The organism is Escherichia albertii (assembly GCF_028622335.1).
Lineage (GTDB): Bacteria > Pseudomonadota > Gammaproteobacteria > Enterobacterales > Enterobacteriaceae > Escherichia > Escherichia albertii.
On record NZ_CP117568.1, the window covers coordinates 2,477,205 to 2,534,069 of the forward strand.

Consider the following 56,865-nt stretch of genomic DNA (forward strand, 5'->3'; position numbering starts at 1 on the left):
AGGTACGTCAACCGGGGATGGCAGGTAATCAATTACCGCATCCAGCATCGCCTGAACACCTTTGTTCTTGAACGCAGAACCACAGGTTACCAGGATGATTTCGTTGTTCAGAACGCGCTGACGCAGAGCACCTTTGATTTCTGCTTCAGTCAGTTCTTCACCACCCAGATATTTTTCCATCAGCTCTTCAGAAGCTTCAGCTGCGGATTCGATCAGATTCTGGTGCCATTCGTTAGCCAGTTCAACCATGTCTGCCGGGATATCTTCGTATTCGAAGGTTACGCCCTGGTCAGCGTCGTTCCAGTTGATAGCTTTCATTTTCACCAGGTCAACAACACCGGTGAAATGTTCTTCAGCACCAATTGCCAGCTGCAGCGGAACCGGGTTCGCGCCCAGACGGGTTTTGATCTGGTTAACAACTTTCAGGAAGTTCGCACCCATGCGGTCCATTTTGTTAACGAACGCAATGCGTGGAACTTTATATTTGTTAGCCTGACGCCATACGGTTTCAGACTGCGGCTGAACACCACCAACTGCGCAGTAAACCATTACCGCACCATCGAGAACACGCATGGAACGTTCTACTTCGATTGTGAAGTCAACGTGTCCCGGGGTGTCGATGATGTTGATGCGATGCGGCTCATACTGCTTAGCCATACCAGACCAGAATGCAGTAGTCGCAGCGGAAGTGATGGTAATACCACGTTCCTGCTCCTGCTCCATCCAGTCCATGGTTGCAGCGCCGTCATGAACTTCACCGATTTTATGGTTTACACCGGTGTAGAACAGAATACGTTCGGTAGTAGTGGTTTTACCGGCGTCGATGTGCGCACTGATACCGATGTTACGGTAGCGTGCGATGGGTGTTGTACGAGCCATTTGTTTCCTCGTTTATCTTTTAGGCGTTCAATTTAAGTAGCCCAAAGCGGGCTGCTTACTGGAAGCGCCCGCCTGGTGACTAAAACTCCGAAGGGATTACCAACGGTAGTGTGCGAACGCCTTGTTGGCTTCGGCCATACGGTGAACGTCTTCACGTTTCTTAACTGCAGTACCTTTGTTTTCTGCAGCATCAGAAAGTTCGTTCGCCAGGCGCAGAGCCATGGATTTATCACCGCGTTTACGAGCAGCTTCAACGATCCAACGCATTGCCAGAGCATTACGACGAACCGGACGGACTTCAACTGGTACCTGATAAGTAGAACCACCAACGCGGCGAGACTTAACTTCTACAGTCGGGCGCACGTTTTCGAGAGCTACTTCGAATGCTTCCAGTTCAGATTTACCAGAGCGCTGAGCCAGGGTCTCCAGCGCGCTGTATACGATAGATTCAGCAGTAGATTTTTTACCATCTACCATCAGGATATTTACAAATTTAGCCAGCAGTTCTGATCCGAACTTCGGATCCGGCAGAATTTTACGCTGACCAATGACGCGACGACGTGGCATGGAAATACTCCGTTGTTAATTCAGGATTGTCCAAAACTCTACGAGTTTAGTTTGACATTTAAGTTAAAACGTTTGGCCTTACTTAACGGAGAACCATTAAGCCTTAGGACGCTTCACGCCATACTTGGAACGAGCCTGCTTACGGTCTTTAACGCCGGAGCAGTCAAGCGCACCACGTACGGTGTGGTAACGAACACCCGGGAGGTCTTTAACACGACCGCCACGGATCAGGATCACGGAGTGCTCCTGCAGGTTGTGACCTTCACCACCGATGTAGGAAGTCACTTCGAAACCGTTAGTCAGACGAACACGGCACACTTTACGCAGCGCGGAGTTCGGTTTTTTAGGAGTGGTAGTATATACACGAGTACATACGCCACGTTTTTGCGGGCATGCTTCCAGCGCAGGCACGTTGCTTTTCGCAACTTTGCGAGCACGTGGTTTGCGTACCAGCTGGTTAACTGTTGCCATTAAATAGCTCCTGGTTTTAGCTTTTGCTTCGTAAACACGTAATAAAACGTCCTCACACAATATGAGGACGCCGAATTTTAGGGCGATGCCGAAAAGGTGTCAAGAAATATACAACGATCCCGCCATCACCAGGCCAACTGGCTGGTGTGCTTAACCGTAAGTCTGACGAAATCAGTATAGTCAATCGGGATGATGTCGTTCGAAATTTGACCAGCCAAACCGCGGGCAATAAGGTCTTCGTTAAGGGCATAGACCTTAATGGGGGCATTACGCAGGCTTTCAAGGAAACGGTTACCATCAACAGCGGCAGTGACACCATCCTGCAATAGCAGCAACTCATCTCCTTCACTGACAAGACGCAGTAGCGCAGGAAAATCCGTCAGCCAGGGTGAGCGATGTAATGTATGCAGCATAGGCGTCTCAAAATCTCAAAATGACATCATAATTGCCGAGTTCCTGACGAAGTACTTCCGGTTCGAGGGGAGTGACCTCCACCACGAATGAAGTTTGCATGGCTAACCCACGTTCACGCAAAGAAGCCGCACAAACCCAACACCGTTCAATGTCATACAGGCCCAGCAGTTTAAAGGTGGCGATATAATCACGTGCCAGCACAGTATCAGGCTTTTGTCCTGGCAGAAGCTGAAAAACGCCATCGGCGATAAAGAAGACCGCGAGTTCATCAGTTAAAGCGGAAGTGGCGAGTAAAGCATCTAATCCTTCCCGGCCTGAAGCTGTACCATGAGGCGCAGTAGAAAAAACAAACGCAATTCGTTTCATCAGAACTGTACCACCCTGTCACAGGTCAGCGAGGCTTCCGCCAGCGCACCAAGTCCGCTTAAGGTAAAGCCTGGCTGAAGGTTAGCTGATGTCAGACCTAATCTTCCTGCCTCAGTTTCATCGACAACACCACGGCGTAATGCTGCCGCCACGCAAATATTCAGCGCCACGTTGTGCTGTGTATTCAATTGTTGCCAGCCGCGCACGAGATCAAATTCATCACTCGCCGGTGAGGTCAACTGATTAGCGTTATAGACACCTTCCCGGTAGAAAAAAACGCTGCTTAGCTCATGGCCTTCTGCTATCAGCGCCTGTGCAAACTGAAAAGCACTACTCGCCTGCTGCGTACCGTATGCCGGCCCGGTCACCACGATAGCAAAACGCATTACTTATCTTGCCCCTGGAAGTCGCCGTTTTTGAACTGGCGAATATAGAGATAGACAGTATGTTTGGAAATGTTCAGGCGGTCAGCAACCTGATTGATTGCATCTTTGATATCGAAGATGCCTTTCTCATACAGATTTAGCACGATCTGACGATTTTTAGCGTTATTAGAAACATTGCGATCGGCGTTCACTTCTTCAATGGTGAACTCCAGCGTTTGCGTAACCAGATCTTCAACGGAAGAAGCAAAGTTGACGCTTGAACCAACGTCAGGAGTTTCAGGCGGCACAAAGGTGCTCATAATCTGCGAGAAAGGAACATCAAGATTCATATTGATGCATAACAGACCAATCACCCGTTGTTCGCGGTTACGAATGGCGATGGTCAGAGACTTCATTAATACGCCGCTTTTGGCGCGAGTAAAATAGCATTTAGAAACACTGCTATCCGCTCCCGTCATATCATGCAGCATACGTAGCGCCAGGTCGGTAATCGGTGAACCAATCTTCCGGCCTGTATGTTCGCCGTTAGCAATTCGAATGGCCGAACATTTTAAATCCTGCAAAGAGTGCAAAACGATTTCACAGTGGGAGCCAATGAGCATCGCTAACCCGTCCACTACCGCTTCGTAGGATTTCAGAATATCAAAATCGGTCTGGTCGAAAGGACGTTGGTCCAGTAAATCCAACTCACTGGTTTCGTTGGTTAAAAGCGACCTGGACATGAAAAAAAACACTCCTTTTCAGGAACCTGTCGTTAACTTTTCAGGGCAGGCTCATTAATGATGCGGGTAACTAAATTAATACAGCGGAGGTTCCGCTTTCCAGTACTAATTATATCCGGCCTGCAATAAAAAAACCGCCGCCTGGTCAGGCGGCGGTTCTCAATGCTTATTTTTTAGCTGCTTTCGCGTCTGCTTCTGCCGCTGCTTCTGGTTTCGCATCAGCCTTCGGCGCCGGCTTCACATCCAGCAGTTCTACATCGAACACCAGCGTAGAATTCGGTGGAATTCCCGGAACGCCCGCTTTGCCGTAAGCCAGCTCTGGTGGAATAACCAGCTTGATCTTGCCGCCTTTCTTGATGTTTTTCAGACCTTCAGTCCAGCCTGGGATCACACCGTCCAGACGGAAAGAGAGCGGTTCGCCACGGGTGTAAGAGTTATCAAACTCTTTACCGTCGATCAGCGTACCTTTGTAGTTTACGACTACAGTATCGCTGTCTTTCGGCGCTTCGCCAGAGCCTGCTTTCTCTACCTGGTAAACCAGGCCAGTAGAAGAGGTTTTCACACCTTTCTCTTTAGCAAATTTCTCGCGATATTCTTTACCTTTCGCTTCGTTATCAGCCGCGTCTTTTTCCATCTTCGCCTGAGCAGCAGACTTCACGCGTGCTTCAAATGCCTGCAAAGTCTGTTCGATCTCTTGATCGGAAAGCTTGCTCTTATCCGCAAACGCATCCTGAACACCAGCGATCAGCTGATCTTTATCCAGTTTGATGCCCAGCTTTTCTTGCTCTTTCAGAGAGTTTTCCATGTAACGACCCAGCGAAGCGCCCAGTGCGTAAGCTGATTTTTGATCGTCATTTTTGAACTCTGCTTTGCTGTCAGCAGTTGCAGCAGGTTTCGCAGCTTCAGCAGCAAAGGTGATTGGCGCATGCAGAGCAACGGCCATAGTGGTCGCCAGCAGCGTGACTTTAAACAGTGATTTCATCCATATCTCCAGGATCGGGGCATCTCACCCCTGGGTTAACTATTATCAGAAGGGTACTATAAAGCGTTGTCGAACAAATCTACATACGGACACGCTCTATTATCATCTATTTTCAGACTCTTTTTGTTTAAATTAGTTTCGATGCTGCAAAATGAATGCTGTCTCTGACAACAAAGTTAAGTAGAATCCGCGGCGATTATTCGACACAAGAGGTGAACCATGCAGGATTTATCTATGGAAGCACGCCTGGCAGAGCTGGAGAGTCGACTGGCTTTTCAGGAAATCACCATTGAAGAACTGAACGTCACGGTAACCGCTCATGAAATGGAGATGGCGAAACTGCGCGATCATCTGCGTCTGCTGACCGAGAAGTTAAAAGCCAGCCAGCCGTCAAACATCGCTTCGCAGGCTGAAGAAACGCCGCCGCCGCATTATTGAGGCGAAAAAAAAGCGGGACATACCCGCTTTTTTGATACCTTTACAGTATTAGTGGCAACCGCAACCGCCGTTACCCTTACCGCCACAGCAGCCTTCACCGCCGTGTTCATGGCCATGATCGTGACCGCCGCAGCAACCTTCATGATCGTGATGATGATCGTGAGCACCATGAACGTGACCATGAGCCAGTTCTTCTTCGGTCGCTTCGCGAATCGCCACAACTTCAACGTTGAATTTCAGATTCTGACCCGCCAGCATGTGGTTACCATCAACCACGACGTGATCATCTTCAACGGCGGTGATTTCAACCGGTACTGGCCCCTGGTCAGTTTCAGCCAGGAAGCGCATACCCACTTGCAGTTCGTCAACGCCCATAAAGACGTCTTTAGGAACACGCTGAACCAGGTTTTCGTCGTACTGACCGTAAGCGTCGTTCGCACCAACAGCGACATCAAATTTGTCGCCAACTTCATGACCTTCCAGCGCCGTTTCCAGGCCAGAGATCAGGGAACCGTGACCATGCAGGTAGTCCAGCGGCGCACTCACCGGAGACTCATCAACCAACACACCGTCTTCTGTACGTACCTGATAGGCCAGGCTGACCACCAGGTCTTTTGCTACTTTCATGATATCTCCTGAGCATGGGAAGAATAGTGGCGCAGATTGTATCGGAATTCTGCAGCCGTGTACTCACTAGCTTAAAAAAACTCGGCACATATCGCTAGTCCGGGTGAAAAATCCCGATAACTTGCTCATCTTTGCGAACGTGATCGCGAGCTTCTTTATCGACTTCCCGCATCTGGTATCCACACTTAACGCATTCAACAATATCAATATTATTTTCGCGCCACATCGCCATGGCGTCTTGCGCCTGACAGGCTGGACATTTCGCGCCAGCGATAAAACGTTTTCGGATTGCCATCGTTATCCTCTACTCAAATTCATCCCAGCCATCCAACTGGCGTCGTTCTTGTTGCATTTCACGCTGGAAAATCTCTTCCAGTTCGCGTCGGGCTTCCCTGGCGCGAGAAATTTGTACCGTATCGGTATGCATAGGAATTAGCTCTCGCAGCATCCTCATATCCAGGCGTCGAAAATGCAGTTGCGCCCGCTGTGCCTGATGCGGATGCATCCCCAAAGAAACCAGCGTCTTGCGCCCCAGCTCTAACGCACTGGAGAATGTCTCGCGGGAAAACTGCGTCACCCCTGCCTGTAATAACTCATGCGCCTCCACACGTCCGCGCGCTCGCGCAAGAATATGCAAATGTGGGAAATGTTGCTGGCAAACCTCCACCAGCTTCATGGTGTCTTCCGGTTCGTTACAGGTAATAACGATAGACTCTGCGGCCTCTGCGCCTGCGGAGCGTAAAAGGTCAACCTGCGTGGCATCACCGTAATAAACTTTGTAGCCATATTTGCGCATCAGGTTAACGGCGCTGATATCCCGTTCCAGCACGGTAATCCGCATTTTATTTGCCATCAGCAAACGACCAATGACCTGACCAAAACGTCCGAAGCCCACCACAATCACCTGCGGTTTATCATCGTTAACCCACGGTTTTTCATCCTCTTCTTCCGGGGCGTTGAACTGGCGGGATAGCCATTTATCCACCAACTTCATCAGCAACGGCGTGGTCATCATGGAAAGCGTTACCGTCACCAGCAACAGCGCCATCTGGTCGCCCTGGAATAAGCGTTGCGAAGAAGCGGTAGAAAAGAGCACAAAGGCAAACTCGCCGCCCTGACTCAACACGCCAGCAAATTGCATCCGCTCAGAACTGCGTACGCCATACAGTCGCGCCAACAGATACAGCACGAGAATTTTCACCGCCACCAGCACAACCACGCTTATCACTACCCACAACAGATGGATATAAAGTACGCCAGGGTTGAGCGACATGCCGACCGAGATAAAAAATAGCCCGAGCAGCAAGCCTTTAAACGGATCGATAGCCGTTTCCAGTTCATGGCGATATTCACTTTCCGCCAGCAGCACGCCCGCAATAAACGTACCGAGCGCCATCGACAGCCCCAGCACATCCATAAACAATGCGGACCCCAACACCAGCAGCAGCGTCGCGGCGGTGAACACTTCCCGCACGCCGGAAGCCGCAATAAAACGAAATACCGGACGTAACAAATAGCGCCCGCCAATCAGCATGCCGACAAACGCCAGCACCTTCATACCGACCTTCATCCAGTCGAAATGCTCATCTGCCGATCCCGCCAACAACGGCACTAATGCCAGTGCCGGGATCACCGCCAGATCCTGAAACAGCAAAACCGAAAAACCTAGCTGTCCAGATTCGCTGCGATTCATCCCTTTCTCACGCATCAGCTGCAACGCCATTGCGGTTGAAGACATCGCAAGGCCAATGCCCCCCACCGCCGCCGCCTGCCAGGAGAAATCCGTCAGTATCAATAATCCCGCCAGCAACGCCGCGCTTAACAGCACCTGTGCCGCGCCTACGCCAAAAATCGAACGCCGTAGTTGCCAAAGTTTGGAGGGATTCAACTCCAGACCGATGATAAACATCAGGAACACCACGCCGAGCTCCGAAAAGTGGAGGATCTCATCGACGTCGCTAATAAACCCAAGCCCCCACGGGCCAATCGCAATCCCTGCCAGCAAATATCCCAACACAGCGCCAATGCCCAGCCGCGATGCTAATGGCACCGCAACCACCGCCGCGAAGAGAAACAACACTCCCGCGAGTAAAAAATCGGAACCTTCCATCAGCGACCTCCCGCAGGGAGCGGATTTGCCAGCCAGTCACCGTAGGCTCTGGCATGACTCGCCAGCTCCTGTGCGCTTTGCCGTCTCGCCCGGTAAATAATGATGGGGCTTAACCAGTGCATCCGACACATGCCCGCCGTCAATTCAAAGGGCCGCAGGACATCGCTCATCGGATAACGATTTAACGCGTCATAGCGATAGGCACTTTCCGGCTCGCCGGTGGTGATCACACTGCGCCAGTACTTTCCCGTCAGTTGATTTCCTTCCGGCCCGCTGGCAAAACCACGGCTTAACACCCGATCCAGCCACTCTTTCAGTAACGCCGGGCAGCTGTAGGTATAAAGAGGATGCTGAAAAACAATCACCTCGTGTTCGCGCAGCAATGCCTGCTCACGGGGGATATCAATAAAAAAGTCGGGATAGTGCGCGTAAAGGTCGTGCACGGTAACATTGCTGAGCTGCGTAGCCGGTTTAAGCAGCACCCGGTTTGCCACCGAGTCCTGAGATTCCGGATGGGCATACAGCAGCAAAACTTTCGCTGGCTGAGACATCATCCCCCTCCCGGTATGGTTTTGTGTTTTGTGTCGCGTCGCTGTTTTGGGCTACCATTGCGCCCGGTGCGGCAGCTCGCCCATACACTACATTATCATAATGATAATTTAACATAGTCTGAACATACGGCGCCTTATGATTGTTTTCTCCTCGTTACAAATTCGTCGCGGCGTGCGCGTCCTGCTGGATAATGCCACCGCCACCATTAACCCTGGTCAGAAAGTCGGCCTGGTGGGTAAAAACGGCTGCGGTAAATCTACCCTGCTCGCATTGCTGAAAAATGAAATCAGCGCCGACGGCGGCAGCTACACCTTCCCTGGTAGCTGGCAACTGGCGTGGGTGAATCAGGAAACACCTGCACTACCCCAAGCAGCGCTGGAATATGTCATTGATGGCGACCGCGAATATCGCCAACTGGAAGCACAACTCCACGACGCCAACGAACGTAACGACGGGCACGCCATTGCCACCATTCACGGCAAGCTGGACGCTATCGACGCGTGGAGTATTCGTTCCCGCGCCGCCAGCCTGCTGCACGGCCTCGGTTTCAGCAATGAGCAACTGGAGCGTCCGGTGAGCGATTTCTCCGGTGGCTGGCGTATGCGCCTTAACCTCGCTCAGGCGCTGATTTGCCGTTCAGACTTACTGCTGCTCGACGAACCGACAAACCACCTCGATCTCGATGCCGTTATCTGGCTGGAAAAATGGCTGAAGAGCTATCAGGGTACATTGATCCTGATCTCCCACGACCGTGACTTTCTCGATCCGATCGTCGATAAAATCATTCATATCGAACAGCAAAATATGTTCGAGTACACCGGTAACTACAGCTCCTTTGAAGTACAGCGCGCTACCCGTCTGGCGCAACAACAGGCGATGTACGAAAGCCAGCAAGAGCGCGTGACACATCTGCAAAGTTACATCGATCGTTTCCGCGCCAAAGCCACTAAAGCAAAACAGGCCCAAAGCCGCATTAAGATGCTCGAGCGTATGGAGTTGATTGCTCCCGCGCACGTCGACAACCCGTTCCGCTTTAGCTTCCGCGCACCGGAAAGCCTGCCAAATCCGTTGTTGAAGATGGAAAAAGTCAGCGCAGGCTATGGCGATCGCATTATTCTCGATTCGATAAAACTGAATCTGGTACCGGGTTCGCGCATTGGTCTGTTAGGCCGCAACGGCGCAGGTAAATCAACATTAATCAAACTGTTAGCTGGAGAGCTGGCGCCAGTCAGCGGTGAAATTGGTCTGGCGAAAGGGATCAAACTCGGCTACTTCGCCCAGCATCAACTGGAGTATCTGCGCGCCGACGAATCACCTATTCAACATCTGGCACGTTTAGCGCCGCAAGAGCTGGAGCAAAAACTGCGTGATTACCTCGGCGGCTTTGGTTTCCAGGGCGATAAAGTAACGGAAGAAACGCGCCGCTTCTCCGGTGGGGAAAAAGCCCGCCTGGTACTGGCGCTGATCGTCTGGCAACGTCCGAATCTGTTGCTGCTCGACGAACCGACCAACCACCTCGACCTCGACATGCGCCAGGCACTCACCGAAGCGTTGATCGAATTTGAAGGCGCGCTGGTCGTCGTTTCGCACGACCGCCATTTGCTGCGTTCCACTACTGACGATCTCTATCTGGTTCACGATCGTAAAGTCGAACCGTTTGACGGCGATCTGGAAGATTATCAACAGTGGTTGAGCGACGTACAAAAACAGGAAACTCAAACCGACGAAGCGCCGAAAGAGAACGCCAACAGCGCCCAGGCGCGTAAAGATCAGAAGCGTCGGGAAGCAGAATTACGTGCGCAAACTCAGCCCCTGCGTAAAGAGATTGCTCGTCTGGAAAAAGAGATGGAGGCGCTAAACACGCAACTGATGCAGGCGGAAGAGAAACTTGCCGACAGCGAACTGTACGACCAGAGCCGTAAAGCAGAACTGACCGACTGCCTGCAACAACAAGCCCGCGCCAAATCCAGACTGGAAGAGTGTGAAATGGCGTGGCTGGAAGCCCAGGAACAACTTGAGCAGATGCTGCAGGAAGGCCAAAGCAACTGATGGCGCAGATAACGGCAACCGATCTCAACGACGCCAGCAGCAGTGCTGAGTTCACCCCCATGCGCGGTTTCAGTAATTGCCATCTGCAAACCATGCTGCCGCGTCTGTTTCGTCGTCAGGTGAAATTCACCCCGTACTGGCAGCGGCTGGAACTGCCCGACGGCGATTTTGTCGATCTCGCGTGGAGTGAAGATCCCGCACAGGCGCAATATAAACCGCGTCTGGTTGTGTTTCACGGGCTGGAAGGCAGCCTCAATAGCCCTTATGCGCATGGTCTGGTCGAGGCGGCGAAAAAGCGCGGCTGGCTGGGCGTGGTGATGCATTTTCGCGGCTGCAGCGGTGAACCAAACCGTATGCACCGCATTTACCATTCGGGAGAAACCGAAGACGCCAACTGGTTTTTACGCTGGCTGCAACGCGAGTTTGGTCATGCGCCAACGGCTGCCGTCGGCTATTCGCTCGGTGGTAATATGCTGGCCTGTTTGCTGGCTAAAGAAGGCAATGATCTCCCGATTGATGCGGCAGTGATTGTCTCCGCGCCGTTTATGCTGGAAGCCTGTAGTTATCATATGGAAAAGGGCTTTTCCCGCGTGTATCAGCGTTACTTGCTGAACCTGTTAAAAGCCAATGCTGCGCGCAAACTGGCGGCCTACCCCGGTACGCTACCGATTAATCTCGCGCAGTTAAAATCGGTACGTCGCATTCGTGAATTTGACGATCTGATCACCGCCAAAATTCACGGCTACGCTGACGCTATCGACTATTATCGTCAATGTAGCGCCATGCCGATGCTCAATCGGATAGCCAAACCGACGCTGATTATTCACGCCAAAGACGATCCGTTTATGGATCATCAGGTGATCCCGAAACCGGAAAATTTACCTCCTCAGGTGGAGTATCAACTGACTGAACATGGCGGTCACGTCGGCTTCATTGGCGGTACGTTATTCCACCCGAAAATGTGGCTCGAGTCACGCATTCCTGACTGGTTATCAACGTATCTGGAGGCGAAATCATGTTGATTCCCTGGCAAGACCTCTCCCCCGAAACGCTGGAAAATTTAATTGAAAGCTTTGTGTTACGTGAAGGCACCGATTATGGTGAACATGAGCGCACACTTGAACAGAAAGTCGCCGACGTCAAACGCCAGCTACAGTGCGGAGAAGCGGTGCTGGTGTGGTCGGAACTGCACGAAACGGTCAATATCATGCCGCGCAGTCAGTTTCGCGAATAACCTGCAACCGTCGGCGGACGAGATAATAATGATAGCTAAGTCATGGAGTTACTATGTCTGCCAAACATCCGGTCATTGCGGTAACAGGATCCAGCGGCGCGGGGACCACCACCACCAGCCTCGCGTTTCGCAAAATATTCGCGCAGTTAAATCTGCATGCAGCCGAAGTGGAAGGCGACAGTTTTCACCGCTATACCCGCCCGGAAATGGACATGGCGATCCGCAAAGCGCGCGATGCCGGGCGGCATATCAGTTACTTCGGCCCCGAGGCTAACGATTTCGGCCTGCTGGAACAGACCTTCATTGAATACGGTCAGAGCGGTAAAGGGAAATCTCGTAAATATCTGCACACCTACGATGAAGCGGTACCGTGGAATCAGGTGCCGGGGACATTCACTCCGTGGCAACCGCTGCCGGAACCCACTGATGTCCTGTTTTATGAAGGTTTACACGGCGGCGTAGTCACGCCACAGCATAACGTTGCGCAACATGTGGATTTACTGGTCGGCGTGGTGCCTATCGTTAACCTTGAGTGGATTCAAAAGCTCATTCGCGACACCAGCGAGCGCGGGCACTCACGAGAGGCGGTAATGGACTCAGTTGTGCGTTCAATGGAAGACTATATCAACTACATCACGCCGCAGTTTTCCCGCACCCATATTAACTTCCAGCGCGTTCCCACTGTCGACACCTCAAATCCGTTCGCGGCAAAAGGTATCCCGTCGCTGGATGAAAGCTTTGTGGTGATCCATTTCCGTAATCTGGAAGGTATTGATTTCCCCTGGCTGCTGGCGATGTTGCAGGGTTCATTCATTTCTCACATCAATACATTAGTAGTGCCAGGCGGCAAAATGGGTCTGGCAATGGAGTTAATTATGCTGCCGCTGGTACAACGCTTGATGGAAGGGAAGAAAATCGAGTAACTCACTTTTGAAGCCGGATAGAATATTATCCGGCTTCATACTTTAATCATGAAATCACGCGTCAACCACTTCATACGAATGGGTAATATTCACTGCTTTTTCCAGCATTAGCGCCACCGAGCAATACTTTTCGGCTGAGAGATCCACCGCACGCGCAACCGCTGCGTCTTTTAAGTCACGACCAGTGACAATAAAATGCAGATTAATGTGCGTAAACAGGCGTGGCGCCTCTTCGCGGCGTTCAGAGGTCAGTTTTACTTCACAATCGACCACATCCTGACGCGCTTTTTGCAGAATAGACACCACATCAATGGCACTACAACCACCTGCCGCCATCAACACCATTTCCATCGGACTGGGGGCTTTATCGCCAGAATTGCCGTCCATTAAAATCTGGTGACCAGAGGCGGATTCGCCCAGAAAAGTTAACCCTTCGACCCACTTCACACGCGCTTGCATAATTGGAACTCCATTGCATCAATTTTCCTGACAGAGTACGCGTACTGACCAAATCGCGCAACGGAAGGCGACCTGGGTCATGCTGAAGCGAGACACCAGGAGACACAAGGCGAAAGCTATGCTAAAACAGTCAGGATGCTACAGTAATACATTGATGTACTGCATGTATACAAAGGACGTCACATTACCGTGCAGTACAGTTGATAGCCCCTTCCCAGGTAGCGGGAAGCATATTTCGGCAATCCAGAGACAGCGGCGTTATCTGGCTCTGGAGAAAGCTTATAACAGAGGATAACCGCGCATGGTGCTTGGCAAACCGCAAACAGACCCGACTCTCGAATGGTTCTTGTCTCATTGCCACATTCATAAGTACCCATCCAAGAGCACGCTTATTCACCAGGGTGAAAAAGCGGAAACGCTGTACTACATCGTTAAAGGCTCTGTGGCAGTGCTGATCAAAGACGAAGAGGGTAAAGAAATGATCCTCTCCTATCTGAATCAGGGTGATTTTATTGGCGAACTGGGCCTGTTTGAAGAAGGCCAGGAGCGTAGCGCATGGGTACGTGCGAAAACAGCCTGTGAAGTGGCTGAAATTTCATACAAAAAATTTCGCCAACTGATTCAGGTAAACCCGGATATTCTGATGCGTCTCTCTGCACAGATGGCGCGTCGTCTGCAAGTCACTTCAGAGAAAGTGGGCAACCTGGCGTTCCTTGACGTTACAGGTCGCATCGCGCAGACGCTGCTGAATCTGGCCAAACAGCCTGATGCCATGACTCACCCGGACGGTATGCAAATCAAAATTACTCGCCAGGAAATCGGTCAGATTGTCGGCTGTTCCCGTGAAACCGTAGGGCGCATCCTGAAGATGCTGGAAGATCAAAATCTGATCTCCGCACACGGTAAAACCATCGTCGTTTACGGCACCCGTTAATCCCGTCGGAGTGGCGCGTTACTGAATAGCGCGCCATTTTGTTTAACCCGATGTGGCGCAGACTGATTTATCATCCCGATATCAACTATGCACTACGCCAAACGCTGGTGCTATGTTTGCCCGTGGCCGTTGGGTTAATGCTTGGTGAGTTAAGATTTGGTCTTCTCTTCTCCCTGGTTCCTGCCTGCTGTAACATCGCGGGGCTTGATACTCCCCACAAACGTTTTTTCAAACGCTTAATCATTGGCGCGTCTCTGTTTGCTACCTGTAGTTTGCTGACGCAACTCTTACTGACAAAAGATGTTCCCCTACCCTTTCTACTGACCGGGTTAACCCTGATGCTTGGCGTCACTGCCGAACTGGGGCCTTTACACGCTAAATTACTCCCCGCATCGCTGCTGGCTGCCATTTTTACCTTAAGTCTGGCAGGATACATGCCAGTCTGGGAACCGTTGCTTATCTACGCATTAGGCACGCTCTGGTACGGGCTGTTCAACTGGTTTTGGTTCTGGCTCTGGCGCGAACAACCGCTACGCGAGTCACTTAGCTTGCTGTACCGTGAACTGGCAGATTATTGCGAAGCCAAATATAGCCTGCTTACCCAGCATACCGATCCTGAAAAAGCATTGCCGCCGCTGCTGGTGCGCCAGCAAAAAGCCGTTGATTTAATTACCCAGTGCTATCAGCAAATGCATATGCTTTCCGCGCAAAATAATACCGATTACAAGCGGATGCTGCGTATTTTCCAGGAAGCGCTGGACTTACAGGAGCATATTTCGGTCAGTTTGCATCAACCTGAAGAGGTGCAAAAGCTGGTCGAGCGTAGCCATGCTGAAGAGGTTATCCGCTGGAATGCGCAAACCGTCGCCACTCGTCTGCGCGTACTGGCTGATGACATTCTTTACCATCGCCTGCCAACACGTTTTACGATGGAAAAGCAAATTGGCGCACTGGAGAAAATTGCCCGCCAGCACCCGGATAACCCCGTAGGGCAGTTCTGTTACTGGCATTTCAGTCGCATTGCCCGCGTGTTGCGTACGCAAAGGCCGCTTTATGCTCGCGACCTGTTGGCCGATAAACAACGCCGGATGCCTTTACTCCCGGCGTTGAAAAGCTATCTCTCATTGAAGTCTCCGGCGTTGCGTAATGCCGGACGACTGAGCGTGATGTTAAGCGTTGCCAGCTTGATGGGAACTGCTTTGCATTTACCGAAATCGTACTGGATCCTGATGACCGTGTTGCTGGTAACGCAAAATGGCTATGGTGCGACTCGCTTGCGGATTGTGAATCGTTCCGTCGGAACTGTCGTTGGGTTAATCATTGCAGGCGTGGCGCTGCACTTCAAAATACCGGAAGGCTACACCCTGACGCTGATGCTACTCACCACGCTCGCCAGCTATCTGATATTGCGCAAAAACTACGGCTGGGCGACGGTCGGTTTTACCATTACCGCCGTGTATACCCTGCAATTGCTGTGGCTGAACGGCGAGCAGTACATCATTCCTCGTCTTATCGATACCATTATTGGTTGTTTGATTGCTTTCGGTGGCACGGTCTGGCTGTGGCCGCAATGGCAGAGCGGCTTATTGCGGAAAAACGCCCATGATGCTTTAGAAACCTATCAGGAAGCGATTCGTCTGATTCTGAGTAAAGATCCACAACCTACACCACTGGCCTGGCAGCGAATGCGGGTGAATCAAGCGCATAACACCCTCTATAACTCATTAAATCAGGCGATGCAGGAACCCGCATTTAACAGCCATTACCTGGCCGATATGAAACTGTGGGTAACGCACAGTCAGTTTATTGTTGAGCATATTAATGCCATGACTACACTGGCGCGGGAACATCGGACATTACCGCCGGAGCTGGCACAAGAATATTTGCAGTCTTGTGAAATTGCCATTCAGCGTTGTCAACAGCGGCTGGAGTATGACGAACCGGGAAGTTCTGGCGATACCAATATTATGGATGCGCCGGAGATGCAGCCGCACGAAGGTGCGGCAGGTACGCTGGAACAGCATTTACAGCGGGTTATTGGTCATCTGAACACCATGCACACCATTTCGTCGATGGCGTGGCGACAGCGACCGCATCACGGGATTTGGTTGAACCGCAAGTTGCGGGATTCGAAGGCGTAATCAATTCATTGCCTGGAGCAAACCGTAGGTCGGATAAGGCGTTCACGCCGCATCCGACACCTTTTGTCTGATGCGACGCAAGCTGCGTCTTATCAGGCCTGGGTCCGTTTTACGCCCCAACCACCTTCGCCATGGCGCGGGCAAAACGTTGCATCCCTTCGTCGATATCAGCGTCTTCCACCACCAGCGACGGTGCAAAGCGCATTACATCGGGGCCGGCATTCAACACCATGACGCCAGCCTCAGCGCCCGCATACAGGAAATCACGCGCCCGACCTTTGTACTGTGGTTTCAGCTCAGCGCCAATCAACAACCCCATACCGCGAATATCGCTAAACACATCGTACTGCTGATCTATCTTCTGCAAATGGTCAACAAAACGCTGGCGTTTCGCGTGAATACCTTCCAGCACCTCCGGCGTATTGATGATATCAAAGGCCGCGCCCGCCACCGCACAGGCCAGCGGATTACCGCCGTAGGTTGAACCGTGAGAACCCGGATGAAACGCAGAAGCAATTTCTGCCGTAGTCAGCATGGCGCTAATCGGGAAGCCGCCGCCTAAGGCTTTCGCAGAGGTCAAAATATCCGGCGTCACGCCATAGTGCATATAGGCAAACAGATCGCCGGTCCGCCCCATCCCGCACTGCACTTCATCAAACACCAATAATGCCTGATGCTGATCGCACAACTCGCGCAAGCCTTGCAAGAATTCTGGCGTCGCTGCCGTCACGCCGCCCTCTCCCTGAATCGGCTCAACAACGACCGCGCAGGTATGATCATCCATCACGGCTTTTACTGCGTGGAGATCGTTAAAGGGAACGTGGATGATGTCTGCCGGTTTTGGCCCAAAGCCGTCGGAATATTTGGGCTGCCCGCCCACCGAGACGGTAAACAGCGAACGACCATGAAAAGCGTTGTGGAAGGCAATAATTTTGGTTTTGAACGGGCTATGGCGCACACAGGCGTAATGGCGTGCCAGTTTAAAGGCTGTTTCGTTAGCTTCCGTGCCGGAGTTCATAAACACTACGCGTTCGGCAAACGTTGCCTCAATCAGTTTACGCCCAAGACGCAGCGCCGGTTCATTGGTGAAAACGTTACTGATATGCCATAGCGTTTCCCCCTGGGTTTTTAACGCTTCCACCAGCGCCGGATGGCAATGGCCTAACGCCGTCACCGCAATCCCCCCCGCGAAATCGATGTACTCCTTGCCCTGCTGATCCCAAATTCGGCTGCCCTGACCTTTTACTGGAATAAACTCCGCCGGTGCATAAATCGGCAGGATCACTTCATCGAAAGTCGCACGTGTAATTGCTGTTTGTTCAGTTGCCATCTCATGATCACCCTGTTACGCATAAACCAATGTGAAATTATAATCACAAAATATGCATAAAAAATCACCCGATAGCAACCACAAATCAGCGATGCAGAAAATTAGCCAGCAGTTGATGCCCTTGTTCGCTGAGAATACTTTCTGGATGGAACTGTACGCCTTCCAGATCCCACTGGCGATGGCGAATTCCCATAATCTCACGGGTTTCGCTCCAGGCAGTCACTTCAAAACACGCGGGTAATGAGTCGGGTTCCACCACCAGCGAATGGTAGCGTGTCACGGTGAGTGGATTTGCCAGCCCCTTAAATACGCCCTCACCGTTATGCGTAATCGGTGAAGTTTTGCCGTGCATGACCTTTGCGGCGCGCACAACTTTGCCGCCAAATGCCTGCGCCATTGCCTGATGACCGAGGCAGACACCAAGAATCGGCAAACGTCCGGCATAGTGGCGAATAACGTCAAGGGAGATCCCGGCTTCATCGGGCGTACAGGGGCCAGGCGAGATGACAATTTTCTGCGGTTTAAGGGCGTCGATATCTGCCAGCGTCAATGCATCGTTACGCTTAACCAGCACATCAGCTCCCAGTTCGCAAAAATACTGGTAGAGGTTCCAGGTGAAAGAATCGTAGTTATCAATAAGCAGGATCATGGCAGCTCCGGTACGAAAGAACCGCGCTATTTTACTCAGATTCCCCGGCTTCGCTTACCACTTTGCTAAATATCGTCTGCAATGCGGTGAGATCACCCATGGCCCCGCTCTGATTCGCCTGATTCCAGGCCTCTTTTTCGATACCCAGCCAGCTCAGTTGATATCCGGCATGAATCGCCAGTTGTTCGAAGAAGATGCGCTGCGCCAGACCGCTTCCAACACGAAATGGATGCAGCACGTTGATTTCACAATAATAATGCGCCAGTCGCTCAACGAACATCTCTTTCTCAAGACCAGTCAGATACCCTTCTGCCTCCAGAGCCTGCATCAGGCCGTTCCCCTCTTTTTCGATATAAGCAAAGTGGCAAAACGGTGTATCTCCCTGATAAATATCGACTTCACGCAGTTGGCCCGCCCAGTCGAAAATATCCTGATACAACTGGCGGTGAATAACACATAAGTGCGGTAAACCACGCACCAGCGGACCAAGTTCGATAGTCGCCGCACGCAGTGCCGTCATTTCGTAAGCGGCCTGCTCCAGTTGCTGCTGCTGGCGGATATCCAGTCGGTTACGCATGATGTCGAGGCCAGGATAGAGATACGGGTCGCGCCCTTCGCCGAATTTATCGCTCATAGTGCCTCCTCAGCTCTTCAAGGCGCGCCAAAGCCTCTGCGGCAGTAAGAGTGACTAATGGCATCTCAACGCCTTCAAGACGACGGCTGGCCTGGAAATTACGATTACGCTGAAGCTCCCAGAGACGGGACTTTTGCTTATCGGTGAGTTTCTTCACTTGATGCCTCCCTGAACGTGTCCGTTTGCCACAAGTATAAGCGGCAAATCCGGGTTACGCCGGGAGAGCAAATGCGCGGACAATATTGCCCGCGCGAGAAATGATTACGGCAGGACTTTAGCGGAAAGGATAACTACCGGTTTTGACGGCACATTCCGGTACGGGCCAACGTCATGAGTCGGGACCTGGGAAATCTTATCGGCAACGTCCATACCCTTCACCACTTTACCAAAGACGGCGTAACCGAAATCACGCTGACCGTGGTCGAGGAAGGCATTGTCGGCAACGTTGATAAAGAACTGGCTGGTCGCGCTGTCTTTATCGGCAGTACGCGCCATAGCGATGGTGCCGCGAGTGTTGCGCAAGCCGTTATCGGCTTCATTTTTGATCGGTGGATTCGGTTTTTTCTGCTGCATCTGCTCAGTGAATCCACCGCCCTGAATCATAAAACCAGGGATCACCCGGTGAAAGGTCGTATTGTTATAAAAACCGCTGTTCACATAATCGACAAAGTTTTGCACTGACACCGGTGCTTTCTGGCTATCCAGCTCCAGTTCGATGTTACCAGCAGAGGTTGTCAACAATACGTGCGGATCCCCTTTCGCGGCCATCGCTGCAGGAGAGAGAGCAGAAAGAGCGAAAACAGCGGCCATAGCTGCCAGGGTCGATTTGAACATGAAAATTCCTTTACAGAGCAGAAAAAAGCAAGTGAAGAGATTCTAAATAGCCTTCAATGACAAGGCCATCCCTTTACCTAATTTTACGTACCTGAAATATATGTAACCTGACGATCACTTTTCAATACGTGATCAAAATCACGCAGGCAATGTAATTTAGCAACCGATTGCAATAAAACATTTAATCAGATCACAAAATCACCTAAAATCGCCCGCTCGCGGCATAGCCGCTATGCCATTATCTTTCTGAACACAGGCCAATCATGACTAACAGCAATCGCATCAAGCTCACATGGATTAGCTTTCTTTCCTACGCACTGACCGGTGCGCTGGTTATTGTCACCGGGATGGTGATGGGAAATATCGCCGATTATTTCAATCTGCCCGTTTCCAGCATGAGTAACACCTTCACCTTCCTCAATGCCGGCATTTTAATCTCTATCTTCCTCAACGCCTGGCTGATGGAAATCGTCCCGCTGAAAACGCAGTTACGTTTTGGTTTTCTCCTGATGGTGCTGGCGGTTGCTGGATTGATGTTTAGCCACAGTCTGGCGCTGTTCTCAGCGGCGATGTTCATCCTTGGGGTGGTTAGCGGTATCACTATGTCTATCGGCACGTTCCTCATAACACAAATGTATGAAGGGCGTCAGCGCGGTTCTCGTCTACTGTTTACCGACTCTTTCTTCAGTATGGCTGGGATGATTTTTCCGATGATCGCCGCGTTCCTGCTGGCGCGTAGCATTGAGTGGTACTGGGTTTATGCCTGCATCGGGCTGGTGTATGTCGCTATTTTTATTCTGACCTTCGGCTGTGAGTTCCCGGCATTGGGTAAACATGCGCCAAAAACTGACGCGCCGGTAGCGAAAGAAAAATGGGGGATCGGCGTACTGTTTCTCTCTATTGCCGCACTGTGCTACATCCTCGGTCAGTTAGGCTTTATCTCCTGGGTGCCGGAATATGCTAAAGGTCTGGGAATGAGCCTGAACGATGCGGGTACGCTGGTGAGCAATTTCTGGATGTCGTACATGGTCGGCATGTGGGCCTTCAGCTTTATCCTGCGTTTCTTTGACCTGCAGCGTATTCTGACCGTTCTGGCAGGTCTGGCTGCGATTCTGATGTATGTATTTAATACCGGAACGCCTGCGCACATGGCGTGGTCCATTCTCGCGCTGGGCTTCTTCTCCAGCGCGATCTATACCACCATCATTACTCTCGGTTCCCAGCAGACTAAAGTACCGTCGCCAAAACTGGTTAACTTTATCCTGACTTGCGGCACCATCGGCACCATGCTGACCTTTGTGGTTACCGGTCCGATTGTCGAGCATAGCGGCCCACAGGCGGCGCTGCTTACCGCAAATGGTCTGTATGCTGTGGTATTCGTGATGTGCTTCCTGTTAGGTTTTGTCAGCCGTCACCGTCAGCATAGTTCTTTAACCTCTCATTAATAGCCAATGCCGGGCGCCGCTTTCGTCGTCCGGCTTTTACCTCTCTCCTCATCTCCAGGCTTTCTATATATCCCCGCTCTAATTGTGTGTTTTTTACATAAACACGAAATGTCAGACAATTCCGTGACTTAAGAAAATTCATACAAATCAGCAATATACCACTTAAGGAGTATATAAAGGTGAATTTGATTTACATCAATAAGCGGGGTAGCTGAATCGTTAAGGTAGGCGGTAATAAAAAAGAAATCGAGGCAAAAATGAGCAAAGTCAGACTCGCAATTATCGGTAACGGTATGGTCGGCCATCGCTTTATCGAAGATCTTCTTGATAAATCTGATGCGGCTAACTTTGATATTACCGTTTTCTGTGAAGAACCGCGTATCGCTTATGACCGCGTACACCTCTCGTCTTACTTCTCTCACCACACCGCCGAAGAGCTGTCGCTGGTGCGCGAAGGCTTTTACGAGAAACACGGCATTAAAGTTCTGGTCGGCGAACGCGCAATCACCATCAACCGTCAGGAGAAAGTGATCCACTCCAGCGCCGGACGTACCGTTTACTATGACAAATTGATCATGGCAACCGGATCGTATCCGTGGATCCCGCCAATCAAAGGTTCTGATACCCAGGACTGCTTTGTCTATCGCACTATTGAAGACCTCAACGCGATTGAATCCTGCGCCCGTCGCAGCAAGCGCGGTGCGGTTGTCGGCGGCGGCCTGTTAGGTCTGGAAGCCGCTGGCGCGCTGAAAAACTTAGGTATCGAAACCCACGTTATCGAATTTGCCCCTATGCTGATGGCTGAACAGCTTGATCAGATGGGCGGTGAGCAGCTACGTCGCAAAATCGAAAGCATGGGTGTCCATGTGCACACCAGCAAAAACACCCTTGAGATTGTGCAGGAAGGCGTCGAAGCGCGTAAAACTATGCGCTTTGCCGATGGTAGCGAGCTGGAAGTTGACTTTATCGTCTTCTCTACTGGTATCCGTCCACGCGATAAACTGGCCACCCAATGTGGTCTGGATGTTGCGCCGCGCGGGGGGATTGTCATAAACGACGCCTGCCAGACTTCCGATCCCGATATCTACGCTATCGGCGAATGCGCAAGCTGGAACAACCGCGTGTATGGCCTGGTTGCGCCGGGTTACAAAATGGCGCAGGTGGCTGTTGACCATATTCTTGGTAACGAAAACGCCTTTGAAGGTGCCGATCTCAGCGCCAAACTGAAACTGCTGGGCGTAGATGTTGGCGGTATTGGCGACGCACATGGTCGTACTCCGGGCGCTCGTAGCTACGTTTACCTCGACGAAAGCAAAGAGATCTACAAACGCCTGATTGTCAGCGAAGACAACAAGACGCTGCTCGGTGCGGTACTGGTGGGCGATACCAGCGACTACGGTAACCTGCTGCAACTGGTGCTGAACGCTATCGAACTGCCGGAAAACCCGGATTCCCTGATCCTGCCAGCGCACTCTGGCAGCGGTAAACCGTCCATCGGTGTTGATAAACTGCCGGACAGCGCACAAATCTGCTCCTGCTTCGACGTCACCAAAGGCGACCTGATTGCGGCTATCAACAAAGGCTGCCATACCGTTGCGGCGCTGAAAGCAGAAACCAAAGCCGGTACCGGCTGTGGTGGTTGTATTCCACTGGTTACTCAGGTGCTGAATGCTGAACTGGCGAAACAGGGTATCGAAGTTAACAACAATCTGTGCGAACACTTTGCGTACTCGCGTCAGGAGCTGTTCCATTTGATCCGCGTTGAAGGCATCAAAACCTTTGAAGAACTGCTGGCGAAACACGGCAAAGGTTACGGTTGTGAAGTTTGTAAACCGACCGTCGGTTCGCTGCTGGCCTCCTGCTGGAATGAATACATTCTGAAGCCGGAACATACTCCGCTGCAGGATTCTAACGACAACTTCCTCGCTAATATCCAGAAAGACGGCACCTACTCGGTGATCCCGCGTTCTCCGGGCGGTGAAATCACCCCGGAAGGATTGATGGCAGTGGGTCGTATCGCGCGTGAATTTAATCTCTACACCAAGATTACCGGTTCTCAGCGTCTCGCCATGTTCGGCGCACAGAAAGATGATCTGCCGGAAATCTGGCGTCAGCTGATTGAAGCGGGTTTCGAAACTGGTCATGCCTATGCGAAAGCGCTGCGTATGGCGAAAACCTGCGTGGGCAGCACCTGGTGTCGTTACGGTGTTGGCGACAGCGTGGGCCTCGGCGTGGAACTGGAAAATCGTTATAAAGGCATTCGTGCGCCGCACAAAATCAAGTTCGGTGTTTCTGGCTGTACTCGTGAATGTTCTGAAGCCCAGGGCAAAGACGTGGGTATCATCGCCACTGAAAAAGGCTGGAATCTGTACGTTTGCGGTAACGGCGGGATGAAACCACGTCATGCAGATCTGTTAGCGGCGGATATCGACCGTGAAACACTGCTCAAATATCTCGACCGTTTCATGATGTTCTACATTCGTACTGCCGACAAACTGACCCGTACCGCACCGTGGTTAGAAAGTCTGGAAGGCGGCATCGACTACCTGAAATCAGTAATCATTGACGACAAACTGGGACTGAATGCACATCTGGAAGAAGAGATGGCGCGCCTGCGTGAAGCGGTAGTTTGTGAGTGGACTGAAACGGTCAATACCCCGTCCGCACAGACTCGCTTCAAACACTTCATCAACAGTGATAAGCGTGACCCGAACGTGCAGATGGTGCCAGAGCGCGAACAGCACCGTCCGGCAACGCCGTATGAACGTATCCCGGTAACTCTGGTGGAGGACAACGCATGAGCCAGTGGAAAGACATCTGCAAAATCGATGACATCCTGCCTGAAACCGGCGTCTGCGCACTGTTAGGCGACGAGCAGGTAGCGATTTTCCGCCCATATCACAGCGACCAGGTGTTTGCGATCAGCAACATCGATCCGTTCTTCGAATCCAGCGTGCTGTCACGCGGGCTGATTGCGGAACACCAGGGCGAGCTGTGGGTGGCCAGTCCGCTGAAAAAACAGCGTTTTCGCTTAAGCGACGGCTTGTGCATGGAGGACGAACAGTTTTCCGTCAAGCATTACGAAGCACGAGTGAAAGACGGCGTAGTGCAGCTACGTGGTTAATGTTTTAACGGGAGGCGCAATGCCTCCCCTTTTTGCATGATCCTGCAAAGTGATAACCAACAATGCAGGATCTTATTTAGCTTTATTTTGTTTTATTTTTTGTTTTTTTTATTATTTAAGGATAATCAAATGTTTACAGACACTATTAATAAGTGTGCGGCTAATGCTGCGCGCATTGCACGCCTGTCGGCAAATAACCCGCTCGGCTTTTGGGTCAGCTCCGCTATGGCGGGCGCGTATGTGGGTCTTGGGATCATCCTGATTTTCACGCTCGGCAATTTGCTCGATCCATCTGTTCGCCCTCTGGTGATGGGCGCGACCTTTGGTATCGCTTTAACGCTGGTGATTATCGCCGGTTCTGAACTGTTCACCGGGCATACCATGTTCCTCACCTTTGGGGTGAAAGCAGGCACCATCAGTCACGGGCAAATGTGGGCAATCCTGCCGCAAACCTGGCTGGGTAACCTGGTCGGTTCTGTCTTTGTTGCCATGCTCTATAGCTGGGGCGGCGGCAGCCTTCTGCCGGTAGATACCAGCATCGTTCATTCCGTCGCATTGGCTAAAACCACCGCCCCCGCAATGGTGCTGTTCTTCAAAGGCGCATTGTGTAACTGGTTGGTTTGTCTGGCAATCTGGATGGCGTTACGTACTGAAGGCGCTGCGAAGTTTATCGCTATCTGGTGGTGTCTGCTGGCGTTTATCGCTTCTGGTTACGAGCACTCAGTTGCCAATATGACGCTGTTCGCCCTCTCCTGGTTCGGCAACCACAGTGAAGCCTATAGCCTGGCAGGCATTGGTCATAACTTGCTGTGGGTGACGCTGGGTAATACTTTATCTGGCGCCGTATTCATGGGATTGGGTTATTGGTATGCTACGCCGAAGGCTAATCGTCCGGTTGCGGACAAATTTAATCAAACTGAAACGGCTGCCGGTTAATCACTAAGGGGTTTTTACGTGGATCATTTGCCTATCTTTTGCCAATTACGCGATCGCGACTGTCTGATTGTCGGCGGTGGTGATGTCGCGGAACGCAAAGCAAGGTTGCTGTTGGACGCGGGCGCTCGCCTAACAGTAAATGCATTAGCATTTATTCCGCAGTTTACCGCATGGGCAGATGCAGGCATGTTAACCCTCGTCGAAGGGCCATTTGATGAAAGCCTTCTCGACACCTGCTGGCTGGCGATTGCAGCTACCGATGATGACGCGCTCAACCAGCGCGTCAGCGAGGCCGCTGAATCTCGTCGTATCTTCTGTAACGTGGTCGATGCGCCGAAAGCCGCCAGCTTCATTATGCCGTCGATTATCGACCGCTCGCCATTGATGGTGGCGGTCTCCTCTGGCGGCACCTCCCCGGTACTGGCGCGACTGTTACGTGAAAAGCTGGAATCCCTCCTGCCGCTGCATCTGGGCCAGGTAGCGAAATATGCCGGACAGTTACGCCGTCGGGTGAAACAACAGTTCGCCACCATGGGGGAACGACGCCGTTTCTGGGAAAAACTGTTCGTCAATGACCGTCTGGCACAGTCGCTGGCGAACAACGACCAGAAAGCCATCGCCGAAACCACCGAACAGTTACTCAACGAGCCGCTCGATCATCGCGGTGAAGTGGTGCTGGTTGGCGCAGGTCCTGGCGATGCCGGGCTGCTGACGCTGAAAGGTCTGCAACAAATTCAGCAGGCCGATGTAGTGGTCTACGACCGCCTGGTTTCTGACGATATTATGAATCTGGTACGGCGCGACGCGGATCGTGTTTTCGTCGGCAAGCGCGCGGGATACCACTGCGTACCGCAGGAAGAGATTAACCAGATCCTGTTGCGGGAAGCGCAAAAAGGTAAACGCGTGGTGCGTCTGAAAGGCGGCGATCCGTTTATTTTCGGACGCGGCGGCGAGGAGCTGGAAACACTGTGCAACGCAAACATTCCGTTCTCAGTGGTTCCGGGCATTACCGCCGCTTCCGGTTGCTCTGCTTATTCAGGTATTCCGCTAACGCATCGCGATTATGCCCAGAGCGTACGTTTGATCACCGGGCACTTAAAAACCGGTGGCGAGCTGGACTGGGAAAATCTGGCGGCCGAAAAACAGACGCTGGTGTTCTACATGGGGTTGAGTCAGGCCGCGACCATTCAGCAAAAACTCATTGAACATGGAATGCCCGGCGAAATGCCGGTGGCGATTGTCGAAAACGGCACAGCGGTAACACAACGCGTGATTGACGGTACGCTCATGCAATTAGCTGAACTTGCGCAACAAATGAATAGCCCATCGCTGATTATTATTGGGCGGGTTGTTGGTCTGCGCGAAAAGTTAAACTGGTTTTCCAACCATTAATCTATACAAATTCAATCAAGGCCAGATCTTTCTGGCCTTTTTTATTTACAACATTTTTATATTCAACAGAAGAAAGGTTTTTATTTAACATACGTCATTTGTTTTTTACCTGTTATATTTCTCGTTACAGTGAATTACAAAATCAGGCTGAATATTATTATTCCCTCACTGACGCATAATAGATATTCCTGTATCGTTTTCAGTGAGCGGTCTGCTTATATTCATATTATCGATGGATATTAATATATAATACATAGGGAATGTATATGAACAAATTTATTAAGGTAACACTGGTAGGTGCGGTACTGGCGACGTTAACAGCATGTACTGGTCATATTGAAAACCGTGATAAGACCTGCTCTTATGACTACTTGCTGCACCCGGCAATTTCTATTTCTAAAATCATTGGTGGCTGTGGTCCAACTGCAAAATAAACCTCTGACAGAAATAGATTAATACCGATTTAATTACCCAACGCCCTCAGGATTTTCTGAGGGCGTATTTTTCTTTTTGCCGAAACTACCATTCACATCAATTAAACACTGGCAATACTCTCGCGCAATATCCGCAGCACTGTCTCCTCACCGCTACGGTTCGGGTTAATGCGAATCGCATAATGTTCTGATTGCGGATTCGCCTGACGAAACGTTCCAGAAAGACGGTAAAACAGCGGCGGAATTTCGTATTTTGACTCCGCACCAACAGGATATGGCAACGCACCACGTTTCTGCGCTTCTTCCAGAACTCTGGCGGCAATCGGCTGATGAAACTCCACAATCAACACTTTCGATTGCGCATTGGCAATAACTGCACTTTTAACGTCCGACAACGCGCCACCATTAAGTAAAGCCAGTAATCGTTCAGAAACTCCCGCCTGCACCGCATGCATCACTGGAGCAAACACCAGGCCACGCAACACATCTAACGCCTGTGCGCCCTGGATCTGACAGCCACCAGAGTAGAGCGTGGCGCGAACCCTGCTAATAACATCAAAATCGCCTACCACCGCGCCAACACCCTCTGGCCCAAACAGCTTGAAGCAGGAGAATGTTGAGATATTCGCCCCGCATTCACAGCCGATTCGCGTCACCTTCATCACTGCATAATTGTCATCGGTTAGCACTGAAACACCCGCTGAACGCAATGTTGCCAGTACCTCTGCCAGTACATAGCTGTCCTGCGGTTGCTGACGTGTATGCTGTACCAACGCGGCATCAGGTTGTTGCTCTTCGACAACCTGTTTAAGCACTGACAGCTCATTGAAATCGGCAGTAATAAGCGTCAGCCCCATCTGCTCAATGATGACCCGTGTCGTCGGATAAACAGGCGCGTTATGTACCAGAAGACGCTGTCCCGGCTTGAGCAAAGCCGCCAGCGCGGCACGAATCGCCCCTGTGCCGGCACCTTGTACCAGCGCTGCCGCTTGCGCATGAAACGCATCAGCCAACACCTGCTCTACACGTTGAGTAATACGTGGTTGATTCAGCCCCGGCATTAATCCTAAATCACCATTGGTCAGAAACTCGGCGCCCGGAAAGTGACGGCAAATCGAGTCCACCAGCGCAAACTGCTTTTGCTGTGCCTCGGCGAACGTCAGGCTTTGTAGAGGAAACGTCTCCATATGCGCCTCCTTATGCCGGAACAAACAAACCGAGCCAGTAAAGAATATTCAGGATAATCCCCGTAAGCATGACCGATACCACCGAAGCCGCCATTTTCTGTACCGGGCGTCCCAGCGATTCATTGAGGAAATAAATCGCCACGGCAATAGAGAATCCGGTATAACCCGCCATTTTAATCGCCGCGAAAATAGAGCCGACTAACAGCGCCACTTCCATTAGCATATTCATAGCATTACGGATGTTATCCGACGCATTACGCACCGACGGATAGCGTCCCAGCCATTTGCCGATCGAACGCAGTAACAGCACTTCCGCACTAATGACCAGCGCGCCCAACGGGGCGGCGATCCACGGATTCGGCGCCAGATAACCGACAGCATAAACAAAGGTAAAACCAGCTACGGCATATACACCTGTGGCCAGCGCAGTGGTAGCAATTAACGGAACAAACCCCAGACCACGCATAAATTCAGCTAACGCAGCCTGATGGATAAGCGTCTGTGACTCTTCAGGCGTCACCCCAGCGGAATACGCTTTCTCGAGGGTAAAGATGGTCACTTCGCTTCCGGCAAAAATCTTCATACTCGCTACGGCGGCAATTAGCGCCCCTACGATAGCGATATAGGGCAAGTTTTTAATTATCCGTGACGTTCGCTCTTCAAAAACAGAAAGCCCGCTGGCATCCATACCATTCTCGCCGCGATGACGAATATCATGGGTAATGGCGATTGCCAGCAGCATGATCATCCCAACAAAGATCTCAATCGATTCGGCATTAATATGCGGAAAATAACGCACCACTAACACCCGCGCCATTAACACCACAACCAGAGCTAACAGGCTGTGTTTCCAACCAAACTGGTAAAAAATTGCGACCAACGGAAAGAGCGCAAACGCAGAAACCACTGGCGAACTCAATTCCCCTAAACTGCCCAACATATTTACCGGAAGAGACGTCAGTAGCTGATTAACGGGTAGCAGACAGGTCAGAATCAACACGCCCCACATCGCGCCAAGACCAAACGCCAGCACACTGTTGATCGCCAGCACACCAAGAATATCGGTAGGTAAAAACAGCAGCCAGCAGTTAAGCAATCCCGTTTTAAGGGTAAAGGAGATCCCCACCGAAGCCACAAAACCAATACTCAAACCAAAAGCGATACTCCCCGCCTCGCGACGGTTCATATAACCTTCAATCAATTGCGGCAGGATCGGGCGAATACCATCATGGAATACAGCCGCCGAGCGATGTGCCAGAAGCGATGTCATACCCGTCAGGCACGCCACCACGATAATCTGAATATACAGATCCATAATCGCGCCTTTTATTTCAGATGGTTAATCAGCATCGGAATCGCGTGTTCGACATGCTCGACGGAAAGGCCAAACGCCACTTTTCCTTCGGCGATCATTTTGGCGATATGTTCCTCTTTCGCTTTAATTCCCGGCTTAGCGATGGTGCAACTTTTGTTATAACCAATCACCGCGATGGCAATCGACAATGCCGCGCCCGCGCCGGTATTACACGCACCTATGTAGTAATCCAGTTGCCCGGATTTCACTTTCATCGCAGCTTCCATGTCGTTGTGAATAAAAACTTCAAAACAGCCAGGAGCCGTCGCTTCAATGGTTTTTTTAATCTGCTCACGCTGTAAGCCTGCAACGCCAATCTTTTTCATGAGTCTGTCCTTATTGGAAAAATTGAGAGGGATTTTCACGTAACATCACATCCACATCGGCCTGACTGAATCCTGACTGGCGCAATTGTGGAATAAAGGTGGTCAATAAAAAGTCATAGCCATAACCACCGTTGGCTTTTAAATGGGAGCGGCGGGTGATATCCATCGACAGCATGACGCGGTTAAGCAACCCGCGGTCACGTAGCGCATGAAGCATCGCAATGCGCTTCTCATCCGGGTAGTAACTGTTTTTGCCAATGGTGTCGAACTGCACATACGCGCCGAGATCGATCATCTTCAAAATGTTGTCGAGGTTGTCTTTCAGGTCACAGTGCCCGACGGTAACGCGTGAAAGGTCAACTCCCTGGGCTTGCAATAGCGCCAGTTGCTCCAGCCCCATGGTGCTAAAAGAGGTATGCGTGGAGATCGGGCGTCCGGTCTGGTTATGCGCCAGCGCGGCGGCAATGAACACTTTCTCTTCCAGCGGCGTGATCTTGCCTTCGCTGGAGCCTATCTCTGCGATGATCCCGGCTTTCAGTTCCGTGCCATCAATACCCTGTTCAATTTCATCGACCATCTCTTGCGCCAGTTCCTGCGCGCTGCGGGTCGCCACATGTTCAGGAAAAAACGCGTCCTGGTAATAACCGGTACAGGCCACCACATTGATCCCTGTCTCGCGCATCACATCGAGCATAAATTGCGCATTGCGGCCCATGTAGCGGTTGGTCATCTCAATCACATTACGCACGCCATGCGCCATCAGGCCGTTCATCTCCTGACAGATGAACGCATACTGATCAAGGCAGCAGTCCAGATTATTTTTAAAGCCAGAGAGATCGATATGCAGATGCTCGTGGGCCAGGGTATAGCCCGTTGGATCGATATTCATAAGGTGTCTCTCTGGAAGCGAAAAGAAGATAAAAAAGAGCTGCCGTTTTGTGGCGGCGACGCACGGAAAAATTCACATACCGTGGCGCCTACATCAGAAAGCGTGGTACGAACACCGAGTTGTGTGGCAACCAACTCGTGCTGATAAACCAGCACCGGCACCACCTCGCGGGTATGGTGGCTGTGACCGATAGTCGGGTCGTTACCGTGATCGGCCATGACGATCAGGCAATCATCTGGCTGCATTGCAGCTATCAGGCGGGCAAGATTACGGTCAACAATCTGTAGACGCTCGGCATAACGAGCAACGTCTTCCGCGTGCCCGGCGAGGTCGGTCTCCTGGATATTGGTGCAAATAAACGCCGTCGGATGCGTGTTAAACTCGTCGAGAGTGATGTCCATAATCCGCTGGCTATCCACCAGGTTTTGCCAGCTCACGCCATGAGGGTTGCTGACGATATCCGCCACCTTACCCACCAGCACGGTTGGCACGCCCACTTCATACAGTTTTTGCGGCACCTGCGCTTTTTCATCAACACCGTAGCCCATATGCACGACCTGGAAGCCGTTGTCATAAGCGCCAGAACGCGGCGCATTGATGCCAATAAAACGCCCTTCTTTGCTTTCTGCTGCATCGAGAATGCGCTGGCTGTCGGTTAACAAGCCGCCAAATGTAATGACCCGACCGACCTGTACCTGCTCACGCACGATACGACCAATTTTGATTGCATCGTCAAAAGAGATCACAGAGAGATTGGCGGTGATGTTATAGACCTGCCCCAAATCTGCCTCAAGGTTATCGCCAATCGCCACCGCCTGGTTTACCCACAGGAACTGCAACTCATCGCCACGGCGTTCTACCTGCCAGCCCGCCGTCATTAACGCCCGTTCAACACGGTCAATGACGTCACTAAAAGGCATTCGCAACGGCGGCACGGGGCGCGTACCTAAAATTTCCTGATGCCCCATAAAAGTATCGCCACCTTCATGTTGCAGCTCTGCCACGCCCCAGACAGCGAAATCCGATGACTGCATATCACCCGGTGCATACCCCAGTGCATTGATTAACCCAAGCTTCTCCAGCGTCGACAGTTGTAAATGCGGTAACTCGCTAAGAATGTGCCCGCAAGTATTGGCCCCGGCATCTTGCGGGCGCACCAGCGTGACATCTTTCATTGCGCCTACGCCGAAGCTATCGATCACTAACACCACGAATCGCGCCATTACGCCTCCAGAAGGTTGCCAAGACTATCGTAACGACCAACGATTTCTGCCGTGCCGTGTTGAATACCAGACACCAGCACCACATCGCTGCGGGTAACAAAAATCTGCGTGCGAAAACAGAGCACCACCGCACTACTTACCGGATGCTCGCCTGCCAGCGGGAGGGTATAGTCAATACTGCCGTCATCCACGGCTTTGAGGTATGTTTCAGTAATCCTTTGATTTTCTGGCGTAAACACCAGCGCATGTTGCGCATGACCACGACGGTAATAACCGCCGCCGTAGCAGTAGCTGTCGCCATGGAAGTGGTGGGAAATTTCGCTCAACCAAAGTATCGCGACACGTTCAGGCTGGTCGCCCAGCTGATTTGCCGGAATCGTCCCCGTCAGCGCGTGACCGGGTTCGGCATGAGTCACACCGTATCCCGCCAGCAATGGCAGCGAAGTACAGCTGGTCGCTGAAGGCGCGTTCAGTTGTTCAAGCGCAATACCTGCTTTCGCCAGTTGCTCCCGTGCCTGTACCAGCGTGTGCAGATTCGGCGTGGGTAAAACTTTCCCGCGGGTTTCATCCCAAAGCAGGCAAGGAAAATGGGTAAGTCCCGCTAAATGTAGTCCGGGAAGTTTTTGGATTTCAGCAACCACCTCGTGCAGCGAATGCTGTACAAAACCGCTCTCCTGCCCCGGATAAAGAAAATCATCGTCACTATAAACTTTGAGCAGTACCGACTGCACTCGTCCGGCTTTCACCGCCGCCGCCGAAACTTCCCGTGCTTTGTCGAGAGTAAACACGGTGATGACGTCGGTACCCTGTTCAACAGCGTCAGAAACCTGATGACAAGGGATTTGTACCAGATGTCCCTGATGCGCTACCGGCAAACCGGCACGGCGCATGACCCTCGCCTCTTTGTAATCCACCGCCACAATGCCGCTGTAGCCCAGTGCCAGCAGTTTTTCCGCCAGCCACGGGTTACGACCAAACTGCTTGGTCATCAGATACAGTTCAATACCGTAAAGCCGTGCCGTCTCAATCAGTCGCTTGCCGTTTTCCAGTACCTGATCCACGTCGATCACCCAACTGTCCGGGGCAATCTTGCCCTGTTGCCACAAACTTAGTGCGGCGCAAATCAGTGCCGGGTTCTGGCGTTTCAATGCTTCTACAAACATCTTGTTGCCTCGTTTCTGTTCCTTGAATTAAATATTCATTTTTTTGAATATTTAAGATGTGCGACGTGGATTTGCCGGGAGCTTCAAACCTCTTCGTTAGCAGCCATCCATAATCCATAAAGGTTGGCCAGCAAATAGCCTTCTTCACACGGGTTAACTTCCAGTGCGAATTCCCTCAACAACACCTGATGCAATTGTAAAATGGCTGACCAGTGGCTGGATTGCGCCAGCTCTGTCAGCAATTCATCATCCAGCGGCTCTATTTCTTCACCACGACGACTGCGCATCAGCGCACTCGCCATATGTGTCATCGCCATCGTCCCCTGCTCACTGCGCACCGGCAGATGGCATTCAATTTCCAGTATCTTCACGACCTGCATCATACCTTTGCAGATGTCCTTATCTATTACCCCTGCACCGCAAAGCAGGTTTAGCCTGGTTTCCATGTCAGATGCCTTTCATTTAATAACTGGGTTCCTGTTCCCCACTTACCACACGCTGTTGATGGGTAAGCAGGGCATGTTTATCAACAACCGCATGCAGCAATTGTTGCATCGGGTAATCATCGGCACGCGTCAAAATTACCGCTTCAGTGGCCTGCAAAAACCGTGGGTCATCCGTCAGCGGCATCGCTTCTAATCCCAGCATTGCCAGTTCGCTTTCCGCCACCACGTTCCAGATCACCGCATCGACATCGCCTTTAACAATGCGCTGTAAACTCTCGTGATAAGAAAGATCGACCCGTTCCACATCGCTACTGCCAAAAAAGACATCGGTCATGATTTTCTGATCCGCCGAACGGTTATCCAGCCCCACGCGTTTCACAGCGGAGGATTCTCCTTTGCGGAAAATCAACTGGTGCTCGCCAACGTAGGTATGCGGTCCTAACTCCAGAGCGAGGCATAAGCCTTTTTGCGTGAGATAACTTTCCGCCGCCAGGCGAGAAACCACCGCCATGTCATAGACACCGTTAAGCAAGCACTCCACGCGAATATCTGCGCCGCGCATATGCGCATAGTAAAAAGGAATGCCATCAAACTGGGCTTTCAGCCCGCTCGCTAAACCTTCGTACAAGCGGGTATAGGGCAAGGGCATGGCACATACCACATTGTTGATATCTACATGACTCAGCAGCGCTTTGTTATCCATCTCAACCAGATAACTGCCATTGCGCCCACGACGTTCAATACGTATCGCACCGCCAGATTCCAGCGTTTTCAACGCGGCCTGCGTCAGACCAACCGATGAACGGCATTCAGTTGCCAGTTCATCTATTGTTTTCAGCCGATTACCGCACTTCTCACCTAACAAATAACGGGCCAGCGTCGTGATGACGACGCCTTCTTTTTTGATAAACGTTCGACGCATAGTAAATTTTCAATAAAATGAATATTTGTATCCTCATTAAAATGAAGATAATGAGCAACCGCAAGATGTGGAAACGACGAGGCACTTCACATTTTTTCGGATTATTGCAAATAAGGGCATAAAAAAACCGGGTTTCCCCGGTTTCTGAGTGATGACAAAAGCAAAATTACCTGATGCGCTACGCTTATCAAGTCTACATTTCCTTGCAATATGTTGAATTTGCATTACTTTGTAGACTGGATTAAGGCGTTCATGCCGCATCCGGCATGAACAAACCACATTTTGCCAACAATGTTAAATTACGGCTTCGCCACAAAACCAATCGCTTCGTAAACCGCTTTCAGCGTGCGGGAAGCGTGTGCGCTGGCTTTTTCCGCGCCGTCTTTCATTACCTGTTGCAGGAAAGCTTCGTCATTGCGGAAACGGTGATAACGCTCCTGCAATTCAGTCAGCATACCGGAAACCGCTTCTGCCACTTCGCCTTTCAGGTGACCATACATCTTGCCTTCGAACCGTTTTTCCAGTTCCGGGATGCTCTGGCCCGTGACCGCAGAAAGGATATCCAGCAGGTTGGAAACGCCCGCTTTGTTCTGCACATCGTAGCGAACCACCGGTGGCTCGTCGGAGTCGGTGACCGCTCGTTTGATTTTCTTCACTACCGATTTCGGATCTTCCAACAGGCCGATAACGTTATTGCGGTTATCGTCAGACTTGGACATCTTCTTGGTCGGCTCCAGCAACGACATTACGCGTGCGCCAGATTTCGGAATAAACGGCTCCGGCACTTTAAAGATATCGCCGTATAGCGCGTTAAAACGCTGGGCGATGTCACGGCTCAGTTCCAGATGCTGTTTCTGATCTTCACCGACCGGCACCAGGTTGGTTTGATACAGCAAAATATCTGCCGCCATCAGCACCGGATAATCAAACAGCCCGGCGTTGATGTTTTCGGCATAACGCGCAGATTTATCTTTGAACTGTGTCATGCGGCTCAATTCGCCGAAGTAGGTATAGCAGTTCAGCGCCCAGCCTAACTGCGCATGTTCCGGTACATGAGACTGAACAAAGATGGTGCTTTTCTCAGGATCGATACCACAAGCCAGGTACAGCGCCAGCGTATCCAGCGTCGCTTTACGCAGTTTCTGAGCATCCTGACGCACAGTGATAGCATGCTGGTCAACGATACAGTAAATGCAATGGTAGTCATCCTGCATGTTTACCCACTGACGCAGCGCACCCATGTAGTTACCAATGGTCAATTCACCTGAGGGCTGTGCGCCACTAAAAACGATGGGCTTAGTCATTTTTCGATTCCTGATTTTCGCTATGCGGAAGCCCTAATGCGGGCAGAAGGTCATTTATAGAGTGATAAATTACATCAGGCTGGCTGAGATCGATAGCCTCGCCGTAGTTATATCCGTAGGTTAAGCCAACTGATGGGCAACCGGCTGCTTTTGCTGCCTGAATATCATTGCGGGAATCACCGACAAACAGCATCTGTTGTGGGGCAATGCCCATCCGTTCAGCCACCAGTAACAGCGGGTCCGGGTGCGGCTTTTTATTTTTCACATCATCGCCGCCGATAACCACACTAAAGTATTTTGCAATATCTAAGGATTCCAACAGCGGCGCAACAAACGGCGTCGGTTTATTGGTGACTACACCTAACGGCAGCCCTTTAGCCTGCAACGCGCCAAGCGTATCGGCAACGTGCGGGAACAAAAACGTCCCTTCCCCGGCAACCTCGCCATAATAGCGATCGAACAACTTACGCAAAATACGAACTTGTTCCGGTAGCGGAACGTCATCATCAACGGGCGGTTTACCCATTGTTTTACGCAGAGTCGCACGTTCCTGGCGAGCCCAGATCAGCGCTCGCTCCATCAGGACATCTGCGCCATTACCAATCCAGGTAATAACGCGTTCTTCACCTGCGACAGGCAACTCCAGCGCGTACAACGCCATATCTACCGCGGCAGCCAGACCGGGAGCACTATCAACAAGCGTACCATCGAGATCAAAAGCGACGCCGCGAATATCTTCAAACTTATCCATGACTTACCTTTGCCAGTTCACTGCGCATTTCATCAATGACTTTTTTATAGTCTGGCTGGTCGAAAATAGCCGAACCTGCAACGAACATATCCGCCCCCGCTGCAGCGATTTCACCAATGTTATTCACCTTCACGCCACCATCCACTTCCAGACGGATGTCAAAGCCAGAGTCGTCAATGCGACGACGCGCTTCGCGCAGTTTATCGAGTGTTTGTGGAATGAAAGATTGACCACCAAAGCCTGGGTTAACAGACATCAGCAGGATCACATCCAGCTTGTCCATTACGTAATCCAGATAGCTCAGCGGTGTCGCCGGGTTAAATACCAGACCCGCTTTACAGCCATTTTCTTTAATCAGTTGCAGCGTGCGGTCAACGTGCTCAGAGGCTTCAGGATGAAAAGTAATGATGCTGGCGCCAGCGGCGGCGAAATCCGGCACAATGCGATCAACCGGTTTCACCATCAAATGCACATCGATAGGGGCGGTAATGCCGTAGTTACGCAAGGATTTCAGCACCATTGGCCCAATTGTCAGGTTGGGAACATAGTGGTTATCCATGACGTCAAAATGCACGACATCAGCGCCAGCTGCCAGAGCCTTTGCGGTATCTTCACCCAGACGGGCAAAATCAGCCGACAGAATTGAGGGGGCAATCAAATACTGTTTCATCCGCTTCTCCTTGAGAATCATTTTTTCGCGGGTGAAACGACTCCTGGTTTGTACAAAGCCAGCAGTTCGTCCACCTTTTTACGTGTGCCGCCGTTGCTGCTTATACTGCGTCGAACTTTGACGACATGCAATTTTGCGCGCTGATACCACTCGCGCGTTAACATCGTATCGTGATTGGAGATCAGTACCGGAATCTGGCGATCAACCAGTCCCTCGGCGATCTCCGCCAGATGCGCTTGTTGTTCAAGCGTAAAACTGTTTGTGTGGTACGCCGTAAAATTAGCGGTCGCGGAAAGCGGCGCATAAGGCGGATCACAATAGACGACAGAGCTATCATCCGCACGCGCCATGCTATCGGCGTAAGACTCACAATAGAAAAAAGCATTCTGCGCTTTTTCGGCGAAGTGATACAACTCGGCTTCCGGGAAATAGGGCTTTTTATAGCGGCCAAACGGCACGTTAAATTCACCGCGCAGGTTGTAACGGCACAAACCGTTGTAGCCGTAGCGATTCAGATATAAAAACAACACCGCCCGGCGGAAGGGATCCTGGCTTTTGTTGAACTCTTCACGGAACTGATAGTAGACCTCGGCACAATTCGTCTCCGGGACAAACAGCTCGCGAACAGCCTGCACGTACTCTTCCGTACGCGTCTTCACTATGTTGTAAAGACTAATCAGATCATTGTTGATATCAGCAAGGATATAACGAGAAAAGTCGGTGTTGAGAAACACCGACCCGGCACCGACGAAAGGCTCAACCAGACACTCGCCCTTGGGCAAATGCCGTTTAATATCATCAAGCAGAGGATATTTACCCCCTGCCCACTTCAAAAAAGCGCGATTTTTCTTCATGCTGACTAACTAATTACACCTTCTCCGGCTGTGGAGAAAGCTCCGACAGCATCCAGCGCTTCAGGCAGTTCCCGCAACGGTAATCCATTGCGGGAAATCGCCTTGATTACTTCAGATCGGCCTGTACCTGGCGCAATGGTTTCGCCCACGGATTCTTGGCCTGGACATCGGCTGGCAATGTAGACACTGCCTTTTTCGCCTCTTCTTTCGAAGCGTACACACCAGAAACCAGGACATACCATGGCTGACCATTACGCGTCGTTTCATAGACAACGTAGTTTTTCAGGTTCTCTTTCTTCGCCCAACCGTTCAGGTTGTCGTAGTTAGAGGAACTACTCAGCTGCAGAGTGTAATGGCTGGACGGTGCCGATTTCAACGAACCAACATTACCTGTAGTCTTCGCCCCTGCGGCAGGTGTTGTCGTAGCTTGTGCCGGAGATGCCGTTTGTACTGGCGCAGTAGTCGCCGTCTCTTTCGGCGCTGGCGTTGCGGCTGGCGTAGAAGTCGCAGCCGGTACCTTCGTGCTCGCGGCAGGCGTGGTCGGCTCAGTGCGTTTCGGCTGCTGTGCTACCGGCTTCGGTTCCGTTTTCACGGTTGCTTGCGGTTTTTTCGGTTCAATCACCGCCTGCTGACGAGCCGGACGCGTAGTGGTCGGGCGTTCGACAACCTGCGTTTTCGCCGTATCACGCGACGCGTTGCCGTTACGGACAGGCGCCACCGTTGCGGGTTCAGTCGGCAGCGTGGAGTTGACCGCCACATTATTTAACTGCTGCTGATTTTGCGGCTGAGTCAGTGCGTTATTCAGATCGCCCTGCACTTCAACACGTTGCTGCCCATCCGCTGCCGTCGGGGTTTGCCCCTGAGTCGGCGTGGAAGAGATCGGCGGCAGAGAAACATCCTGCTGAGTATTGCCCGCAGACGAGATTCCCGGCGCTGGCTGCACGCCATTCGTCTGATCGGCAGTATTACCAGCAAGATCAATACTTTTCTCACCAGACGCAGTTTGTTCGCTGGAAGAGGTCGAAGGGGCTTTAAGCGCAGAGCCGATGCCAATGATCAACAGCAGCAGCACCAGAATACCGACGCCCATCATCATATACTGACGAGAAGCGGGCTTGCTGGCTGCTTTTTTGCGCTTACGCGGACGGCGTTCTACACGCTCTTCATCCACGGTTTCATCTTCGTATTCGTCATCTTCTTGTTCGACTTCCGGTTCCTCATCGCGCCCTTTTTGTGCGCGAGTTGGGCGGCGATCGTCAGCATCATCAAGTTCAATATCATCAAAATTGATCTGCGGTTCACCACGTTCAGTACGTTCAGAACGCTCAGAAGATTGACGAGAACGACCAGTACGACGATCGCTGGGATCGGGTTTCAGCTCGTCTTCTGGTTTGAATTCATCCATTTAACACCCCACTAAAAGGTTAATGCTTACCACACTGCGATTAACCTGAAGCTAATAGACCGCTGGATAAGCGGTCCGACCTTTCTTGTTGTTACGCTGATTGACAATCGGCAATTGCGTTAAGAACGAGTTCGTGCGGCACACCGCCGCGAACTTCGCTCTTACCGATTGCCAGCGGAAGAATTAACCGCATCTCTCCCGCAAGGACTTTCTTATCACGCAGCATATGCGGTAAATACGCCTGCACAGCCATTTCGCGCGGCCCATTAACCGGTAACCCCGCCCGCGTGAGCAGGGTTATAATACGCTGCGTTTCGGCAGAACTGAACTGCCCGAGACGTTCTGACGTCCGCGCCGCCATTACCATACCTGCTGCGACCGCTTCACCGTGTAACCAATTGCCATAACCCATTTCAGTTTCAATGGCATGACCAAAGGTGTGCCCCAGATTCAGTAAAGCACGTAAGCCGGATTCGCGCTCGTCGGCAGCGACAACTTCTGCTTTCAGCTCACAACAACGGCGAATGCAGTACGCCATTGCTGGACCATCCAGACGAAGTAACGCATCCATATTCTCTTCCAGCCAGTTGAAAAACTCACCGTCAAGAATAATGCCGTATTTGATAACTTCCGCCAGCCCAGACGCTAACTCTCGCGGGGGAAGCGTTTTCAGACAGTCGAGATCCACCACCACCGAAGCTGGCTGATAGAACGCGCCAATCATGTTTTTACCGAGGGGATGGTTGACTGCGGTTTTGCCGCCAACAGAGGAGTCGACCTGCGACAGTAACGTCGTCGGGACTTGAATGAAACGAACGCCGCGCTGATAGCTCGCCGCCGCAAAGCCGGTAAGATCGCCGACTACGCCGCCGCCAAGCGCCACCAGCGTAGTATCGCGACCATGCGGCTTTTGCAACAACGCCGTAAAGACCGTGTCGAGTACCGTCAGGCTTTTATACTGCTCGCCATCAGGGAGGATAACGCAATCAACGTTAACACCCGCCTGTTCGAGTACACCGCGAACCTTATCGAGATACAGAGGAGCCAGAGTTTCGTTGGTAACCAACATCACCTGCTCGCCCGATTTCAACGGTAAGAATGAAGCTGGTTCGTTAAACAAACCAGATGCGATGGTAATTGGGTAACTACGTTCCCCGAGAGTAACGACTATCCTCTCCATAACGCGACATCCACCTTAATTACTGTACCCGCAGACGAGTGTATATAAAACCAGAATTAGTTGCTTTCTAACATATGAATAATCTGGTTTGCGACCACTTTAGCGCTTTGATCATCAGTACGAATGGTCACGTCGGCAATCTCTTCATACAACGGATTGCGTTCATTGGCCAACGCTTCCAGAACTTCACGCGGCGGTGTTTCAACGTGCAGCAACGGACGTTTTTTATCACGCTGCGTACGTGCAAGTTGCTTTTCGATGGTCGTTTCAAGATAAACGACAACGCCACGAGCGGAAAGACGGTTACGCGTTTCACGGGATTTCACAGAGCCGCCGCCGGTAGCCAGCACAATACCCTGTTTTTCGGTCAACTCATTGATGACCTTTTCTTCACGCTCGCGGAAGCCTTCTTCGCCTTCTAAATCGAAAACCCAGCCCACATCAGCTCCGGTTCGTTTCTCAATCTCTTGATCGGAATCGTAAAATTCCATATTGAGTTGTTGAGCTAACTGGCGCCCAATAGTGCTTTTTCCGGCACCCATAGGCCCAACCAGAAAGATATTGCGTTTCTCTGCCATTTTTTCGGTACTACTAAGACTATTCGTTAATGATAAACCCGCTTCGCTCAGAGAGCGCCACAGGACATGAACTGAAACCTCATAAGATATTGCGAGAGTCAGACTGAAAATTATCTCAATACTCCAGCGGGTTTGGCAACTGAATAAATCGCCTATCCCTCTGCATATCTGGTCGCTGCAGGCGCACTGCCTTGCTATCACCACTCTGGCGATAAATCACCGGGTAAGATTAGCGTAAAAAAGACAGCAAAATGCCGTGTGAAAGATAAATCACCATCATGGAACATGGCAACGAAGAGCACCGACTCTCAAATCGGTACTCCTTGTATGCTAAATACCTGCGCGCGTCAAATAGATGAAACGTGTTCAGCATAAAAAACTCGCTGTTTTTGCGGCAAGTTTACTCACTGGAAACAAGCCGTGGCGTGATAAATACCACTAACTCACGTCGTTCATCTTCTTTTCCATCATGACGAAATAATTGCCCAAACCAGGGGATGTCTCCCAGTAGCGGTACGCTATCCTGACCCGATTTATTTTTACGGGTAAAGATGCCGCCCAACGCCAGCGTTTCTCCGCTTTTAACTTCGACCTGCGTTTCTATCTCCTGCTTATCTATCGCCAGTACTTCGCCATCGGCCTGCTGTAGCACCTGCCCAGGCACGTTCTGGCTGATGTGTAATTTCAGTCGGATTCGGCCTTTTTGTAGCACGGTGGGCGTCACTTCCATCCCCAGCACTGCTTCTTTGAACTCCACCGACGTTGCACCGCTTTCGCCACTGGAGACCTGATACGGAATTTCACTCCCTTGTTTGATACTGGCTGGCTGAAGATGCGAGGCCAACAGCCGCGGGCTAGCGATAATATCCAGTTGCTGTTTTTGTTCGAGTGCAGACAGTTCCAGATCCAGCAAACGTCCGTTAATCCGCCCAATATTAAACCCGATATGCGTTGTCGCCGTTGCCACGGAGAGATCGCTGCCAAGCGTGGTCACTTGCCCAACGCTGCCAACGTGTTGCGCATCGGCCAGCGTCCATTTCACCCCCAGTTCCCGCAGGCTTTTTTCATTAATAGTGACAATGTGTGCCGACAGTTCAACCTGCCCGACAGGCAAATCCATTTGTGCAGCCCACTGTTCCAGCGCCGTTAACGCCGCTTTGTTATCGCGTAATAAAAGGCGATTGGTGCGCTTATCAACAGTCATACTGCCTTTGGCGCTAAGCAGCTTCTCTCCTGCTTTTGCCAGTTCTCCGGCATCTGCGTACTGCAAGGTAATATTGCGATTTTCCAGCGGTAGATTAGCCTGCGCCCGTGCCCACTCAGCTTCCTGACGAGCGATATTGTCATTCTGCCAGGCAATAGAATGTACCGAGAGAATGTTGCCCTCCTGACGCGTTATCAACCCGGCGCTTTTCACTACGGTTTGTAGCGCCTGTCGCCAGGGGACATCGGTTAAATGCAATGACACCGTGCCGCTGACGTCGGGTGAAACCACCAGGTTTAACTTCTCCTGTTCAGCCAGCGCCTGTAAAACCTGAGCAACCGGAACGTCATCCACCATTAGCGTGACTTTTTGCGGCTTTGCCGCCTGCACGATGGGAATCATCATCAACAGTAGTGCGGCTATCCATTGCTTCATTTTTTTCTCCTTGCCGTTGCCACAACCATTGTGGCGGTTCGCAGTCTTTCCCGGTTCCCAGCGTTAATGCGTCAGGCGTCAACTGTAAGATCGTCCAGCCGTTTTCCAGCACATCGTTTTGCAGTACCCGTCGCCATTTATTCTGATTATCTTTTATTACGCCAATAACACGATCGCCTCGTCCCACCATTCCTTGATATCGCCACTGAGTAAGTTCGCTAATCCGGCACAGATCTTCCGGCGGTTTGAAAGGGTCGCGCATACCGGTTAAAAAGCATAATGCGGCAACGACCAGCAACCCGCGTTTAGCCCTCATGTGGCATCTCCAGTTGCAGCGTGAATAGCAGTTCATTGCCTTCAACGCCAAGCGAAAAACGGCTCACGTTAACGTTGCGCTCTGCCAGTCGGGTAAATATCGACGGCACCGCTTCCCAGAGTGTTTTCAACGCCAGTTCGCCTCCCTGAGCGGATGGATGCCAATGCACCAGTTGCGTACCGGACAACTGAAAATCGAGTGGGGAAAAAGGCAGCGTTTTTTCGTCGTCGACAGGAGTGATGTCCACCAGTCGATGTAAATTAGCCCATTGCTGGTGATTACTTACCCGCAATCGAGATATCGCGACGTTCTCTTCCTGACGTGTCGCTGAGAAAAAGAGAAGGACCAGCAACATCAGCAACCAACCGGCCCAACAAAGCAGCCTTACGTGAGGCAAAGCCGTGTACCACCTGTCAAAAAGCATGTTCATTGCCGACTTTCCTTGTTAACTGATACTCAAATTGCCAGCGTCCCTGCGCATCCTGCTGTGTGGTCCCTCGCTGGTTGAGCTGAAAAGAAGTATCCTGGCGAAGTGCCGTTTCCAGAGCATTTAACGCGCTGATGCTTGTCGTCAGTCCCTTTACCTGCAACATTTCCTGTTGCCAGTTCATTGTCGTCAGCCACGCCTGTTCTGGCAGGAACGTCGCCAGTGCTTCCAGAGCCGGCTGCCAGTCGCGCGTCAATTGTCGCTGGCGCTGACGTTGCAAATGCTGCTCGCGCAACTGTTGACGTTCCAGCAAACGCGGCTTACTGGCCTTTAAGAGGCTGGCGCGCTGTTGTTCTGCCTGGAGTAAAACAGCTTCAATCTGTGCTTCAGTATCAGTTGCCAAACGCAACATCAGCATCATTCCTGCTGCCAGCAGTAGAGGAGAAACAAACGCCAACAACCAGAAGCGAAGAAAGGCCGCCCGACGTTGTTGCCGCCAGGGCAAAAAATTGATTGGCGGGTTCATCAGAAAATCTCCCCGAGCGCCAGCCCCAGTGCGACAGCGAAGCCCCCGCCCGGTGGCGGTAGCGGGGATTGCCGGACAGAAACCGCATCCCAAGGATCAAATCCGCCTTCACCACATATCGCGATACTTTCGGGGTCAATAGCTAACGCCTCTGCAAGGTCATTTACGCTCGTCATCCCTACCGCCCGTTTTCTCCCCCAGCTATACCGCGTCGCCCATAGCCATTGCTCATTATCATACCAGGCCAGACATTGTTGGTGAGGGGGTAAAAAAGGCAGAAGCCGTTGCAGAGCGCAGGCATCCGGGGTGATTGCGCTAACGTGAACACGCAACCGTTCTGCCAGGGTAAGCAGCACTGCCAGTTCTTTGCTTTGCGCAGCGGTCACGTTATAAGCGGGACTGAGAGAGTCTTCGCTGTAATCGAAGCGTAAAGAGTCTGGATCCATATCCAGTTCGCGGGCCATCGAACCTGCCAGCCAGGCCGTTTGTTCCCGCTCGCCGAGGGCCATTGCCGGGCGCGCAAACGCTCTTTGCAACGTCCGGCTGGCGGGAAATGACAGCATAATATGGTGACGATGCGGTAGTTCGCGGCTCCACGGTAACAACGCTTTTACCAATTGTTCTGTGTCAAGAATACGTCCGTCTTTAATAGCGTCTGTCGCCAGCGGCAAACGCCACCAACGTTGCAAAAAGCACGTTTTAGCGCCACGCACGATAGCAACCGCCACTGCGTCTTGTTGTTGTAAATGCAAACCAATTTGCCAGCTCTTAAATGCCATTGTGATGATCTCCTTATCACCCGCCACTCTGACGGGTATATCAATGCGTCTGGCTTGCCTTTATACTACCGCGCGTTTGTTTATAAACTGCCCAAGTGAAACTAAATGGGAAATTTCCAGTGAAGTTCGTAAAGTATTTTTTGATCCTTGCAGTCTGTTGCATTCTGCTGGGAGCAGGCTCGATTTATGGCCTCTACCGCTACATCGAGCCACAACTGCCGGATGTGGCGACATTAAAAGATGTTCGCCTGCAAATTCCGATGCAGATATACAGCGCCGATGGCGAGCTCATTGCTCAATACGGTGAAAAGCGTCGTATTCCGGTTACGCTGGATCAAATCCCGCCGGAAATGGTGAAAGCCTTTATCGCGACAGAAGACAGTCGCTTCTACGAGCATCACGGCATTGACCCGGTGGGGATCTTCCGTGCGGCAAGCGTGGCGCTGTTCTCCGGTCATGCATCACAAGGGGCGAGCACCATTACCCAGCAACTGGCGAGAAACTTCTTCCTGAGTCCAGAACGCACGCTGATGCGTAAAATTAAGGAAGTCTTCCTCGCGATTCGTATTGAGCAGTTGCTGACTAAAGATGAGATCCTTGAGCTTTATCTGAACAAGATTTATCTCGGTTACCGCGCCTATGGCGTCGGCGCCGCTGCACAAGTCTATTTCGGTAAAACCGTCGACCAACTGACGCTAAACGAGATGGCGGTAATTGCCGGGCTGCCGAAAGCCCCTTCCACCTTCAACCCGCTCTACTCAATGGATCGCGCCGTTGCACGGCGTAACGTCGTGCTATCGCGCATGCTGAACGAAGGGTACATCACTCAACAACAGTACGATCAAACGCGTACAGAGGCGATTAACGCTAACTATCACGCGCCAGAGATTGCGTTCTCTGCGCCGTATCTCACCGAAATGGTGCGCCAGGAGATGTATAACCGTTACGGCGAAAGCGCCTATGAAGATGGTTATCGCATTTACACTACCATTACTCGCAAAGTACAGCAGGCCGCGCAGCAGGCAGTGCGTAATAACGTGCTGGACTATGACATGCGCCACGGCTACCGCGGCCCGGCCAATGTGTTGTGGAAAGTGGGCGAGTCAGCATGGGATAGCACCAAAATTACCGATACGCTGAAAGCGCTACCGACCTATGGACCTCTGCTACCTGCCGCAGTCACCAGCGCTAACCCGCAAGAAGCAACGGCAATGCTGGCGGACGGAACGTCAGTCACGCTAAGTATGGAGGGAGTTCGCTGGGCGCGCCCTTACCGTTCCGATACTCAACAGGGGCCGACGCCGCGTAAAGTGACCGATGTTCTACAAACGGGGCAGCAAATCTGGGTTCGTCAGGTAGGCGAGGTCTGGTGGCTGGCGCAAGTACCGGAAGTGAACTCAGCGTTGGTGTCTATCAATCCACAAAACGGCGCGGTTATGGCGCTGGTCGGTGGCTTTGATTTCAACCAGAGCAAGTTTAACCGAGCGACCCAGGCACTGCGTCAGGTTGGTTCAAATATCAAACCGTTCCTCTACACCGCAGCAATGGATAAAGGTCTGACGCTGGCAAGTATGTTGAACGATGTGCCGATTTCCCGCTGGGATGCAGGTGCAGGTTCTGACTGGCAACCCAAAAACTCTCCGCCGCAGTACGCCGGCCCTATTCGCTTACGTCAGGGACTGGGGCAGTCGAAAAACGTCGTAATGGTACGTGCCATGCGGGCAATGGGTGTCGACTACGCCGCTGAATATCTGCAACGCTTCGGCTTCCCGGCGCAAAACATTGTTCACACGGAATCACTGGCGCTGGGGTCTGCCTCATTCACACCAATGCAGGTGGCGCGCGGCTATGCGGTAATGGCAAACGGCGGCTTCCTGGTCGATCCGTGGTTTATCAGTAAAATTGAAAACGATCAGGGCGGCGTGATTTTCGAAGCGAAACCGAAAGTAGCCTGCCCGGAGTGCGATATTCCAGTGATTTACGGTGATACGCAAAAATCAACTGTGCTGGAAAACAACGACGTTGAAGATGTGGCTATCTCCCGCGAACAACAAAATGTTTCCGTTCCGATGCCGCAACTGGAACAGGCAAACCAGGCACTGGTAGCGAAGACCGGCGGACAGGAATACGCACCGCACGTTATCAATACTCCGCTGGCGTTCCTGATTAAGAGCGCGTTGAACAGCAATATCTTTGGCGAACCGGGTTGGCAGGGAACTGGCTGGCGTGCTGGTCGAGATTTACAACGCCATGATATCGGTGGAAAAACCGGGACAACCAACAGTTCAAAAGATGCGTGGTTCTCAGGTTACGGTCCAGGTGTTGTGACCTCAGTATGGATTGGCTTTGACGATCACCGTCGCAATCTTGGCTACACCACGGCTTCCGGGGCGATTAAAGATCAGATCTCTGGCTACGAAGGCGGGGCGAAGAGTGCCCAGCCAGCATGGGATGCTTATATGAAATCCGTGCTGGAAGGTGTCCCCGAGCAGCCGCTGACACCGCCGCCAGGTATTGTGACGGTGAATATCGATCGCAGCACCGGTCAACTGGCTAATGGCGGCAACAGCCGCGAGGAGTATTTCATTGAGGGTACGCAGCCAACACAACAGGCGGTACACGAGGTAGGAACGACCATTATCGATAATGGCGAGGCGCAGGAATTGTTCTAAAAACGACGCCCGGCAGCGTTAATGTTGTCGGGCTTTTACTATGGAAGATGTCGATGAAAATGGACAGTCACTCTCCTTCTCCTTCGGAGAATTGCAACGAAAGTAATCATCAGTTCACCCGGCAATATGCCCCATTCAGCCTTAACCAGACTGATTTTCTAACCATCACCGGCCTTGTTTTACGAAGGTATCATCCCGATAAAGTGCCACGCCTACACAAAGCGGCTCTCTATGACATCATTGCTGTCACGTTTTTCTTGCTATTCCCTGCATCTCTCGTGATTTTAGGGATATTTAATATAGAAATTGAATTATCAGTCTGGAATAACATCACCGATGACCTTCTGTTTATCCTCAACAAAAACAAAGTATTAATTATCGTATTTTGGCTACATGGTATGTTTTTTTCAGTAAAGACCTACTGGACAAGGTATAAGCAGAAAAAAGCACAGTCTGATATCTACAATCAAAACGCAATAACGGAAGGATTGAACTTTCAAATCGATGGGACCGGTGTTAAATGCTGGAAAAAATCTGGCACCCACAGCTTTTGTGTCTGGTCAGAGATAAATGACCTTATCCCCTATAAAGATATATTTGTATTAGTTATAAACAAATCAAGTTTTATATGGCTAAGTGATAAAGAAGAGGAAGCACTGGCGTTTATTCACGAAAAAATCGCCCAGTCACGCCAGCCTGCATAACCCAGGGATTTACAACCGCCCCTGCCCCTTCAACCACTCGCGTACGAGGAACAGCGCGCTAACATTGCGCGCTTCATTAAAGTCAGGCTCTTCAAGTAAATCCATTATCTTCGCCAGCGGCCAGCGAACCTGAGGCAACGGCTCTGGCTCATCGCCTTCCAGCGATTCCGGGTAGAGGTCCTGCGCCACCACAATATTCATTTTGCTGGAAAAGTAAGACGGCGCCATGCTGAGCTTTTTCAAAAAAGTCAGATCCCTCGCGCCAAATCCCACCTCTTCTTTTAGTTCGCGGTTTGCAGCTTCATAGACGCTTTCACCAGGATCAATTAATCCTTTCGAAAATCCCAGTTCGTAGGATTCAGTTCCTACCGCGTACTCACGAATAAGGATCAGGTGATCGTCGACAATAGGCACAATCATCACCGCTTCCCGGTTGGTTGGACGCATTCTTTCATAAACACGCCGCACGCCATTGCTGAACTCCAGATCCACGCTTTCGACAGTAAACAATCGGGAACGGGCTACAGTTTCAACATTCAGAATGGAGGGTTTTTGTAATGATTTGCTCATTGTGGAATCTTTGCAGTGAAATCAGCCGTTATTGTGCGATACGCAACACACTTTCGGCAATGTGAATTGCATATTATTTACATTTACGTAACTCAATAAATAATAGTTCTTAAATCAAATTAAAAGTCAATAGGTTGAAATAACTCCAGGAATTTGCTGATATTCCGCCTTCAAAGGGTTTGCTATGATCAGCGGTCACTGGGATGCGCTTAATGATGCTCAAGTTCAACTCCACGCTTGCCGATAGCCAACCGCAGAATTATGTTTTGTGTCCAGGGTGCAACTTACCACGCCTGACAGATTAAGTAAGATGGGGAAAGCATGAGCACCATTGTCATTTTTTTAGCTGCTTTGCTGGCCTGCTCACTACTTGCGGGGTGGCTGTTCAAAATACGCGCCCGGCGGCGACAATTGCCCTGGACTAGCGCCTTCGCTGACGCACAAACGCGCAAACTCACTCCTGAAGAACGTAGCGCCGTTGAAAACTATCTTGAAAGCCTGACGCAAATTTTGCAGGCTCCCGGACCGACGGGCGCCTGCACTGCGCCGGTCTCTCTGACGTTGAACACCAAAAGCAATAACGTGATGATGCTGACACACGCCATCACGCGATACGGTATTTCGACTGACGATCCCAACAAATGGCGTTATTACCTCGATTCGGTGGAAGTGCATCTGCCTCCCTTCTGGGAGCAGTACATCAACGATGAAAACACCGTCGAACTCATTCATACCAACTCGCTCCCGCTGGTTATTTCACTCAATGGTCATACGCTGCAAGAGTATATGCAGGAGACCCGCGGCTACGCCTTACAACCTGTCTCATCAACGCAGGCATCGATTCGCGGCGAAGAAAGCGAGCAAATTGAGTTGCTCAACATTCGTCAGGAAACGCACGAAGAGCACGAGCTTAGCCGCCCGCATGGGCTGCGTGAAGCATTGCTGATTGTCGCCTCTTTCCTGATGTTTTTTTTCTGTCTGGTTACTCCCGATGTATTTGTTCCGTGGCTGGCTGGCGGTGCCTTACTGCTGCTGGCGGCGGGTCTGTGGGGGATATTCGCGCCGCCGGCAAAATCCTCTCTACGAGAGATTCACTGCCTGCGTGGTACGCCGCGTCGTTGGGGCTTATTTGGCGAGAACGATCAAGAGCAGATAAACAACATTTCGCTCGGCATCATCGATCTGGTTTATCCTGCCCACTGGCTACCTTATATTGCCCAGGATCTCGGCCAACAAACCGATATCGATATCTACCTCGATCGCCACGTGGCCCGTCAGGGACGTTATCTTTCACTGCACGATGAAGTGAAAAATTTCCCGTTGCAGCACTGGCTACGCAGTACGATTATCGCCGTCGGTTCGCTGCTGGTGTTGTTTATGCTGCTGTTCTGGATCCCATTAGATATGCCGCTGAAATTCACACTCTCGTGGATGAAGGGCGCGCAGACTATTGAAGCCACCAGCGTTAAACAACTTGCTGACGCTGGCGTACGGGTGGGAGATACCTTACGCCTTAGCGGTACAGGTATGTGTAATATCCCGGCGTCCGGGAGCTGGAGCGCGAAAACCAATTCACCTTTCTTACCATTTGACTGCTCACAGATCATCTGGAATGACGCCCGTTCATTGCCGCTACCAGAGTCTGAGCTGGTCAACAAGGCCATGGCGTTGACAGAGTCAGTAAACCGACAGTTGCATCCTAAACCGGAGGATGAATCTCGCGTCAGCGCCTCATTACGTTCCGCAATTCAGAAATCCGGTATGGTGCTGCTCGATGACTTTGGCGACATCGTGCTGAAGACCGCAGATCTTTGTGCAGCCAAAGATGATTGCGTACGACTGAAAAATGCCCTGGTGAATCTCAGCAATAGTAAAGACTGGTACACGCTGGTGAAACGCGCTAATGCAGGGAAACTCGATGGTGTGAATGTGTTGCTCCGTCCAGTGAGCGCGGATTCACTCGATAATCTGGTGGCAACCTCCACGGCCCCATTTATCACGCATGAAACGGCACGAGCGGCACAATCACTGAATAGCCCTGCTCCGGGAGGATTCCTGATTGTCAGTGACGAAGGCAGCGATTTAGTCGATCAGCCGTGGCCCACGGTTTCGCTTTATGACTATCCGCCGCAAGAGCAGTGGAGCGCCTTCCAGAAGCTGGCGCAAATGTTGATGCATACGCCGTTTAACGCCGAGGGTATCGTCACCAACATTTTCACCGATGCCAATGGCACACAGCATATCGGCTTGCACCCTATCCCGGATCGTTCCGGCCTGTGGCGCTATCTCGGTACCACATTGCTACTACTGACGATGCTGGGCAGCGCTATCTATAATGGCGTACAGGCCTGGCGACGTTACCAGCGTCATCGTATTCGTATGCTGAAAATTCAGGAATATTACGAAAGCTGCCTGAATCCTAAGCTACTCACATCTTCAGAAAGCCTCATCGAATAACACGTTTGCGCGGCAGGTTATGCTACTCTGTCGCGCAAATTGCTTCACTCTGGAGATTTCCCCCATGCATATCAACATTGCCTGGCAGGACGTAGACACCGTTCTGCTGGATATGGACGGCACACTACTCGACCTCGCCTTCGATAATTATTTCTGGCAAAAACTGGTGCCCGAAACATGGGGGGCGCAGAACGGCGTCACACCACAGGAAGCGATGGAATATATGCGTCAGCAATATCACGACGTGCAGCATACGCTAAACTGGTACTGTCTTGATTACTGGAGTGAGCAACTGGGTCTGGATATTTGTGCGATGACCACCGAGATGGGGCCGCGCGCCGTATTGCGTGAAGATACCATTCCGTTTCTGGAGGCTCTGAAAGCCAGCGGTAAGCAGCGAATTTTGCTCACCAACGCTCACCCGCATAACCTGGCCGTAAAACTTGAGCACACCGGTCTGGACGCACACCTTGATTTATTACTTTCCACCCACACATTTGGTTATCCGAAAGAGGATCAGCGGTTATGGCATGCGGTGGCCGAAGCTACGGGTCTGAAGGCAGAAAGAACGCTGTTTATCGATGACAGTGAAGCCATTCTCGATGCTGCCGCACAATTTGGAATTCGTTACTGCCTCGGCGTCACTAACCCCGACTCCGGGATTGCCGAAAAACAGTATCTTCGCCATCCGTCACTGAATGACTACCGACGTCTGATCCCCTCGCTAATGTGAAGGAGACGCCATGAAAGAGAAACCTGCTGTTGAGGTTCGACTGGATAAATGGCTGTGGGCCGCCCGTTTTTATAAAACCCGCGCGCTGGCCCGCGAAATGATTGAAGGCGGTAAGGTGCATTACAACGGGCAACGCAGCAAGCCGAGCAAAATCGTCGAGCTGAATGCCACGCTCACTCTGCGCCAGGGAAATGACGAACGAACAGTAATCGTGAAGGCGATTACTGAGCAACGTCGCCCCGCCAGCGAGGCGGTCTTGCTGTATGAAGAGACTGCGGAAAGTGTAGAGAAACGCGAAAAAATGGCGCTGGCACGTAAACTTAATGCCTTAACCATGCCGCACCCGGACCGACGCCCGGACAAAAAAGAGCGCCGCGACCTGTTACGATTTAAACATGGCGACAGTGAATAACTGTCACCTGCAAGAGAGATGATTATGCCGCAACATGACCAATTACATCGCTATCTGTTTGAAAACTTTGCCGTACGCGGCGAACTGGTGACCGTTTCGGAAACCCTGCAACAGATCCTTGAGAATCACGATTATCCGCAACCCGTGAAAAACGTGCTGGCAGAATTGCTGGTCGCGACCAGCCTGCTGACCGCCACCCTGAAATTTGATGGTGATATCACCGTTCAGTTACAAGGCGATGGCCCGATGAATCTGGCGGTAATCAACGGTAACAACAACCAACAAATGCGCGGCGTGGCGCGTGTACAGGGTGAGATCCCTGAAGATGCCGATCTGAAAACACTGGTCGGGAATGGTTACGTCGTGATTACGATTACCCCGCGCGAAGGCGAACGCTATCAGGGCGTGGTGGGTCTGGAAGGCGATACCCTGGCGGCCTGCCTGGAAGATTACTTTATGCGCTCTGAACAGCTACCGACACGCCTTTTCATTCGCACCGGCGAAGTTGACGGCAAACCCGCTGCAGGCGGTATGTTGTTACAGGTAATGCCAGCGCAAGATGCCCAACAGGATGACTTCAATCACCTGGCAACGCTGACCGAAACCATCAAAACTGAAGAACTGCTGACTTTACCGGCAAACGAGGTTTTGTGGCGTCTGTATCACGAAGAAGAAGTAACGGTTTACGACCCGCAGGATGTCGAGTTCAAATGCACCTGTTCTCGTGAGCGCTGCGCTGACGCGCTAAAAACGCTGTCAAATGAAGAAGTGGATAGCATCCTGGCTGAAGAAGGCGAAATTGACATGCATTGTGATTACTGCGGTAACCACTATCTGTTCAACGCCATGGACATTGCAGAGCTTCGTAACAACGCGTCTCCAGCAGATCCGCAAGTTCACTAATTATCTGAAGCCTTAAGGTGGAGATTCTTTGCCGTCTCCACCTCATTCCTAAATTCCCACCAGACATTCTAAAATGTGAAACCACATTTAGTGCTTTTTTTTCTCGTGTTGAATCGATACGTTTACTGTTTGATTTGCATGATTTTCTTTAGTGAATGCGATTACAGTCACAATATCCCCGTCAAATATACCTTTTTTTAACCTTTTAAGAACATTTTCTACATCTAAAATGCCATTTCTGCGATAATATCAACCGTTTCGTGACAGGAATCACGGAGTTTTTTGTCAAATATGAATTTCTCCAGATACGTAAATCTATGAGCCTTGTCGCGGTTAACACCCCCAAAAAGACTTTACTATTCAGGCAATACATATTGGCTAAGGAGCAGTGAAATGCGCGTTAACAATGGTTTGACCCCGCAAGAACTCGAGGCTTATGGTATCAGTGACGTACATGATATCGTTTACAACCCAAGCTACGATCTACTGTATCAGGAGGAGCTGGACCCGAGCCTGACCGGTTATGAGCGCGGGGTGTTAACTAATCTGGGTGCTGTTGCTGTTGATACTGGGATCTTCACGGGTCGTTCACCAAAAGATAAATATATCGTTCGTGACGATACCACTCGTGATACTTTCTGGTGGGCCGACAAAGGCAAAGGTAAGAACGACAACAAACCTCTCTCCCCTGAAACCTGGCAGCATCTGAAAGGGCTGGTGACCAAACAGCTTTCCGGCAAACGTCTGTTCGTTGTAGATGCCTTCTGTGGCGCTAACCCGGATACTCGTCTTTCCGTTCGTTTTATTACTGAAGTGGCCTGGCAGGCGCATTTCGTCAAAAACATGTTTATTCGCCCGAGCGATGAAGAGCTGGAAGGGTTCAAACCTGACTTTATCGTCATGAACGGTGCAAAATGCACCAACCCACAGTGGAAAGAGCAGGGCCTGAACTCTGAAAACTTCGTGGCATTTAACCTGACCGAACGTATGCAATTGATTGGCGGCACCTGGTACGGCGGGGAAATGAAGAAAGGGATGTTCTCAATGATGAACTACCTGCTGCCGCTGAAAGGTATTGCCTCCATGCACTGCTCCGCCAACGTTGGCGAGAAAGGTGATGTTGCGGTATTCTTCGGTCTTTCCGGCACTGGTAAAACCACCCTTTCCACCGACCCGAAACGCCGCCTGATTGGCGATGACGAGCACGGCTGGGATGACGACGGCGTGTTTAACTTCGAAGGCGGCTGCTACGCGAAAACCATCAAACTGTCGAAAGAAGCGGAGCCTGAAATTTACAACGCTATCCGCCGCGATGCGCTGCTGGAAAACGTCACCGTGCGCGAAGATGGCACTATCGACTTTGATGATGGTTCAAAAACCGAGAACACCCGCGTTTCTTATCCGATCTACCATATCGATAACATCGTTAAGCCCGTTTCCAAAGCAGGCCACGCAACTAAAGTTATCTTCCTGACCGCAGACGCCTTTGGTGTGCTGCCGCCGGTTTCTCGTCTGACTGCCGATCAAACCCAGTACCACTTCCTCTCTGGCTTCACCGCCAAACTGGCTGGCACCGAACGCGGTATCACCGAACCAACGCCAACTTTCTCTGCCTGTTTCGGCGCGGCATTCCTGTCGCTGCACCCGACTCAGTACGCAGAAGTGCTGGTCAAACGTATGCAGGCCGCAGGCGCGCAGGCGTATCTGGTGAACACTGGCTGGAACGGCACTGGCAAACGTATTTCGATTAAAGATACCCGCGCCATTATCGACGCCATCCTCAACGGTTCGCTGGATAACGCAGAAACCTTCATTCTGCCGATGTTTAACCTGGCGATCCCAACCGAACTGCCGGGCGTAGACACCAGGATCCTCGATCCGCGTAACACCTACGCTTCCCCGGAACAGTGGCAGGAAAAAGCCGAAACGCTGGCGAAACTGTTTATCGACAACTTCGATAAATACACCGACACCCCTGCGGGTGCCGCGCTGGTAGCGGCTGGTCCTAAGCTGTAATCAGCTGATATCTCATTGACCCCTTATCCAAACGGATAAGGGGTTTTTTTATATCTAATTAGCTACCAATATGTACACGGTACACTTATAATTATCAATAGGCCGCAGGATGCATTATGTTCACCTTTATTGAACTACAAGGATTTAGCAAACGCCGCCAGTTATTGCTACCTGATGATGAGTTCCGGGCTTTTCAGGAACTACTCATTCAAGATCCCACTGCCGGTGACATTATCGCGGGCACAGGCAGTTTCAGAAAAATTCGCTGGAACCGTTCTGGAATGGGGAAACGGGGTGGTATTCGGATAATTTATTACAATGTGACACGCAATGGCCGAATTTATCTGGCGTTGATTTATCCTAAAAATGAACAGGATGATTTAACAGAAGAACAAAGAAAGGCATTGAAACTATTGTCCGAGAAGCTGCTTTAATGTTGAAGCTCAACAAATTCCATCACGGCCGCAACGCCAACGGAGGCATTGGAAACAGATGAAAGATGAATTATTTGCTGATCTTCTTGCCAGCGCAGAAGAAATGGTACGCATCGAAAAGGGTGAAGAAACGCCTGAACCAGAGCACGTCCATACTTTTAGCGAAATCGATGTAAAAGCGATCCGTGAAGCAACGGGTTTACGTCAGCAAGATTTTGCTGTCGCCGTAGGGGTAAGTTATGACCTGGTCAAAAGCTGGGAAACCAAACGCCGTCAGCCTACCGGAGCACCCCGAAAATTGCTCCTGCTTTTGCAAGCGAATCCTTTCATTATCAATCAATTGAAAACAATCTAAAAACGGGGGGCACCTGCGCCTCCCGTTTTATTTACCCTTCTTTTGTCGTGCCCTGCGCTCGCGTTACCGGCACAGGCAGCCAGGCGCGAATGGAAAGCCCCCCCCGCTCACTGGTACCAAGCTCCAGCATCCCGTTATGGTTGTCCACGATACGCTGCACAATCGCCAGCCCTAACCCCGTGCCGCTAATGGTGCGCGCACTGTCGCCACGGACAAACGGCTGGAAAAGGTGCTTACGTTGTTCTGGCGCAATACCCGGACCATCGTCTTCTACCTGGAACCAGGCGCGATTCGGCTCGGTGCCGCTGCTGACCTTGATCCAGCCATTGCCGTAACGGGCAGCATTCACCACCATATTCGCCACTGCGCGTTTAATCGACAATGGATGCATTTTCACTTCAATGCTACCGGGGTAAAGCGCAGTTTCAATTTCCCGCTCATAACCGCTTTCAGCGGCAATCACCTCACCAAGCACGGCATTAAGATCGGCCAATTCCATCGGCATCTCCTGCCCGGTACGCAGGTAGTCGATGAACTGCTCAATGATGGCGTTACACTCTTCAATATCCTTATTGATGGATTCTGCAAGATAGCCATCCTGCTCGCTCATCATTTCAGTCGCCAGGCGAATACGCGTC

General features: G+C 51.3%; 62 protein-coding genes (2 of these 62 running past the window's edge). 22 read left to right on the forward strand and 40 right to left on the reverse strand.

Going from position 1 to position 56,865, the window contains the following annotated elements; genetic code table 11:
* The 8 genes from fusA to fkpA all read right to left on the reverse strand — a co-directional run.
* Positions 1-879, reverse strand: partial view of an elongation factor G gene (fusA, locus tag PS053_RS12095; RefSeq protein WP_000124700.1) — the beginning only. It extends 1,236 nt beyond the left edge of the window; only the first 879 of its 2,115 coding nucleotides appear in the window; the start codon lies at positions 877-879; the stop codon falls past the left edge of the window.
* A gap of 96 nt (positions 880-975) precedes the next feature.
* The gene (rpsG, locus tag PS053_RS12100; protein ID WP_001138043.1) at positions 976-1,446 is read right to left on the reverse strand and encodes a 30S ribosomal protein S7; all 471 of its coding nucleotides are present in this window, start codon (positions 1,444-1,446) and stop codon (positions 976-978) included.
* 96 nt (positions 1,447-1,542) lie between these two features.
* Positions 1,543-1,917 carry a 30S ribosomal protein S12 gene (gene rpsL / locus PS053_RS12105; protein ID WP_000246815.1) on the reverse strand — a complete coding sequence of 125 codons (375 nt, stop codon included), beginning with the start codon at positions 1,915-1,917 and terminating at the stop codon, positions 1,543-1,545.
* Positions 1,918-2,042: 125 nt separating this feature from the next.
* Complete coding sequence (gene tusB / locus PS053_RS12110; protein ID WP_059215279.1) at positions 2,043-2,330, reverse strand: sulfurtransferase complex subunit TusB; 288 nt, start codon at positions 2,328-2,330, stop codon at positions 2,043-2,045.
* 7 nt (positions 2,331-2,337) lie between these two features.
* Positions 2,338-2,697, reverse strand: a complete 360-nt coding sequence (gene tusC, locus PS053_RS12115) for a sulfurtransferase complex subunit TusC (RefSeq protein ID WP_000820729.1) — start codon at positions 2,695-2,697, stop codon at positions 2,338-2,340.
* Positions 2,697-3,083, reverse strand: coding sequence for a sulfurtransferase complex subunit TusD (gene tusD / locus PS053_RS12120; protein WP_001209701.1), 387 nt, complete (start codon positions 3,081-3,083; stop codon positions 2,697-2,699). The genes tusC and tusD overlap by 1 nt, the downstream gene beginning before the upstream one ends.
* Positions 3,083-3,805 (reverse strand): helix-turn-helix transcriptional regulator, encoded by a 723-nt coding sequence (locus tag PS053_RS12125; RefSeq protein ID WP_002460819.1) that lies wholly within the window; start codon positions 3,803-3,805, stop codon positions 3,083-3,085. The genes tusD and PS053_RS12125 overlap by 1 nt, the downstream gene beginning before the upstream one ends.
* A gap of 166 nt (positions 3,806-3,971) precedes the next feature.
* On the reverse strand, positions 3,972-4,787 hold the full coding sequence (gene fkpA / locus PS053_RS12130) for an FKBP-type peptidyl-prolyl cis-trans isomerase (protein ID WP_000838248.1): 816 nt from the start codon (positions 4,785-4,787) through the stop codon (positions 3,972-3,974).
* A gap of 219 nt (positions 4,788-5,006) precedes the next feature.
* Between fkpA and PS053_RS12135 the strand changes: the two genes are divergently transcribed.
* A complete protein-coding gene (locus PS053_RS12135; RefSeq protein WP_001153620.1) occupies positions 5,007-5,225 on the forward strand; it encodes a protein SlyX in 219 nt (72 codons plus the stop codon).
* Between the two features lie 48 nt (positions 5,226-5,273).
* On the opposite strand, the gene slyD is transcribed toward PS053_RS12135, so the two are convergent.
* The 4 genes from slyD to kefG all read right to left on the reverse strand — a co-directional run bounded on the left by slyD (position 5,274) and on the right by kefG (position 8,513).
* Positions 5,274-5,852: a peptidylprolyl isomerase gene (gene slyD / locus PS053_RS12140; RefSeq protein ID WP_256879171.1), complete on the reverse strand. Its 579-nt coding sequence runs from the start codon at positions 5,850-5,852 to the stop codon at positions 5,274-5,276.
* 94 nt (positions 5,853-5,946) lie between these two features.
* The gene (locus PS053_RS12145) at positions 5,947-6,147 is read right to left on the reverse strand and encodes a YheV family putative zinc ribbon protein (protein WP_059215278.1); all 201 of its coding nucleotides are present in this window, start codon (positions 6,145-6,147) and stop codon (positions 5,947-5,949) included.
* 9 nt (positions 6,148-6,156) lie between these two features.
* On the reverse strand, positions 6,157-7,962 hold the full coding sequence (gene kefB / locus PS053_RS12150) for a glutathione-regulated potassium-efflux system protein KefB (protein ID WP_256879172.1): 1,806 nt from the start codon (positions 7,960-7,962) through the stop codon (positions 6,157-6,159).
* A complete protein-coding gene (gene kefG, locus PS053_RS12155) occupies positions 7,962-8,513 on the reverse strand; it encodes a glutathione-regulated potassium-efflux system ancillary protein KefG (RefSeq protein ID WP_024164694.1) in 552 nt (183 codons plus the stop codon). The genes kefB and kefG overlap by 1 nt, the downstream gene beginning before the upstream one ends.
* Before the next feature lie 136 nt (positions 8,514-8,649).
* Between kefG and PS053_RS12160 the strand changes: the two genes are divergently transcribed.
* Genes PS053_RS12160 through PS053_RS12175 form a run of 4 tightly spaced genes read left to right on the forward strand, consistent with a single transcriptional unit; the run spans position 8,650 to position 12,720 of the window.
* Positions 8,650-10,563 carry an ABC transporter ATP-binding protein gene (locus tag PS053_RS12160; protein WP_256879173.1) on the forward strand — a complete coding sequence of 638 codons (1,914 nt, stop codon included), beginning with the start codon at positions 8,650-8,652 and terminating at the stop codon, positions 10,561-10,563.
* Complete coding sequence (locus tag PS053_RS12165) at positions 10,563-11,585, forward strand: hydrolase (protein WP_044709567.1); 1,023 nt, start codon at positions 10,563-10,565, stop codon at positions 11,583-11,585. The genes PS053_RS12160 and PS053_RS12165 overlap by 1 nt, the downstream gene beginning before the upstream one ends.
* Positions 11,579-11,797, forward strand: coding sequence for a YheU family protein (locus PS053_RS12170; protein ID WP_000907085.1), 219 nt, complete (start codon positions 11,579-11,581; stop codon positions 11,795-11,797). The genes PS053_RS12165 and PS053_RS12170 overlap by 7 nt, the downstream gene beginning before the upstream one ends.
* Positions 11,798-11,850: 53 nt before the next feature.
* Positions 11,851-12,720 (forward strand): phosphoribulokinase, encoded by an 870-nt coding sequence (locus PS053_RS12175; RefSeq protein ID WP_001274674.1) that lies wholly within the window; start codon positions 11,851-11,853, stop codon positions 12,718-12,720.
* A 54-nt stretch (positions 12,721-12,774) separates the two neighbouring features.
* Here PS053_RS12175 and PS053_RS12180 read toward each other — a convergent pair whose 3' ends face one another.
* Complete coding sequence (locus tag PS053_RS12180) at positions 12,775-13,179, reverse strand: OsmC family protein (RefSeq protein ID WP_001148906.1); 405 nt, start codon at positions 13,177-13,179, stop codon at positions 12,775-12,777.
* 301 nt (positions 13,180-13,480) lie between these two features.
* On the opposite strand from PS053_RS12180, the gene crp reads away from it, so the two are divergent.
* A complete protein-coding gene (crp, locus tag PS053_RS12185) occupies positions 13,481-14,113 on the forward strand; it encodes a cAMP-activated global transcriptional regulator CRP (RefSeq protein WP_000242755.1) in 633 nt (210 codons plus the stop codon).
* Positions 14,114-14,163: 50 nt separating this feature from the next.
* Positions 14,164-16,254 carry a YccS/YhfK family putative transporter gene (locus PS053_RS12190; RefSeq protein WP_000269301.1) on the forward strand — a complete coding sequence of 697 codons (2,091 nt, stop codon included), beginning with the start codon at positions 14,164-14,166 and terminating at the stop codon, positions 16,252-16,254.
* 109 nt (positions 16,255-16,363) lie between these two features.
* Here PS053_RS12190 and argD read toward each other — a convergent pair whose 3' ends face one another.
* The 5 genes from argD to ppiA form a co-directional block, all read right to left on the reverse strand.
* Entirely contained in the window at positions 16,364-17,584 is a 1,221-nt protein-coding gene (gene argD, locus PS053_RS12195) for a bifunctional acetylornithine/succinyldiaminopimelate transaminase (protein ID WP_000190010.1), read from the reverse strand.
* Positions 17,585-17,669: 85 nt separating this feature from the next.
* A complete protein-coding gene (pabA, locus tag PS053_RS12200; protein WP_000601842.1) occupies positions 17,670-18,233 on the reverse strand; it encodes an aminodeoxychorismate synthase component 2 in 564 nt (187 codons plus the stop codon).
* 31 nt (positions 18,234-18,264) lie between these two features.
* On the reverse strand, positions 18,265-18,867 hold the full coding sequence (locus PS053_RS12205) for a putative adenosine monophosphate-protein transferase Fic (RefSeq protein ID WP_001280617.1): 603 nt from the start codon (positions 18,865-18,867) through the stop codon (positions 18,265-18,267).
* Positions 18,857-19,024 carry a YhfG family protein gene (locus tag PS053_RS12210; protein ID WP_000736860.1) on the reverse strand — a complete coding sequence of 56 codons (168 nt, stop codon included), beginning with the start codon at positions 19,022-19,024 and terminating at the stop codon, positions 18,857-18,859. Before PS053_RS12210 ends, PS053_RS12205 begins: the two co-directional genes overlap by 11 nt.
* A 104-nt stretch (positions 19,025-19,128) precedes the next feature.
* On the reverse strand, positions 19,129-19,701 hold the full coding sequence (gene ppiA, locus PS053_RS12215; protein ID WP_000477229.1) for a peptidylprolyl isomerase A: 573 nt from the start codon (positions 19,699-19,701) through the stop codon (positions 19,129-19,131).
* A gap of 263 nt (positions 19,702-19,964) precedes the next feature.
* Between ppiA and tsgA the strand changes: the two genes are divergently transcribed.
* The 6 genes from tsgA (at position 19,965) to PS053_RS12245 (ending at position 27,032) form a co-directional block, all read left to right on the forward strand.
* Positions 19,965-21,146, forward strand: a complete 1,182-nt coding sequence (gene tsgA / locus PS053_RS12220; RefSeq protein WP_000185223.1) for an MFS transporter TsgA — start codon at positions 19,965-19,967, stop codon at positions 21,144-21,146.
* A gap of 257 nt (positions 21,147-21,403) precedes the next feature.
* Positions 21,404-23,947, forward strand: coding sequence for an NADPH-nitrite reductase large subunit (gene nirB, locus PS053_RS12225; RefSeq protein ID WP_000049231.1), 2,544 nt, complete (start codon positions 21,404-21,406; stop codon positions 23,945-23,947).
* The gene (nirD, locus tag PS053_RS12230; RefSeq protein ID WP_000084764.1) at positions 23,944-24,270 is read left to right on the forward strand and encodes a nitrite reductase small subunit NirD; all 327 of its coding nucleotides are present in this window, start codon (positions 23,944-23,946) and stop codon (positions 24,268-24,270) included. Before nirB ends, nirD begins: the two co-directional genes overlap by 4 nt.
* Before the next feature lie 129 nt (positions 24,271-24,399).
* On the forward strand, positions 24,400-25,206 hold the full coding sequence (gene nirC / locus PS053_RS12235) for a nitrite transporter NirC (RefSeq protein WP_000493565.1): 807 nt from the start codon (positions 24,400-24,402) through the stop codon (positions 25,204-25,206).
* Between the two features lie 18 nt (positions 25,207-25,224).
* A complete protein-coding gene (cysG, locus tag PS053_RS12240; protein WP_000349879.1) occupies positions 25,225-26,598 on the forward strand; it encodes a siroheme synthase CysG in 1,374 nt (457 codons plus the stop codon).
* Positions 26,599-26,864: 266 nt separating this feature from the next.
* Positions 26,865-27,032, forward strand: coding sequence for a YhfL family protein (locus PS053_RS12245; protein ID WP_001031839.1), 168 nt, complete (start codon positions 26,865-26,867; stop codon positions 27,030-27,032).
* Positions 27,033-27,133: 101 nt separating this feature from the next.
* Here PS053_RS12245 and PS053_RS12250 read toward each other — a convergent pair whose 3' ends face one another.
* The 20 genes from PS053_RS12250 to PS053_RS12345 form a co-directional block, all read right to left on the reverse strand.
* Positions 27,134-28,219 carry an aminotransferase class I/II-fold pyridoxal phosphate-dependent enzyme gene (locus PS053_RS12250; protein WP_256879174.1) on the reverse strand — a complete coding sequence of 362 codons (1,086 nt, stop codon included), beginning with the start codon at positions 28,217-28,219 and terminating at the stop codon, positions 27,134-27,136.
* Positions 28,220-28,229: 10 nt separating this feature from the next.
* Positions 28,230-29,534: a YhfT family protein gene (locus PS053_RS12255; RefSeq protein ID WP_000366884.1), complete on the reverse strand. Its 1,305-nt coding sequence runs from the start codon at positions 29,532-29,534 to the stop codon at positions 28,230-28,232.
* An 11-nt stretch (positions 29,535-29,545) separates the two neighbouring features.
* On the reverse strand, positions 29,546-29,899 hold the full coding sequence (locus PS053_RS12260) for a DUF2620 domain-containing protein (RefSeq protein ID WP_025238205.1): 354 nt from the start codon (positions 29,897-29,899) through the stop codon (positions 29,546-29,548).
* 10 nt (positions 29,900-29,909) lie between these two features.
* On the reverse strand, positions 29,910-30,788 hold the full coding sequence (locus PS053_RS12265; RefSeq protein ID WP_001017968.1) for a phosphotriesterase-related protein: 879 nt from the start codon (positions 30,786-30,788) through the stop codon (positions 29,910-29,912).
* Positions 30,785-32,011 (reverse strand): phosphopentomutase, encoded by a 1,227-nt coding sequence (locus PS053_RS12270; protein ID WP_256879175.1) that lies wholly within the window; start codon positions 32,009-32,011, stop codon positions 30,785-30,787. Before PS053_RS12270 ends, PS053_RS12265 begins: the two co-directional genes overlap by 4 nt.
* The gene (locus tag PS053_RS12275) at positions 32,011-33,174 is read right to left on the reverse strand and encodes a YhfX family PLP-dependent enzyme (protein ID WP_256879176.1); all 1,164 of its coding nucleotides are present in this window, start codon (positions 33,172-33,174) and stop codon (positions 32,011-32,013) included. The genes PS053_RS12270 and PS053_RS12275 overlap by 1 nt, the downstream gene beginning before the upstream one ends.
* Before the next feature lie 83 nt (positions 33,175-33,257).
* Entirely contained in the window at positions 33,258-33,620 is a 363-nt protein-coding gene (locus PS053_RS12280) for a hypothetical protein (RefSeq protein WP_000450047.1), read from the reverse strand.
* A 16-nt stretch (positions 33,621-33,636) separates the two neighbouring features.
* Positions 33,637-34,542, reverse strand: coding sequence for a GntR family transcriptional regulator YhfZ (yhfZ, locus tag PS053_RS12285; protein ID WP_137648634.1), 906 nt, complete (start codon positions 34,540-34,542; stop codon positions 33,637-33,639).
* Positions 34,543-34,841: 299 nt separating this feature from the next.
* Positions 34,842-35,846, reverse strand: coding sequence for a tryptophan--tRNA ligase (gene trpS / locus PS053_RS12290; RefSeq protein WP_000165547.1), 1,005 nt, complete (start codon positions 35,844-35,846; stop codon positions 34,842-34,844).
* Complete coding sequence (gph, locus tag PS053_RS12295; protein WP_000357094.1) at positions 35,839-36,597, reverse strand: phosphoglycolate phosphatase; 759 nt, start codon at positions 36,595-36,597, stop codon at positions 35,839-35,841. Before gph ends, trpS begins: the two co-directional genes overlap by 8 nt.
* Positions 36,590-37,267 carry a ribulose-phosphate 3-epimerase gene (gene rpe, locus PS053_RS12300; protein WP_000816276.1) on the reverse strand — a complete coding sequence of 226 codons (678 nt, stop codon included), beginning with the start codon at positions 37,265-37,267 and terminating at the stop codon, positions 36,590-36,592. Before rpe ends, gph begins: the two co-directional genes overlap by 8 nt.
* A 17-nt stretch (positions 37,268-37,284) precedes the next feature.
* Positions 37,285-38,121: an adenine-specific DNA-methyltransferase gene (dam, locus tag PS053_RS12305; RefSeq protein WP_000742129.1), complete on the reverse strand. Its 837-nt coding sequence runs from the start codon at positions 38,119-38,121 to the stop codon at positions 37,285-37,287.
* Positions 38,122-38,227: 106 nt separating this feature from the next.
* A complete protein-coding gene (damX, locus tag PS053_RS12310) occupies positions 38,228-39,526 on the reverse strand; it encodes a cell division protein DamX (RefSeq protein WP_059239607.1) in 1,299 nt (432 codons plus the stop codon).
* Positions 39,527-39,617: 91 nt separating this feature from the next.
* Positions 39,618-40,706, reverse strand: a complete 1,089-nt coding sequence (aroB, locus tag PS053_RS12315; protein ID WP_204629036.1) for a 3-dehydroquinate synthase — start codon at positions 40,704-40,706, stop codon at positions 39,618-39,620.
* 56 nt (positions 40,707-40,762) lie between these two features.
* Positions 40,763-41,284 (reverse strand): shikimate kinase AroK, encoded by a 522-nt coding sequence (aroK, locus tag PS053_RS12320; RefSeq protein WP_000818619.1) that lies wholly within the window; start codon positions 41,282-41,284, stop codon positions 40,763-40,765.
* A 400-nt stretch (positions 41,285-41,684) separates the two neighbouring features.
* Complete coding sequence (gene hofQ, locus PS053_RS12325; RefSeq protein WP_000816022.1) at positions 41,685-42,923, reverse strand: DNA uptake porin HofQ; 1,239 nt, start codon at positions 42,921-42,923, stop codon at positions 41,685-41,687.
* Positions 42,835-43,239, reverse strand: coding sequence for a HofP DNA utilization family protein (locus PS053_RS12330; protein ID WP_256879177.1), 405 nt, complete (start codon positions 43,237-43,239; stop codon positions 42,835-42,837). The genes hofQ and PS053_RS12330 overlap by 89 nt, the downstream gene beginning before the upstream one ends.
* Positions 43,229-43,669, reverse strand: a complete 441-nt coding sequence (locus tag PS053_RS12335) for a HofO family protein (protein ID WP_256879178.1) — start codon at positions 43,667-43,669, stop codon at positions 43,229-43,231. The genes PS053_RS12330 and PS053_RS12335 overlap by 11 nt, the downstream gene beginning before the upstream one ends.
* The gene (locus PS053_RS12340) at positions 43,653-44,192 is read right to left on the reverse strand and encodes a PilN domain-containing protein (protein WP_059220866.1); all 540 of its coding nucleotides are present in this window, start codon (positions 44,190-44,192) and stop codon (positions 43,653-43,655) included. Before PS053_RS12340 ends, PS053_RS12335 begins: the two co-directional genes overlap by 17 nt.
* Positions 44,192-44,971 (reverse strand): DNA utilization protein HofM, encoded by a 780-nt coding sequence (locus PS053_RS12345; RefSeq protein ID WP_256879179.1) that lies wholly within the window; start codon positions 44,969-44,971, stop codon positions 44,192-44,194. The genes PS053_RS12340 and PS053_RS12345 overlap by 1 nt, the downstream gene beginning before the upstream one ends.
* Positions 44,972-45,090: 119 nt before the next feature.
* Here PS053_RS12345 and mrcA point away from each other — a divergent pair, with 119 nt between their 5' ends.
* Positions 45,091-47,643 carry a peptidoglycan glycosyltransferase/peptidoglycan DD-transpeptidase MrcA gene (mrcA, locus tag PS053_RS12350; protein ID WP_059219017.1) on the forward strand — a complete coding sequence of 851 codons (2,553 nt, stop codon included), beginning with the start codon at positions 45,091-45,093 and terminating at the stop codon, positions 47,641-47,643.
* Between the two features lie 53 nt (positions 47,644-47,696).
* Complete coding sequence (locus tag PS053_RS12355) at positions 47,697-48,347, forward strand: hypothetical protein (protein ID WP_256879180.1); 651 nt, start codon at positions 47,697-47,699, stop codon at positions 48,345-48,347.
* A 9-nt stretch (positions 48,348-48,356) separates the two neighbouring features.
* Here PS053_RS12355 and nudE read toward each other — a convergent pair whose 3' ends face one another.
* On the reverse strand, positions 48,357-48,917 hold the full coding sequence (gene nudE, locus PS053_RS12360) for an ADP compounds hydrolase NudE (protein WP_000045724.1): 561 nt from the start codon (positions 48,915-48,917) through the stop codon (positions 48,357-48,359).
* A gap of 321 nt (positions 48,918-49,238) precedes the next feature.
* Between nudE and igaA the strand changes: the two genes are divergently transcribed.
* The 7 genes from igaA (at position 49,239) to nadS (ending at position 56,227) form a co-directional block, all read left to right on the forward strand.
* A complete protein-coding gene (gene igaA, locus PS053_RS12365) occupies positions 49,239-51,374 on the forward strand; it encodes an intracellular growth attenuator protein IgaA (protein ID WP_000104498.1) in 2,136 nt (711 codons plus the stop codon).
* A gap of 64 nt (positions 51,375-51,438) precedes the next feature.
* Entirely contained in the window at positions 51,439-52,107 is a 669-nt protein-coding gene (yrfG, locus tag PS053_RS12370; RefSeq protein WP_002460031.1) for a GMP/IMP nucleotidase, read from the forward strand.
* Between the two features lie 10 nt (positions 52,108-52,117).
* Positions 52,118-52,519 carry a ribosome-associated heat shock protein Hsp15 gene (hslR, locus tag PS053_RS12375; RefSeq protein WP_000660487.1) on the forward strand — a complete coding sequence of 134 codons (402 nt, stop codon included), beginning with the start codon at positions 52,118-52,120 and terminating at the stop codon, positions 52,517-52,519.
* Between the two features lie 24 nt (positions 52,520-52,543).
* Positions 52,544-53,422 (forward strand): Hsp33 family molecular chaperone HslO, encoded by an 879-nt coding sequence (gene hslO / locus PS053_RS12380; protein WP_024164661.1) that lies wholly within the window; start codon positions 52,544-52,546, stop codon positions 53,420-53,422.
* A gap of 393 nt (positions 53,423-53,815) precedes the next feature.
* The gene (gene pckA, locus PS053_RS12385; protein WP_149477392.1) at positions 53,816-55,438 is read left to right on the forward strand and encodes a phosphoenolpyruvate carboxykinase (ATP); all 1,623 of its coding nucleotides are present in this window, start codon (positions 53,816-53,818) and stop codon (positions 55,436-55,438) included.
* A gap of 116 nt (positions 55,439-55,554) precedes the next feature.
* Entirely contained in the window at positions 55,555-55,872 is a 318-nt protein-coding gene (locus tag PS053_RS12390) for a type II toxin-antitoxin system RelE/ParE family toxin (RefSeq protein ID WP_000493756.1), read from the forward strand.
* Positions 55,873-55,930: 58 nt separating this feature from the next.
* A complete protein-coding gene (gene nadS / locus PS053_RS12395; protein ID WP_000650976.1) occupies positions 55,931-56,227 on the forward strand; it encodes a NadS family protein in 297 nt (98 codons plus the stop codon).
* A gap of 31 nt (positions 56,228-56,258) precedes the next feature.
* On the opposite strand, the gene envZ is transcribed toward nadS, so the two are convergent.
* On the reverse strand, positions 56,259-56,865 hold the final stretch of the coding sequence (gene envZ, locus PS053_RS12400) for a two-component system sensor histidine kinase EnvZ (RefSeq protein ID WP_001253712.1). Its footprint extends 746 nt past the window's final position; only the last 607 of its 1,353 coding nucleotides appear in the window; the start codon falls outside the window, past its right edge — the gene reads right to left on this strand; it ends in the stop codon at positions 56,259-56,261.

Coding starts and splice junctions, on each gene's coding strand:
- rpsG (WP_001138043.1), bottom strand. CDS start 1,446: ATGCCACGTCGTCGCGTCATTGGTCAGCGTAAAATTCTGCCGGATCCG.
- rpsL (WP_000246815.1), bottom strand. CDS start 1,917: ATGGCAACAGTTAACCAGCTGGTACGCAAACCACGTGCTCGCAAAGTT.
- tusB (WP_059215279.1), bottom strand. CDS start 2,330: ATGCTGCATACATTACATCGCTCACCCTGGCTGACGGATTTTCCTGCG.
- tusC (WP_000820729.1), bottom strand. CDS start 2,697: ATGAAACGAATTGCGTTTGTTTTTTCTACTGCGCCTCATGGTACAGCT.
- tusD (WP_001209701.1), bottom strand. CDS start 3,083: ATGCGTTTTGCTATCGTGGTGACCGGGCCGGCATACGGTACGCAGCAG.
- PS053_RS12125 (WP_002460819.1), bottom strand. CDS start 3,805: ATGTCCAGGTCGCTTTTAACCAACGAAACCAGTGAGTTGGATTTACTG.
- fkpA (WP_000838248.1), bottom strand. CDS start 4,787: ATGAAATCACTGTTTAAAGTCACGCTGCTGGCGACCACTATGGCCGTT.
- PS053_RS12135 (WP_001153620.1), top strand. CDS start 5,007: ATGCAGGATTTATCTATGGAAGCACGCCTGGCAGAGCTGGAGAGTCGA.
- slyD (WP_256879171.1), bottom strand. CDS start 5,852: ATGAAAGTAGCAAAAGACCTGGTGGTCAGCCTGGCCTATCAGGTACGT.
- PS053_RS12145 (WP_059215278.1), bottom strand. CDS start 6,147: ATGGCAATCCGAAAACGTTTTATCGCTGGCGCGAAATGTCCAGCCTGT.
- kefB (WP_256879172.1), bottom strand. CDS start 7,962: ATGGAAGGTTCCGATTTTTTACTCGCGGGAGTGTTGTTTCTCTTCGCG.
- kefG (WP_024164694.1), bottom strand. CDS start 8,513: ATGTCTCAGCCAGCGAAAGTTTTGCTGCTGTATGCCCATCCGGAATCT.
- PS053_RS12160 (WP_256879173.1), top strand. CDS start 8,650: ATGATTGTTTTCTCCTCGTTACAAATTCGTCGCGGCGTGCGCGTCCTG.
- PS053_RS12165 (WP_044709567.1), top strand. CDS start 10,563: ATGGCGCAGATAACGGCAACCGATCTCAACGACGCCAGCAGCAGTGCT.
- PS053_RS12170 (WP_000907085.1), top strand. CDS start 11,579: ATGTTGATTCCCTGGCAAGACCTCTCCCCCGAAACGCTGGAAAATTTA.
- PS053_RS12175 (WP_001274674.1), top strand. CDS start 11,851: ATGTCTGCCAAACATCCGGTCATTGCGGTAACAGGATCCAGCGGCGCG.
- PS053_RS12180 (WP_001148906.1), bottom strand. CDS start 13,179: ATGCAAGCGCGTGTGAAGTGGGTCGAAGGGTTAACTTTTCTGGGCGAA.
- crp (WP_000242755.1), top strand. CDS start 13,481: ATGGTGCTTGGCAAACCGCAAACAGACCCGACTCTCGAATGGTTCTTG.
- PS053_RS12190 (WP_000269301.1), top strand. CDS start 14,164: ATGTGGCGCAGACTGATTTATCATCCCGATATCAACTATGCACTACGC.
- argD (WP_000190010.1), bottom strand. CDS start 17,584: ATGGCAACTGAACAAACAGCAATTACACGTGCGACTTTCGATGAAGTG.
- pabA (WP_000601842.1), bottom strand. CDS start 18,233: ATGATCCTGCTTATTGATAACTACGATTCTTTCACCTGGAACCTCTAC.
- PS053_RS12205 (WP_001280617.1), bottom strand. CDS start 18,867: ATGAGCGATAAATTCGGCGAAGGGCGCGACCCGTATCTCTATCCTGGC.
- ppiA (WP_000477229.1), bottom strand. CDS start 19,701: ATGTTCAAATCGACCCTGGCAGCTATGGCCGCTGTTTTCGCTCTTTCT.
- tsgA (WP_000185223.1), top strand. CDS start 19,965: ATGACTAACAGCAATCGCATCAAGCTCACATGGATTAGCTTTCTTTCC.
- nirB (WP_000049231.1), top strand. CDS start 21,404: ATGAGCAAAGTCAGACTCGCAATTATCGGTAACGGTATGGTCGGCCAT.
- nirD (WP_000084764.1), top strand. CDS start 23,944: ATGAGCCAGTGGAAAGACATCTGCAAAATCGATGACATCCTGCCTGAA.
- nirC (WP_000493565.1), top strand. CDS start 24,400: ATGTTTACAGACACTATTAATAAGTGTGCGGCTAATGCTGCGCGCATT.
- PS053_RS12245 (WP_001031839.1), top strand. CDS start 26,865: ATGAACAAATTTATTAAGGTAACACTGGTAGGTGCGGTACTGGCGACG.
- PS053_RS12250 (WP_256879174.1), bottom strand. CDS start 28,219: ATGGAGACGTTTCCTCTACAAAGCCTGACGTTCGCCGAGGCACAGCAA.
- PS053_RS12255 (WP_000366884.1), bottom strand. CDS start 29,534: ATGGATCTGTATATTCAGATTATCGTGGTGGCGTGCCTGACGGGTATG.
- PS053_RS12260 (WP_025238205.1), bottom strand. CDS start 29,899: ATGAAAAAGATTGGCGTTGCAGGCTTACAGCGTGAGCAGATTAAAAAA.
- PS053_RS12265 (WP_001017968.1), bottom strand. CDS start 30,788: ATGAATATCGATCCAACGGGCTATACCCTGGCCCACGAGCATCTGCAT.
- PS053_RS12270 (WP_256879175.1), bottom strand. CDS start 32,011: ATGGCGCGATTCGTGGTGTTAGTGATCGATAGCTTCGGCGTAGGCGCA.
- PS053_RS12275 (WP_256879176.1), bottom strand. CDS start 33,174: ATGTTTGTAGAAGCATTGAAACGCCAGAACCCGGCACTGATTTGCGCC.
- PS053_RS12280 (WP_000450047.1), bottom strand. CDS start 33,620: ATGGAAACCAGGCTAAACCTGCTTTGCGGTGCAGGGGTAATAGATAAG.
- yhfZ (WP_137648634.1), bottom strand. CDS start 34,542: ATGCGTCGAACGTTTATCAAAAAAGAAGGCGTCGTCATCACGACGCTG.
- trpS (WP_000165547.1), bottom strand. CDS start 35,846: ATGACTAAGCCCATCGTTTTTAGTGGCGCACAGCCCTCAGGTGAATTG.
- gph (WP_000357094.1), bottom strand. CDS start 36,597: ATGGATAAGTTTGAAGATATTCGCGGCGTCGCTTTTGATCTCGATGGT.
- rpe (WP_000816276.1), bottom strand. CDS start 37,267: ATGAAACAGTATTTGATTGCCCCCTCAATTCTGTCGGCTGATTTTGCC.
- dam (WP_000742129.1), bottom strand. CDS start 38,121: ATGAAGAAAAATCGCGCTTTTTTGAAGTGGGCAGGGGGTAAATATCCT.
- damX (WP_059239607.1), bottom strand. CDS start 39,526: ATGGATGAATTCAAACCAGAAGACGAGCTGAAACCCGATCCCAGCGAT.
- aroB (WP_204629036.1), bottom strand. CDS start 40,706: ATGGAGAGGATAGTCGTTACTCTCGGGGAACGTAGTTACCCAATTACC.
- aroK (WP_000818619.1), bottom strand. CDS start 41,284: ATGGCAGAGAAACGCAATATCTTTCTGGTTGGGCCTATGGGTGCCGGA.
- hofQ (WP_000816022.1), bottom strand. CDS start 42,923: ATGAAGCAATGGATAGCCGCACTACTGTTGATGATGATTCCCATCGTG.
- PS053_RS12330 (WP_256879177.1), bottom strand. CDS start 43,239: ATGAGGGCTAAACGCGGGTTGCTGGTCGTTGCCGCATTATGCTTTTTA.
- PS053_RS12335 (WP_256879178.1), bottom strand. CDS start 43,669: ATGAACATGCTTTTTGACAGGTGGTACACGGCTTTGCCTCACGTAAGG.
- PS053_RS12340 (WP_059220866.1), bottom strand. CDS start 44,192: ATGAACCCGCCAATCAATTTTTTGCCCTGGCGGCAACAACGTCGGGCG.
- PS053_RS12345 (WP_256879179.1), bottom strand. CDS start 44,971: ATGGCATTTAAGAGCTGGCAAATTGGTTTGCATTTACAACAACAAGAC.
- PS053_RS12355 (WP_256879180.1), top strand. CDS start 47,697: ATGAAAATGGACAGTCACTCTCCTTCTCCTTCGGAGAATTGCAACGAA.
- nudE (WP_000045724.1), bottom strand. CDS start 48,917: ATGAGCAAATCATTACAAAAACCCTCCATTCTGAATGTTGAAACTGTA.
- igaA (WP_000104498.1), top strand. CDS start 49,239: ATGAGCACCATTGTCATTTTTTTAGCTGCTTTGCTGGCCTGCTCACTA.
- yrfG (WP_002460031.1), top strand. CDS start 51,439: ATGCATATCAACATTGCCTGGCAGGACGTAGACACCGTTCTGCTGGAT.
- hslR (WP_000660487.1), top strand. CDS start 52,118: ATGAAAGAGAAACCTGCTGTTGAGGTTCGACTGGATAAATGGCTGTGG.
- hslO (WP_024164661.1), top strand. CDS start 52,544: ATGCCGCAACATGACCAATTACATCGCTATCTGTTTGAAAACTTTGCC.
- pckA (WP_149477392.1), top strand. CDS start 53,816: ATGCGCGTTAACAATGGTTTGACCCCGCAAGAACTCGAGGCTTATGGT.
- PS053_RS12390 (WP_000493756.1), top strand. CDS start 55,555: ATGTTCACCTTTATTGAACTACAAGGATTTAGCAAACGCCGCCAGTTA.
- nadS (WP_000650976.1), top strand. CDS start 55,931: ATGAAAGATGAATTATTTGCTGATCTTCTTGCCAGCGCAGAAGAAATG.